General features: G+C 43.4%; 64 protein-coding genes, 1 riboswitch and 1 other annotated feature (1 of these 66 only partly in view). Of the genes, 56 read left to right on the top strand and 8 right to left on the bottom strand.

Translation table 11 applies throughout. The features are described 5' to 3' along the window. From HF078_RS03855 to HF078_RS03845, 3 genes are all read left to right on the top strand, one after another. Positions 1-367 carry the 3' end of a CamS family sex pheromone protein gene (locus tag HF078_RS03855; protein ID WP_169289923.1) on the top strand. It extends 785 nt beyond the left edge of the window, so only the last 367 of its 1,152 coding nucleotides appear in the window; the start codon falls outside the window, past its left edge; its stop codon occupies positions 365-367. Positions 368-636: 269 nt separating this feature from the next. Continuing rightward, the gene (gene pruA, locus HF078_RS03850) at positions 637-2,181 is read left to right on the top strand and encodes an L-glutamate gamma-semialdehyde dehydrogenase (RefSeq protein WP_148988992.1); all 1,545 of its coding nucleotides are present in this window, start codon (positions 637-639) and stop codon (positions 2,179-2,181) included. 324 nt (positions 2,182-2,505) lie between these two features. Then, positions 2,506-3,174 carry a DUF4397 domain-containing protein gene (locus HF078_RS03845; protein WP_169289922.1) on the top strand — a complete coding sequence of 223 codons (669 nt, stop codon included), beginning with the start codon at positions 2,506-2,508 and terminating at the stop codon, positions 3,172-3,174. Between the two features lie 46 nt (positions 3,175-3,220). Here the strand turns inward: HF078_RS03845 and putP are convergent, their stop codons facing one another. Beyond that, positions 3,221-4,729, bottom strand: coding sequence for a sodium/proline symporter PutP (gene putP, locus HF078_RS03840; RefSeq protein WP_169289921.1), 1,509 nt, complete (start codon positions 4,727-4,729; stop codon positions 3,221-3,223). Positions 4,730-5,237: 508 nt separating this feature from the next. Between putP and gatC the strand changes: the two genes are divergently transcribed. Genes gatC through gatB form a run of 3 tightly spaced genes read left to right on the top strand, consistent with a single transcriptional unit; the run spans position 5,238 to position 8,455 of the window. Continuing rightward, the gene (gene gatC / locus HF078_RS03835; RefSeq protein ID WP_088016902.1) at positions 5,238-5,528 is read left to right on the top strand and encodes an Asp-tRNA(Asn)/Glu-tRNA(Gln) amidotransferase subunit GatC; all 291 of its coding nucleotides are present in this window, start codon (positions 5,238-5,240) and stop codon (positions 5,526-5,528) included. 22 nt (positions 5,529-5,550) lie between these two features. Continuing rightward, positions 5,551-7,008, top strand: coding sequence for an Asp-tRNA(Asn)/Glu-tRNA(Gln) amidotransferase subunit GatA (gatA, locus tag HF078_RS03830; protein WP_169289920.1), 1,458 nt, complete (start codon positions 5,551-5,553; stop codon positions 7,006-7,008). Between the two features lie 16 nt (positions 7,009-7,024). Then, the gene (gene gatB / locus HF078_RS03825; RefSeq protein ID WP_169289919.1) at positions 7,025-8,455 is read left to right on the top strand and encodes an Asp-tRNA(Asn)/Glu-tRNA(Gln) amidotransferase subunit GatB; all 1,431 of its coding nucleotides are present in this window, start codon (positions 7,025-7,027) and stop codon (positions 8,453-8,455) included. A 326-nt stretch (positions 8,456-8,781) separates the two neighbouring features. Here gatB and HF078_RS03820 read toward each other — a convergent pair whose 3' ends face one another. After that, on the bottom strand, positions 8,782-9,627 hold the full coding sequence (locus HF078_RS03820; RefSeq protein WP_240951668.1) for a M15 family metallopeptidase: 846 nt from the start codon (positions 9,625-9,627) through the stop codon (positions 8,782-8,784). 270 nt (positions 9,628-9,897) lie between these two features. Between HF078_RS03820 and HF078_RS03815 the strand changes: the two genes are divergently transcribed. The 23 genes from HF078_RS03815 to HF078_RS03705 all read left to right on the top strand — a co-directional run bounded on the left by HF078_RS03815 (position 9,898) and on the right by HF078_RS03705 (position 31,919). Then, positions 9,898-10,437 (top strand): NfeD family membrane protein, encoded by a 540-nt coding sequence (locus tag HF078_RS03815; protein ID WP_060664048.1) that lies wholly within the window; start codon positions 9,898-9,900, stop codon positions 10,435-10,437. Between the two features lie 12 nt (positions 10,438-10,449). After that, positions 10,450-11,985 carry a flotillin family protein gene (locus HF078_RS03810; protein WP_169289917.1) on the top strand — a complete coding sequence of 512 codons (1,536 nt, stop codon included), beginning with the start codon at positions 10,450-10,452 and terminating at the stop codon, positions 11,983-11,985. Between the two features lie 280 nt (positions 11,986-12,265). After that, on the top strand, positions 12,266-13,186 hold the full coding sequence (locus HF078_RS03805; protein ID WP_169289916.1) for a diacylglycerol kinase: 921 nt from the start codon (positions 12,266-12,268) through the stop codon (positions 13,184-13,186). A gap of 148 nt (positions 13,187-13,334) precedes the next feature. Then, the gene (locus HF078_RS03800) at positions 13,335-13,865 is read left to right on the top strand and encodes a hypothetical protein (RefSeq protein WP_169289915.1); all 531 of its coding nucleotides are present in this window, start codon (positions 13,335-13,337) and stop codon (positions 13,863-13,865) included. A gap of 120 nt (positions 13,866-13,985) precedes the next feature. After that, positions 13,986-14,090: riboswitch (SAM riboswitch) on the top strand. Between the two features lie 238 nt (positions 14,091-14,328). Further along, the gene (locus HF078_RS03795) at positions 14,329-14,475 is read left to right on the top strand and encodes a YezD family protein (RefSeq protein ID WP_169289929.1); all 147 of its coding nucleotides are present in this window, start codon (positions 14,329-14,331) and stop codon (positions 14,473-14,475) included. Between the two features lie 293 nt (positions 14,476-14,768). After that, entirely contained in the window at positions 14,769-15,485 is a 717-nt protein-coding gene (locus HF078_RS03790; protein ID WP_169289914.1) for a phosphoadenylyl-sulfate reductase, read from the top strand. Between the two features lie 30 nt (positions 15,486-15,515). Beyond that, a complete protein-coding gene (locus HF078_RS03785) occupies positions 15,516-16,592 on the top strand; it encodes an inorganic phosphate transporter (protein ID WP_169289913.1) in 1,077 nt (358 codons plus the stop codon). A gap of 13 nt (positions 16,593-16,605) precedes the next feature. Next, entirely contained in the window at positions 16,606-16,824 is a 219-nt protein-coding gene (locus HF078_RS03780; RefSeq protein WP_169289912.1) for a hypothetical protein, read from the top strand. A 106-nt stretch (positions 16,825-16,930) separates the two neighbouring features. Beyond that, positions 16,931-18,082: a sulfate adenylyltransferase gene (gene sat / locus HF078_RS03775; RefSeq protein ID WP_169289911.1), complete on the top strand. Its 1,152-nt coding sequence runs from the start codon at positions 16,931-16,933 to the stop codon at positions 18,080-18,082. A gap of 15 nt (positions 18,083-18,097) precedes the next feature. After that, positions 18,098-18,700 (top strand): adenylyl-sulfate kinase, encoded by a 603-nt coding sequence (gene cysC, locus HF078_RS03770; RefSeq protein WP_169289910.1) that lies wholly within the window; start codon positions 18,098-18,100, stop codon positions 18,698-18,700. A 15-nt stretch (positions 18,701-18,715) separates the two neighbouring features. Next, positions 18,716-20,347 carry a nitrite/sulfite reductase gene (locus HF078_RS03765; protein WP_169289909.1) on the top strand — a complete coding sequence of 544 codons (1,632 nt, stop codon included), beginning with the start codon at positions 18,716-18,718 and terminating at the stop codon, positions 20,345-20,347. Then, a complete protein-coding gene (locus HF078_RS03760) occupies positions 20,331-20,549 on the top strand; it encodes a DUF3906 family protein (protein WP_169289908.1) in 219 nt (72 codons plus the stop codon). The genes HF078_RS03765 and HF078_RS03760 overlap by 17 nt, the downstream gene beginning before the upstream one ends. Before the next feature lie 3 nt (positions 20,550-20,552). Continuing rightward, entirely contained in the window at positions 20,553-21,329 is a 777-nt protein-coding gene (cobA, locus tag HF078_RS03755) for a uroporphyrinogen-III C-methyltransferase (RefSeq protein ID WP_169289907.1), read from the top strand. A gap of 15 nt (positions 21,330-21,344) precedes the next feature. Beyond that, positions 21,345-22,109 carry a CbiX/SirB N-terminal domain-containing protein gene (locus HF078_RS03750; protein ID WP_169289906.1) on the top strand — a complete coding sequence of 255 codons (765 nt, stop codon included), beginning with the start codon at positions 21,345-21,347 and terminating at the stop codon, positions 22,107-22,109. After that, on the top strand, positions 22,090-22,713 hold the full coding sequence (locus HF078_RS03745; RefSeq protein WP_169289905.1) for a precorrin-2 dehydrogenase/sirohydrochlorin ferrochelatase family protein: 624 nt from the start codon (positions 22,090-22,092) through the stop codon (positions 22,711-22,713). Before HF078_RS03750 ends, HF078_RS03745 begins: the two co-directional genes overlap by 20 nt. 143 nt (positions 22,714-22,856) lie before the next feature. Beyond that, positions 22,857-23,059, top strand: a binding site (T-box leader). A 156-nt stretch (positions 23,060-23,215) separates the two neighbouring features. Then, on the top strand, positions 23,216-24,649 hold the full coding sequence (proS, locus tag HF078_RS03740) for a proline--tRNA ligase (protein ID WP_169289904.1): 1,434 nt from the start codon (positions 23,216-23,218) through the stop codon (positions 24,647-24,649). A 21-nt stretch (positions 24,650-24,670) separates the two neighbouring features. Next, the gene (locus HF078_RS03735) at positions 24,671-25,834 is read left to right on the top strand and encodes a MalY/PatB family protein (protein ID WP_169289903.1); all 1,164 of its coding nucleotides are present in this window, start codon (positions 24,671-24,673) and stop codon (positions 25,832-25,834) included. A gap of 178 nt (positions 25,835-26,012) precedes the next feature. Then, entirely contained in the window at positions 26,013-26,774 is a 762-nt protein-coding gene (locus tag HF078_RS03730; RefSeq protein WP_169289902.1) for a class I SAM-dependent methyltransferase, read from the top strand. A gap of 189 nt (positions 26,775-26,963) precedes the next feature. Further along, positions 26,964-27,983: a serine hydrolase domain-containing protein gene (locus HF078_RS03725; protein ID WP_169289901.1), complete on the top strand. Its 1,020-nt coding sequence runs from the start codon at positions 26,964-26,966 to the stop codon at positions 27,981-27,983. A gap of 376 nt (positions 27,984-28,359) precedes the next feature. Continuing rightward, positions 28,360-28,986 (top strand): flavodoxin family protein, encoded by a 627-nt coding sequence (locus tag HF078_RS03720; RefSeq protein WP_060664069.1) that lies wholly within the window; start codon positions 28,360-28,362, stop codon positions 28,984-28,986. 28 nt (positions 28,987-29,014) lie between these two features. Further along, on the top strand, positions 29,015-30,280 hold the full coding sequence (gene egtB, locus HF078_RS03715; protein ID WP_169289900.1) for an ergothioneine biosynthesis protein EgtB: 1,266 nt from the start codon (positions 29,015-29,017) through the stop codon (positions 30,278-30,280). Continuing rightward, positions 30,277-31,239 carry an L-histidine N(alpha)-methyltransferase gene (egtD, locus tag HF078_RS03710; protein WP_169289899.1) on the top strand — a complete coding sequence of 321 codons (963 nt, stop codon included), beginning with the start codon at positions 30,277-30,279 and terminating at the stop codon, positions 31,237-31,239. Before egtB ends, egtD begins: the two co-directional genes overlap by 4 nt. Positions 31,240-31,379: 140 nt before the next feature. Then, positions 31,380-31,919 (top strand): GNAT family N-acetyltransferase, encoded by a 540-nt coding sequence (locus HF078_RS03705; RefSeq protein ID WP_169289898.1) that lies wholly within the window; start codon positions 31,380-31,382, stop codon positions 31,917-31,919. Between the two features lie 345 nt (positions 31,920-32,264). On the opposite strand, the gene HF078_RS03700 is transcribed toward HF078_RS03705, so the two are convergent. Then, positions 32,265-33,029 (bottom strand): DeoR/GlpR family DNA-binding transcription regulator, encoded by a 765-nt coding sequence (locus HF078_RS03700; protein WP_169289897.1) that lies wholly within the window; start codon positions 33,027-33,029, stop codon positions 32,265-32,267. 125 nt (positions 33,030-33,154) lie between these two features. On the opposite strand from HF078_RS03700, the gene HF078_RS03695 reads away from it, so the two are divergent. The 8 genes from HF078_RS03695 (at position 33,155) to HF078_RS03660 (ending at position 38,378) form a co-directional block, all read left to right on the top strand. Further along, complete coding sequence (locus HF078_RS03695) at positions 33,155-34,480, top strand: GNAT family N-acetyltransferase (RefSeq protein WP_205831515.1); 1,326 nt, start codon at positions 33,155-33,157, stop codon at positions 34,478-34,480. Then, positions 34,477-35,022 (top strand): short-chain dehydrogenase, encoded by a 546-nt coding sequence (locus HF078_RS03690; protein WP_169289895.1) that lies wholly within the window; start codon positions 34,477-34,479, stop codon positions 35,020-35,022. The genes HF078_RS03695 and HF078_RS03690 overlap by 4 nt, the downstream gene beginning before the upstream one ends. Before the next feature lie 12 nt (positions 35,023-35,034). After that, positions 35,035-35,394, top strand: a complete 360-nt coding sequence (locus HF078_RS03685; protein ID WP_169289894.1) for a nuclear transport factor 2 family protein — start codon at positions 35,035-35,037, stop codon at positions 35,392-35,394. 31 nt (positions 35,395-35,425) lie between these two features. Further along, on the top strand, positions 35,426-36,205 hold the full coding sequence (locus tag HF078_RS03680; RefSeq protein ID WP_169289893.1) for a Cof-type HAD-IIB family hydrolase: 780 nt from the start codon (positions 35,426-35,428) through the stop codon (positions 36,203-36,205). 18 nt (positions 36,206-36,223) lie between these two features. Then, complete coding sequence (locus HF078_RS03675) at positions 36,224-36,784, top strand: GNAT family N-acetyltransferase (RefSeq protein WP_169289892.1); 561 nt, start codon at positions 36,224-36,226, stop codon at positions 36,782-36,784. A gap of 82 nt (positions 36,785-36,866) precedes the next feature. Further along, entirely contained in the window at positions 36,867-37,445 is a 579-nt protein-coding gene (locus HF078_RS03670) for a hypothetical protein (RefSeq protein ID WP_169289891.1), read from the top strand. Positions 37,446-37,468: 23 nt separating this feature from the next. Next, positions 37,469-38,038, top strand: a complete 570-nt coding sequence (locus tag HF078_RS03665) for a GNAT family N-acetyltransferase (RefSeq protein WP_169289890.1) — start codon at positions 37,469-37,471, stop codon at positions 38,036-38,038. Next, the gene (locus HF078_RS03660; RefSeq protein WP_169289889.1) at positions 38,022-38,378 is read left to right on the top strand and encodes a VOC family protein; all 357 of its coding nucleotides are present in this window, start codon (positions 38,022-38,024) and stop codon (positions 38,376-38,378) included. The genes HF078_RS03665 and HF078_RS03660 overlap by 17 nt, the downstream gene beginning before the upstream one ends. 329 nt (positions 38,379-38,707) lie before the next feature. Here HF078_RS03660 and HF078_RS03655 read toward each other — a convergent pair whose 3' ends face one another. Together HF078_RS03655 and HF078_RS03650 are read right to left on the bottom strand one after the other, a co-directional pair. Next, positions 38,708-39,238, bottom strand: coding sequence for a hypothetical protein (locus HF078_RS03655; protein ID WP_169289888.1), 531 nt, complete (start codon positions 39,236-39,238; stop codon positions 38,708-38,710). Positions 39,239-39,359: 121 nt separating this feature from the next. Beyond that, positions 39,360-40,664, bottom strand: coding sequence for a uracil/xanthine transporter (locus tag HF078_RS03650; protein ID WP_169289887.1), 1,305 nt, complete (start codon positions 40,662-40,664; stop codon positions 39,360-39,362). Between the two features lie 264 nt (positions 40,665-40,928). Between HF078_RS03650 and HF078_RS03645 the strand changes: the two genes are divergently transcribed. The 4 genes from HF078_RS03645 (at position 40,929) to HF078_RS03630 (ending at position 44,167) form a co-directional block, all read left to right on the top strand. Next, positions 40,929-41,813 carry a LysR family transcriptional regulator gene (locus HF078_RS03645; RefSeq protein WP_169289886.1) on the top strand — a complete coding sequence of 295 codons (885 nt, stop codon included), beginning with the start codon at positions 40,929-40,931 and terminating at the stop codon, positions 41,811-41,813. Between the two features lie 52 nt (positions 41,814-41,865). After that, positions 41,866-42,585, top strand: coding sequence for a YebC/PmpR family DNA-binding transcriptional regulator (locus HF078_RS03640; RefSeq protein WP_169289885.1), 720 nt, complete (start codon positions 41,866-41,868; stop codon positions 42,583-42,585). Between the two features lie 433 nt (positions 42,586-43,018). After that, positions 43,019-43,612: a GNAT family N-acetyltransferase gene (locus HF078_RS03635; RefSeq protein ID WP_169289884.1), complete on the top strand. Its 594-nt coding sequence runs from the start codon at positions 43,019-43,021 to the stop codon at positions 43,610-43,612. A 21-nt stretch (positions 43,613-43,633) separates the two neighbouring features. Beyond that, positions 43,634-44,167 (top strand): GNAT family N-acetyltransferase, encoded by a 534-nt coding sequence (locus HF078_RS03630; protein ID WP_169289883.1) that lies wholly within the window; start codon positions 43,634-43,636, stop codon positions 44,165-44,167. Between the two features lie 7 nt (positions 44,168-44,174). Here the strand turns inward: HF078_RS03630 and HF078_RS03625 are convergent, their stop codons facing one another. Further along, positions 44,175-44,624 (bottom strand): hypothetical protein, encoded by a 450-nt coding sequence (locus HF078_RS03625; protein ID WP_169289882.1) that lies wholly within the window; start codon positions 44,622-44,624, stop codon positions 44,175-44,177. Between the two features lie 71 nt (positions 44,625-44,695). Continuing rightward, on the bottom strand, positions 44,696-44,881 hold the full coding sequence (locus HF078_RS03620) for a hypothetical protein (protein WP_169289881.1): 186 nt from the start codon (positions 44,879-44,881) through the stop codon (positions 44,696-44,698). Between the two features lie 128 nt (positions 44,882-45,009). Here HF078_RS03620 and HF078_RS03615 point away from each other — a divergent pair, with 128 nt between their 5' ends. The 11 genes from HF078_RS03615 (at position 45,010) to HF078_RS03565 (ending at position 52,854) form a co-directional block, all read left to right on the top strand. Continuing rightward, positions 45,010-45,534: a DinB family protein gene (locus tag HF078_RS03615; RefSeq protein WP_169289880.1), complete on the top strand. Its 525-nt coding sequence runs from the start codon at positions 45,010-45,012 to the stop codon at positions 45,532-45,534. A gap of 57 nt (positions 45,535-45,591) precedes the next feature. Continuing rightward, on the top strand, positions 45,592-46,302 hold the full coding sequence (locus tag HF078_RS03610; RefSeq protein ID WP_169289879.1) for a GNAT family N-acetyltransferase: 711 nt from the start codon (positions 45,592-45,594) through the stop codon (positions 46,300-46,302). Between the two features lie 139 nt (positions 46,303-46,441). Then, on the top strand, positions 46,442-47,086 hold the full coding sequence (locus HF078_RS03605) for a peroxiredoxin-like family protein (RefSeq protein WP_169289878.1): 645 nt from the start codon (positions 46,442-46,444) through the stop codon (positions 47,084-47,086). A 179-nt stretch (positions 47,087-47,265) separates the two neighbouring features. After that, positions 47,266-49,260 carry a phospholipase D-like domain-containing protein gene (locus tag HF078_RS03600; protein ID WP_169289877.1) on the top strand — a complete coding sequence of 665 codons (1,995 nt, stop codon included), beginning with the start codon at positions 47,266-47,268 and terminating at the stop codon, positions 49,258-49,260. Positions 49,261-49,398: 138 nt separating this feature from the next. Further along, the gene (locus HF078_RS03595) at positions 49,399-49,803 is read left to right on the top strand and encodes a hypothetical protein (protein ID WP_240951667.1); all 405 of its coding nucleotides are present in this window, start codon (positions 49,399-49,401) and stop codon (positions 49,801-49,803) included. 140 nt (positions 49,804-49,943) lie between these two features. Then, on the top strand, positions 49,944-50,354 hold the full coding sequence (locus HF078_RS03590) for a GNAT family N-acetyltransferase (RefSeq protein ID WP_169289876.1): 411 nt from the start codon (positions 49,944-49,946) through the stop codon (positions 50,352-50,354). Between the two features lie 77 nt (positions 50,355-50,431). Next, complete coding sequence (locus HF078_RS03585; protein ID WP_240951666.1) at positions 50,432-50,968, top strand: DUF4269 domain-containing protein; 537 nt, start codon at positions 50,432-50,434, stop codon at positions 50,966-50,968. Positions 50,969-51,001: 33 nt separating this feature from the next. Beyond that, positions 51,002-51,217: a hypothetical protein gene (locus HF078_RS03580; protein WP_169289875.1), complete on the top strand. Its 216-nt coding sequence runs from the start codon at positions 51,002-51,004 to the stop codon at positions 51,215-51,217. A gap of 26 nt (positions 51,218-51,243) precedes the next feature. Continuing rightward, entirely contained in the window at positions 51,244-51,906 is a 663-nt protein-coding gene (locus HF078_RS03575) for an HAD family hydrolase (RefSeq protein WP_169289874.1), read from the top strand. Positions 51,907-52,052: 146 nt separating this feature from the next. Beyond that, positions 52,053-52,286: a hypothetical protein gene (locus tag HF078_RS03570; protein ID WP_169289873.1), complete on the top strand. Its 234-nt coding sequence runs from the start codon at positions 52,053-52,055 to the stop codon at positions 52,284-52,286. Further along, complete coding sequence (locus tag HF078_RS03565; RefSeq protein WP_169289872.1) at positions 52,276-52,854, top strand: GNAT family N-acetyltransferase; 579 nt, start codon at positions 52,276-52,278, stop codon at positions 52,852-52,854. The genes HF078_RS03570 and HF078_RS03565 overlap by 11 nt, the downstream gene beginning before the upstream one ends. 87 nt (positions 52,855-52,941) lie before the next feature. Here HF078_RS03565 and HF078_RS03560 read toward each other — a convergent pair whose 3' ends face one another. Next, the gene (locus tag HF078_RS03560) at positions 52,942-53,091 is read right to left on the bottom strand and encodes a glycine zipper domain-containing protein (protein ID WP_169289871.1); all 150 of its coding nucleotides are present in this window, start codon (positions 53,089-53,091) and stop codon (positions 52,942-52,944) included. Between the two features lie 706 nt (positions 53,092-53,797). Between HF078_RS03560 and HF078_RS03555 the strand changes: the two genes are divergently transcribed. The 4 genes from HF078_RS03555 to HF078_RS03540 all read left to right on the top strand — a co-directional run bounded on the left by HF078_RS03555 (position 53,798) and on the right by HF078_RS03540 (position 56,373). Continuing rightward, entirely contained in the window at positions 53,798-54,322 is a 525-nt protein-coding gene (locus HF078_RS03555; protein WP_169289870.1) for a YcxB family protein, read from the top strand. A gap of 2 nt (positions 54,323-54,324) precedes the next feature. Next, positions 54,325-54,837, top strand: a complete 513-nt coding sequence (locus HF078_RS03550) for a P-loop nucleotide/nucleoside kinase family protein (protein WP_169289869.1) — start codon at positions 54,325-54,327, stop codon at positions 54,835-54,837. A gap of 290 nt (positions 54,838-55,127) precedes the next feature. After that, positions 55,128-55,889: an SDR family oxidoreductase gene (locus HF078_RS03545; protein WP_169289868.1), complete on the top strand. Its 762-nt coding sequence runs from the start codon at positions 55,128-55,130 to the stop codon at positions 55,887-55,889. Positions 55,890-55,893: 4 nt separating this feature from the next. Next, positions 55,894-56,373, top strand: coding sequence for a GNAT family N-acetyltransferase (locus HF078_RS03540; RefSeq protein ID WP_169289867.1), 480 nt, complete (start codon positions 55,894-55,896; stop codon positions 56,371-56,373). Positions 56,374-56,790 lie beyond the last annotated feature (417 nt).

The raw sequence follows: 56,790 nt of genomic DNA, 5'->3' as shown, positions 1-56,790 counted from the left end.
ATGGGAAAAAATTAATGAAGAATATCACCTTTTCCCAAATAGTGATACTACCGAATTATATCGTGATGACGCAGTACGATTTGAAAATTTTAAGCTGGATATTGACGACTATTTTCCAAATCATACAGGTGTGATCGGAAAGGGTTATTACCGTGATGGTGAACTTCAACAGCTTTCCATTGAAGTGAATATGGAGTTTAACGGGAAAGCCGAGTTGATCGGTTTCACTCAGTATGTAACAGGCCTAGTGGTGGAACACTTCCCGAATTATATCAATCTACAAGTATCCATTTCTTCCATCAGTGGAGAAGAAGCATTGATTGTAAGGGATGCAGGATCGGAAAAACCGTTTGTTCATATCTATTAATCATTTGCGACCTACTATTCTTTATGGGATAGTGGGTTTTTTGTGCTGTGAATGGATAGACGAGGATTGATTGTAACTCTTTTTGTGGTTATTGTGACTTTTACAAAAAAATGCTCAAACACTCACCTAACCCAGGTTTAATGCACCATTCAATCCCCTCCAAATTTTTCTTCCGATTAGAATATAAACAATATTTGAAAGACTAGTAATGATAGGGTAGAATGAGAATTGTATGCAAGCGCTTTAGAATGCAAAGGAGGGCGAATGTAATGGTATTACCTTACAAACATGAACCATTTACTGATTTCACTAATGAGGAAAACAAACAAGCTTATCTTGAAGGCTTGAAACTAGTGGACTCTTATTTAGGACAAGATTACGACTTAGTTATTGGTGGAGAGCGTGTTACGACGGAAGATAAAATCGTATCCGTGAACCCTGCAAATAAAGAAGAGGTTATTGGTCGTGTGTCAAAGGCAGATCGTGACTTGGCTGAGAAGGCGATGCAAGTTGCAGACGAAACGTTCAAAACGTGGCGTAAGGTGAAGCCAGAAGTAAGAGCAGACATCTTGTTCCGTGCGGCAGCAATCATTCGCCGTCGTAAGCACGAATTCTCTGCACTCTTAACTAAAGAAGCAGGGAAGCCTTGGAATGAAGCGGATGCAGATACTGCGGAAGCAATTGATTTCCTTGAGTACTATGCGCGTCAAATGCTTAAGCTAAAAGACGGTATGCCATTAGAGAGCCGCGTTGGGGAATACAACCGTTATAACTATATTCCACTAGGTGTAGGTGTGATCATCTCTCCTTGGAACTTCCCATTTGCAATCATGGCTGGTACTGCAGTAGCGGCGATTGTAACGGGTAACACAGTACTATTGAAGCCTGCGTCTACAACTCCTGTTGTTGCGGCTAAATTCGTAGAAGTAATGGAAGAGGCTGGACTGCCTGCTGGCGTACTTAACTTTGTACCAGGTAGCGGCGCGGAAGTAGGGGACTACCTAGTAGACCACCCACGCACTCGCTTCATCTCGTTCACTGGATCTCGTGACGTTGGTCTACGAATCTATGAGCGTGCTTCTAAAGTGAACCCTGGCCAAATCTGGCTGAAGCGTGTCATCGCTGAAATGGGTGGAAAAGATACGATTGTGGTGGACAGCGAGGGCGACCTTGAGTTGGCAGCACAATCCATCGTAAAATCTGCATTCGGTTTCTCCGGTCAAAAATGTTCTGCGTGCTCCCGTGCGGTAATCGTGGAAGATGTGTATGACCAAGTATTGAACCGTGCAGTAGAATTAACAAAAGAATTGACAGTTGGCGATCCAACAGAAAACCACTACATGGGACCTGTTATCGACCAAGCTGCATTTGATAAAGTAATGAAATATGTTGCTATCGGAAAAGAAGAAGGACGCATTCTTGCAGGTGGAGAAGGAGACAACTCCAAAGGATTCTTCGTTCAGCCGACAATCGTTGCTGATGTGGATCCGGAAGCTCGCCTAATGAAAGAGGAAATCTTCGGGCCGGTTGTAGCATTTGCAAAAGCAAAAGACTACAATCATGCGCTTGAGATTGCCAACAACACAGAATACGGCTTGACTGGAGCGGTTATCACAAACAACCGCGACAAAATTGAGCAAGCTCGTGAAGACTTCCACGTAGGTAACCTTTACTTCAACCGTGGATGCACAGGTGCAATCGTTGGATACCAACCATTTGGAGGATTCAACATGTCTGGTACTGACTCCAAAGCGGGCGGTCCTGACTACCTATTGCTTCACTTACAAGCAAAAACAACTTCTGAAACTCTGTAATAGTTATAATAGAAGGAAGCTGATACCTAGTGGGGTGTCAGCTTCTTTTTTTGGTGGGAGAGTGGGATTACCATAGAAAATACTTTGGCACGAACTCGGGTGGTTTTGGCACGAACTCGCGTCATTTTGGCACGAACTCGCCCCATTTTGGCATCAACTCTCACTGTATCGGCACGAACTCTCACTAACTCTCCTTAAACCCCACTAAAAATCTGCTAAAACCACCGAATATCCAAACTTTATTGCTACTTTTTTACATATTTTCCACGCGAACCTTTCATACTAACAAATGTGTTCAAATATAGTATGAAAAGGAGATATAAAATGAAGAAATTCCTTAGTATTTTAACGGTGTTGCTGTTTGTTTTAGGTGGAATGAGCAACTTGGCTGCTGCGAATGCGAATACCGGCAGCAAGCAAGATGCACAAGTCCGTATTCTGCATGCATCCCCTGACGCGCCGGCTGTGGACGTTTATGTCGATGGAAATGTTGCGGTTGAGGGTGCGAAGTTTAAAGATGCAACTGATTACTTAATGCTACCGGCAGGCCCACACAAAGTGGAGATCTATCCTGCGGGTAAAAAAGATCAACCAGTTATCGCTCAGCAACTTGAAGTAGAAGGTGGCAAGGCATACACGGTAGCGGCTGTTAATAAGCTTGCGAACCTTGAGATGATTGCGGTAGAAGATACTAGAAAAGCACCTAAAGGAAAGGCGTTCACGCGTGTCGGTCACCTATCGCCTGATGCTCCACAAGTGGATGTAGGAGTAATTGATGGAGATACAGTATTCAGTGAACTTTCTTTTAAAGACATTTCCGTATATCAGGAACTTGAGCCTGGAACGTACGATTTGGAAATCAGAACACCTGATAAAAAACAAGTTCTAGACCTCTCTGGAACAAAGCTTGAAAAAGATACGGTGTACAGTGTGTTTGCAGTAAATACAGCTGACAAATTAGAAGTTATTGTGCTGGTGGATAACGAGAAGTAAATGAAAAGAGAACCCGTCTATGTGAACGGGTTCTCTTTTGTATAAATTAATCTTCTTTATTCTGTTCTGTTTCCATTGTTTCTTCCATTTCCGTAAAGCCTTCACGAACTTTTTTACGTGGGAAGTTTGTAAGATAACTTACAACTATTACGGCAATCGTACTTAGGATGAACCCTGGAATGATTTCATATAAGAAAGCTGTTAACGGTTCGCCGTTGATAGTGAAAGGACCATAGATCCATAATAGTACCGTGATGGTACCCACTAGCATACCTGCAAGTGCACCCCAACGGTTCATGCGTTTCCAGTAAAGACTTAGTATTACAACTGGACCAAATGCTGCACCAAATCCTGCCCATGCGTTACCAACCAGGTTAAGGATGGTGTCATTAGGTGTTAGGGATAGTGCAATTGCGACTAGAGCAACGATAAGAACGGAGATACGACCGATTAGGACAAGTTCTTTATCAGATGCTTCACGGCGCAAGAACGTTTTATAAAAGTCTTCTGTCAGCGCACTGGATGTAACAAGTAGCTGAGAAGAAATCGTACTCATGATAGCAGCTAAAATTGCTGCAAGTAAGAATCCACTAATTAGTGGGTGGAACAAGAATTGGGAGAACACAATAAAGATTGTTTCTGCATCGGCTAATTCCATTCCTGTACGGTTCACATATGCAATCCCTACAAGTCCTGTAGCCATCGCACCAATGATAGAAACGATCATCCAGCTCATTCCGATACGACGAGCAGCTTTGAAATCACGGATGGACTTAATCGCCATAAAACGAACGATGATGTGAGGTTGACCAAAGTAACCTAGTCCCCAAGCAAGTAACGAAATAATTCCAAGGACGGTCGTTCCTTTAAAGAAATCAAGGTAAGTTGGGTCGATGGAACGTACTTCATCAAGTGTAACTCCAACTCCGCCTAAATCAGTAAATGCGACGATTGGCACTAGTACTAAGGCAAGAAGCATGATGACACCTTGTACAAAGTCAGTTAAACTAACTGCCAAGAATCCTCCGAACAATGTATAAGCCACTACTACACCAGCCGTTACGAATAAACCAGTTTTGTAGTCTAACCCAAATGCACTATCAAATAGTGTACCACCTGAAACTAAACCAGAGGAGGTGTAGAGAGTGAAGAAAATGATGATTACGATCGCTGATACGAAGCGTAAGATACGAGTTCCATCATAAAAACGGTTCTCGAAGAAATCTGGGATTGTAATGGAGTCATTCGCAGTTTCTGTATAAACCCTTAAACGAGGTGCAACGACCAAATAGTTTACATATGCTCCAATTGTAAGACCGATGGCAATCCACATACTCGATACACCAGTAGCATACATGGCACCGGGTAGACCCATTAGCATCCAACCACTCATATCAGATGCCCCGGCAGATAATGCTGTTACTCCAGGTCCTAATTGACGACCACCAAGCATATAGCCTGAAATATCGTCTGTAGATGTCTTATAGGCATATAAACCTATTCCTAGCATGGCGATAAAATAAAGTGCTAGGGAAATAAATACTCCTGTGTCCACAATATCAACTCCTGAATTATCTTTAATTTAGTTTGTACATCAGCAATTTCGGCGCCCCAAATTGCTCTCATAACGGTTACGAGTATTTAAGCTAACAAAGTATTTCCCTTTATTCAAGCGATTGAAACCTTTTTCAATAGGAAGAAAATCACTCTACCCCTTGATACGATGGGCATACCTCCCAATCGAAAAGAAATTAAAGTAAAACTATTCAGAATTATCAAACATGTAATATTGCTGTAATATTCCTAACCCTACTCACCGTCACTCTTCCCAGAATGCACACTTATTTTCTCTCAAAAAACGCGAAACATACCACATACCAAAAACCTTTTGAGGTCGGGGAGAGGAGGGTTTCTTTAGTGCTCTAACGCATTGAGGGTCAGACCCCTCTTTACTCCACTAAAGAAAAATCATGCCAATATCCCGTTAGAATTGCTTGTGGGGGTTAAAGTTTAGTATGATAGGGGTATTGTGCAAGTTCGATTTTTTGTGGAGGTGAAAGAGGATGTCACGTATTTCGGAGGATCAGGTGAAGCATGTGGCGCATTTGGCCCGTCTTGCAATCAGTGAGGATGAGGCAGTTATGTTCACAAGTCAATTAGATGCAATTATTTCATTCGCGGAGAAGCTGAATGAATTAGATACAGAAAATGTTCAACCAACTTCTCATGTTCTACATATGAAGAATGTCATGAGGGAAGATGTCGCGAAAGATGGTCTGCCGGTGGATGAGGTATTGAAAAATGCTCCAGACCACAAGAACGGCCAGATTCGCGTACCAAGCATTATTGAATAGGAAAGAGTAAGGAGGGAACCCCATGTCATTGTTTGATAAAAAGCTATCGGAATTACATAGCCTTTTACATAAAAAAGAAATCAGCGTATCTGACCTTGTTGATACATCGTACAAACGCATCAACGAAGTCGACGATAAGGTACAAGCATTCCTGACACTGGACGAAGAGAATGCCCGTAAATATGCAAAAGTCCTCGACCAAGCATTAGGATTAGAAAAGGATCACGGACTTTTATTCGGTCTTCCAATTGGAATCAAGGACAACATCGTCACAAAAGGCATTCGCACTACAGCTGCGAGTAAAATCCTTGGAGACTTTAACCCAATCTACAATGCTACAGTGGTAGAAAAGCTGAACCAAGCGGAAACCGTCACCATCGGTAAAATCAATATGGACGAGTTTGCCATGGGATCTTCCAATGAAAACTCTGCCTTTGCGGCAACGAAAAACCCTTGGGACCTTGAACGTGTGCCAGGCGGATCAAGCGGTGGATCTGCAGCGGCAGTAGCAGCAGGGGAAGTATTTTTCTCCCTGGGCTCTGATACAGGTGGATCAATCCGTCAACCTGCTGCATTCTGTGGAGTTGTCGGCCTGAAACCTACCTATGGACGCGTTTCCCGTTACGGTTTGATTGCTTTTGCATCTTCCCTTGACCAAATCGGTCCAATTACACGTACCGTAGAAGACAATGCTTATCTTTTACAAGCGATCTCCGGACTGGATTCTATGGATTCAACATCAGCAAACGCTGACGTTCCAGACTTCCTTTCCAGCCTTACAGGTGATGTTAAAGGGCTGAAAATCGGTGTGCCTAAAGAGTATCTGGCAGAAGGCGTAAGCGAAGAGGTTCGCCAATCTGTTAAAGATGCACTAAAAGTATTAGAAGGACTAGGCGCAACATGGGAAGAGGTTTCCCTGCCGCACTCCCAATACGCTTTGGCAACATATTATCTATTATCTTCATCAGAAGCATCTGCAAACCTTGCCCGTTTTGACGGTGTTCGCTATGGCTACCGCACAGACAATGCGAAGAACCTAATCGACATGTACAAGCAGACTCGCAGTGAAGGCTTTGGACCTGAAGTGAAGCGCCGTATCATGCTTGGAACTTACGCGTTGAGCGCAGGTCACTATGATGCTTATTATGTAAAAGCTCAAAAGGTTCGTACGCTAATCAAGCAGGATTTTGAAGATGTCTTTGAAAAATATGATGTCATCATCGGACCTACAACACCGACTCCAGCCTTTAAAGTAGGCGAAAACACGAAGGATCCACTTACGATGTATGCAAACGATATCCTGACCATTCCAGTGAACCTTGCAGGCGTTCCAGGAATCTCTGTACCAGCAGGCTTTGTAGACGGACTGCCAGTAGGCTTGCAGATCATCGGAAATCATTTTGAGGAAAGCACTATATACCGCGTTGCCCATGCATTCGAGCAGGCAACCGACCATCATAAAAAGAAGCCACAGCTGTAAGGGGTGAAAAATAGACATGAATTTTGAAACGATTATTGGCCTTGAAGTGCACGTAGAATTAAAAACAAAATCCAAAATTTTCTCGGCAAGTCCGAACGAATTCGGCGCAGAACCGAACTCCAACACAAGTGTCGTGGAACTTGGCTATCCGGGAACGCTACCTGTTCTGAACAAACAGGCAGTGGAATACGCGATGAAGGCTGCAATGGCACTGAATTGTGAAGTCGCAACCGACACCAAATTCGACCGCAAAAACTACTTTTATCCGGACAACCCGAAGGCTTATCAGATCTCTCAACATGACAAACCGATCGGGGAGAACGGCTGGATTGATATTGAAGTGAACGGAGAGAAAAAACGTATTGGTATCACGCGCCTTCACTTGGAAGAGGATGCAGGAAAATTGATGCACACAGGCGACGGTTATTCCCTTGTCGACTATAACCGCCAAGGAACACCGCTTGTGGAAATCGTATCGGAACCTGATATCCGTACACCGGAGGAAGCTTATGCCTACCTGGAAAAATTGAAGTCCATCATCCAATACACGGGCGTTTCTGATTGTAAAATGGAAGAAGGATCTTTGCGTTGTGATGCAAACATTTCCCTGCGTCCAATCGGCCAAAAGGAATTCGGTACGAAAGCGGAACTGAAAAACCTGAACTCCTTCAACTTTGTTCAAAAAGGACTAGAGCATGAAGTCGTTCGTCAGGAGCAAGTTCTTTTATCTGGCGGAGTGATTGAACAGGAAACACGCCGTTATGACGAAGCGACGAAGAAGACGATTCTGATGCGTGTAAAAGAGGGATCCGATGACTACCGTTACTTCCCCGAGCCGGATCTTGTCGCACTTCACATCGATGATGACTGGAAAGAGCGCGTTCGCGCAGACATCCCAACCCTTCCGGACGAGCGCAAAAAGCGTTACGTCGAAGAGCTTGGACTACCTGCATACGACGCTCAAGTCCTGACCATCACAAAAGAAATGTCCGATTTCTTTGATGGAACCGTTAAAGCTGGTGCAGACGCGAAGCTTGCTTCCAACTGGCTGATGGGCGAGGTTTCTGCTTATCTAAACGCTGAAAGTAAAGAACTTGGTGATACAGCCTTGACGCCAGAAGGACTTGCCGGCATGATTAAGCTCCTTGAAAAGGGCACGATTTCATCAAAAATTGCCAAGAAAGTTTTCAAAGAACTAATTGAAAACGGCGGCGATGCAGAGAAAATCGTAAAAGAAAAAGGCCTTGTCCAAATATCGGACGAAGGGACCCTTCGTAAAATGGTCGGTGAAACTTTGGATGCAAATCCAAAATCCGTCCAGGACTATAAAGAAGGAACAGAACGTGCCATCGGCTTCCTTGTTGGCCAGATCATGAAAGCCTCCAAAGGCCAGGCAAACCCGCAAATGGTGAACAAGATTTTGATTGAAGAGATTAAGAAGCGATAATGTTGATATGTAAAACCCCAACGTAGGATGTTGGGGTTGTTTTTTTATGGGAGTGGAGTGGAGGTAGTGTGGGTGGAGTGGTGTCGTTTTTTGTCGAATGGCATTTATCCCGCTTGAATTGGCTAATAAAATGAAATTGGACAATAAATCTAAAGTTTGGACAATAAATGTTAAAAGTGGACAAAAAATTCAAATTCCGGACAATAAACTCGACCAAGCATTACGCCCCCCATTCCAACACACTCTAAAACTCCCCATGCACCACTGCAAAATCAACTCCTAACAAAAAAGAGCGCCAAAATGCGCTCCACGAAAACCTTTCCCCTTTAAAACTCCCGCACATCTCCCAAATATTCCTCCAACGTGATCCCTTTCGCATAAATCTCCCCAGCAATATCGACGCCAACATACCTGAAATGCCAAGGCTCAAACGCGTAGCCGGTAATATTCGTTTTCCCTTTCGGATAGCGCAAAATAAACCCGTAGTGGTGGGCATTTTCCGCAAGCCACTTGCCCTCAACTGTCCCCTCCAATGCCTCCACTAACTCAAGCCCCACACTCTTCGCGGTAATATCCATCGCAAGTCCGGTCTGATGCTCGCTAGTCCCGGGCAACGCCACGTAGAGGACCGCCTGCTCATAACCAAATGTGGCTACCTCATTTTTAAAAATAGCCTCCTGTGTTTCGTAAGAACGGAACCCAGAACGGGCATAAAGTTCGATGCCTTCCCCTTTTGCGACATTGAACATAACCTCAAGCGACTCAGCTGCCTCTGCACGCAGCTTGGAACGGTCGCTGTTTTCATCACCAAAAGAAAACGGTACATTCGGTTTAATTAAATCCCCAGGACGATACCCTTCCGGCAGCGACCAGAATTTATTGACCATCACATTCATTGCACCTGGGTTGGCCACAACAGGAATCGCTTCAGGGTCGGAAACCTCCTCAGGTTCAGCTGGCTCCTCTTCCGTCGGAGGAGCTTCAGCTTCTTCCGTTTCTTCCGGTGCAACAACCACCTCACTACCGTCCTCTTCTTTTTCAAAAAAATCCTCCCATACCACGTCGTCCACCACGGTCACTACCGGCACTGTCGACTTGCCTGCATGAGGACTCCCTACCAATGGTTCCTTTTCTTCTAATAAACTATCAAAGGTCGTGCAACCAGCTAGCAAACTCAGGCCTACGCCGCAAATAATTCCTTTTTTTAGCATAAGTAATAGTTTTCCCCTTTTATATGGTTTATGATGAAATAGGTAAAAGTTTGTAAATTCCTACTATTAGTTTACACCTATCATCATCCAAGAAAAAGGTAGAAAAATAGAAATGTTTTTGAAACCTTTAGGAGAAATGACCCGTATATAATAGCGGAAGGAAATTTTGGAAGAAGGATTAAGGTCCTAAGGTGATTGCCTTCAATACAACAGGAAAGGAAACGATGGCTTATGACGTTGTTTGGATTGGACATGATGACGCTCTATTTTTGGTGCCTCATCATCTTTGGTGGCTTGACGCTGATTTACGTATTATTGTCTGATGTGGTAGACGGGATATTTGATGTGTTACCTATTGATCCAGCTCTTATCTTTTCATTTTTTACCGTATTTGGAGCAACAGGCTATCTAGTTGAAAAATACTCGCCGCTATCAGGATTGCTGGTGTTGGCCATTGCCACCGTCCTCGCACTTCTACTAGTCATACTGCTTCACATCTTTGTCTTTGTACCAATCAAGTCCGCCGATTCCTCACTCGGTTACACAGACGATGACTTAAAAGGAAAGCTTGCACGAGTTATCATCTCGGTCCCGAAAGATGGGTTTGGGGAAGTGGTACTAAGCATTGGCGGAAGCACCGTTTCACGTTCTGCACAGAGCTTTGAAAACGAGGAAATCCCTTATGATACGGAAGTCCTGATCATCGATGTCCAAACCGGAGTGGTTTCTGTCACTCCATACGAAAAGGTTTTAGAAAACTATAATAAATAGGGGGAACAGAAAATGGGTGAAATGTTTATCATTATTGGTGCCGTCGTTGCGCTAATTTTCGTACTGATTGTCGTGTTCATCGCACGCTACAAAACAGTCGGTCCAGACGAAGCTTTAATCATCACAGGTAGCTACCTGGGCGGGAAAAATGTCCACACGGACGAAGCCGGAAACAAAATCAAGATTGTACGAGGTGGCGGTGCGTTCATCGTGCCGGTATTCCAACAATCTGAACCATTAAGCTTACTATCTATTAAACTAGACGTAAAAACGCCAGAAGTTTACACAGAGCAAGGTGTTCCTGTGATGGCGGACGGTACCGCGATCATCAAGATCGGCAATTCCATCGGCGATATCGCTACAGCTGCCGAGCAATTTTTAGGAAAAAGAAAAGAGGACCTGGAAAACGAAGCACGTGAAGTACTAGAAGGTCACCTTCGTTCTATCCTAGGTTCCATGACAGTAGAAGAAATCTACAAGAATCGTGAAAAGTTCTCGCAAGAAGTACAACGTGTTGCCTCTCAGGATTTAGCGAAAATGGGATTGGTCATCGTATCCTTTACCATTCGTGATATCCGCGACAGCAATGGATACTTAGAATCTCTTGGTAAACCACGTATCGCGCAAGTAAAACGTGACGCAGACATTGCAACTGCGGAAGCAGATAAAGAAACACGTATCAAGCGTGCTGAAGCGGCAAAAGACGCACAACGCGCTGAGCTTGAGCGTGCGACGGAGATCGCAGAAGCAGAAAAAACCAACCAAATGAAGGTTGCCGAGTACCGCCGTGAGCAAGACATCGCAAAAGCACGTGCCGACCAAGCGTACCACCTAGAGGAAGCACGAGCGAAACAAGAAGTAACCGAGCAACAGATGCAGATCCAAATCATCGAGCGTCAAAAGCAAATTGAGCTTGAGGAAAAAGAGATCTTGCGTCGTGAGCGTCAATACGATTCTGAAGTTAAGAAAAAAGCCGATGCAGACCGTTACTCTGTTGAGCAGGCTGCAGCAGCTGATAAAGCAAAACAAATGGCAGAAGCAGATGCAAACAAATACCGCATCGAAGCAATGGCCAAAGCAGAAGCAGAAAAAGTCCGTATTGACGGTCTTGCAATTGCCGATGCCCAAAGAGCACAAGGGGAATCCGAAGCAGAAGTTATCCGCCTGAAAGGTCTTGCAGAAGCGGAAGCGAAAGAAAAGATCGCGGAAGCATTCGAACAGTTCGGTCAAGCGGCTATCCTCGACATGATCATCAAAATGCTTCCTGAATATGCGAAGCAAGTTGCAGCTCCACTTGGCAACATCGATAAGATCACAGTTGTGGACACTGGCGGAAGCGGTGAAAATGGCGGCGCCAACAAAGTGACTGGCTACGCAACAAACCTGATGTCTACTCTTCAAGAATCCTTAAAGGCGTCATCTGGAATTGATGTAAAAGAATTGATTGAAAACTTCTCAGGCAAAGCGAACGTGCGTCACAGCATCGACAGCCTGACGAATGAAATCGCTACTTCTAAAAAGAGCGAAGAGAAGAAGACAGAAGAATAATTGAGAGCTTGGGCCCCCACCTGCAGCTGCTACTTTTGAGAAGTGGCGGCCCGGGTGGGGGTTTTCTTTTTTGGGGGATGCCAACCGTATTTCTCAAAATTTTCATTTTAATTGCATATCCACACCCGAATAGGCTAATATGTTATCAGTAGTGGGTTACAGGTTCACTACTTAGTGGTATTGGGAAAATATAACTAACTTATATAACAACATACAGAGATAGACAACACATAGATATAAAAGAGGGCTTAGTTAAATATACGTTTAGGATGATGGGTAAATGAAAAGAGCTAGGGTAATATACAATCCAACATCTGGTCGTGAGCTGTTCAAAAAGCATCTGCCAGAAGTGTTGGTTAGATTAGAAAAAGCCGGCTATGAAACATCCTGCCATGCGACAACTGGTCATGGAGATGCGACAGAAGCTGCCAGGCTGGCTGTGGAACGCAGGTATGACCTTGTAGTAGCAGCTGGCGGAGACGGAACAATCAACGAAGTGGTCAACGGGTTGGCAGAACAGGAATACCGCCCACAACTTGGCATTATTCCAGTGGGTACGACGAACGACTTTGCCAGAGCACTTGACCTGCCACGCGATGACATTTTAGGTTGTGTTGATGTCATTGCAGAAGGCGTTCCGATGCCAGTGGATATTGGAAAAGCAAATGATCAGTACTTCATGAATATTGCCGGTGGCGGAAAAATGACCGAGCTATCCTATGAAGTGCCAATTAAAATGAAAACTATGCTTGGCCAGCTTGCCTACTACCTAAAAGGAATCGAGATGCTTCCATCTATTCGCCCGACAAACGTAACGATTGAATACGATGGAAAAATCTTTGAAGGCGAGATCATGCTGTTCTTAGTCTCCTTATCGAATTCGGTAGGCGGCTTCGAAAAACTTGCGCCAGATTCCTGCATGAACGACGGCATGTTTGATATGATCATTCTTAAAAAAGCAAACATAGCAGACTTCATCCGTATTGCTTCCATGGCACTGCGCGGAGATCATGTGAAAGACGATTTAGTTATCTACACAAAGGCAAACAGGGTAAAAGTAAACACAAAAGAGAAGATGCAACTAAATCTAGACGGCGAGTACGGTGGCCTGCTTCCAGGTGAATTCGTCAACCTCTACCGTCACCTTGAAGTACTAGTAACCGAAAAACGCAAGAAAACCGAAATGGCAAAATGCGAATAGAAATAAGCAGCGGTGAGTGATGCCGCTGCTTATTTTTTTGTATTTCTTCCAATAGGAATCTCGCATCATTTTTACATTATTGCAACACGTTCAAGGAAAAATATGTTAATGTTGAGTAAAATGGGAACGCCAAACAGGAGGGGTTAGTATGAAGGATAGTATGTGTGAGGGGATTTTTTCAATAGTAGGCTTTATGAGAAATCAACGCGTTGTTAGGTTTAAGAGGCTAGCTGTTTTGTGTTGCCTCACCATTGTATTAACCGGCTGTAACATGTTCGTTCAAACAGAACCAGACCCTGAATTCACCATATCCTCGACTTCCGTTGGCATGGGTGGGAATGAGTATGAAACAGTTCAATATGTCCGCTACTCCATGATTCTTACATATAATGATAGGTTGAAAATAGTAAAAGATACAGTAGAACCCTTACTTGCCGGATGGTTAGAGGAGCGTATGCTCGACCATGAAATCGAGATGGCAGAGGAAATAGGCGACGGGCAATTTAAGCTGGAAGGGAAAGTGACGTTTGATCCTGAAGAATTAACAAAAGTGGAATTGACGAATCTTGAAAAACAAGAAGAAACCATCCAAGGTGTTCTTTTTGAAACCACCTCAGGCGACTCCTATCAAGCGGTCATCATTGATTCGGAAACCAAGCTTAAAAAAATCGGGGAGTAAGGTACCTGACTAGGACCAACTTCCCAAAAATAAAAAATCTAAAAAAACAGTCAATAACTTTGTTGACAATTCATATAAGTATGGTAGGATTAATTTTAACAAAAACACAACTTAAATTGACGCTTATCTAGAGCGGCTGAGGGACTGGCCCGTTGAAGCCCGGCAACCTGCGAACAGCAAGGTGCCAATTCCAGCAAAATGGATACCCATTTTGGAAGATAAGGTGCACTTACATACATGCGCCTTTTCCATAATGGGAGAGGCGTTTTTGTCTGTTTCACTCCAATAGATTTCCGTTCCGGGTGTTCGCTTTCCGCGGGGCGGTGCTTGAGCCTCCTCACTTCGTTGCGGGTGTCTCAAGGCAACCGCTACCTCCCGCCGGAGTCTCACACCCTGCACTACAATCTATCGGGGGTAACCGTATCTTTTTTAAATTTTGTAAAACGAAACGGAGGCGAGCCAACTGGCACAGTCGGAATGGGAAGAAGTTGTTACCCACTTGGAAACAATGCTACAATCAATCAAATTTGGATCTATCACCCTAGTCGTACAGGATGGAAAAGTCATTCAGATAGAAAAAAATGAGAAGGTTCGCCTTCAGAAAAAATAAATTTCAATTAAATATGAATTCAGCTGTTGATTGGAGTACAGGCGCAGACTTCATCGGGAGGTAGCGCTTAGGGGAGACCCTGCAGGCTTGCCGGGGAGGCTCCACAAGCGCCCCGAGGAAAGCGAAGCCGGTACGGAAATCAACAGCGTGTTTTACAGAAATCAATCATAAACACTCGCTGACCAGACAAACTGGAGGCGGTCTTTTTACATGATGCTTGGCTTGGATCAACAAGCCAGCACTTGTAAAAGGGCTGCCTTTTTTCATTGGAAAAGAAAGGAGCAAATAACAGTATGAACGAGAAAATAACGTATGAAAACTGGAAGGAGACCTCGCCCATCTTCGAGGTTGATGATGACACAAAAGGGGCGACCGCAGTTTTGAAATGGGCGTTTGGAACTTATGAATCCGATGAAATCATCTATGCCTCAAGCTTTGGGGCAGAGGCAGTGGTTTTAATCGACCTCATTCAAAAGGTAAAGCCCGATGCGCATATTGTATTTTTAGATACCGATCTGCATTTTCCAGAAACCTATCAGGTCATTGAGGAAATTAAAAATAGATACCCGACTTTGCAGATTGAAAAAAGAAAACCGGCTCTCACTTTGGATCAACAAGCAGCGGCACATGGCACCGCCCTTTGGAAAAGGGACCCCGGCCAATGCTGCCAAATTCGAAAGGTCGAACCATTAAGAGAAGCACTCACGCCAAAGAAGGCATGGATTTCTGGGCTTAGGAGGGAGCAGTCACCAACACGTGCCAGCACGAACTTCCTCAACCGGGATGATAAATTCCAAAATATAAAAATCTGCCCTCTCATTCATTGGACATGGGAGGATGTGTGGGGCTATATAAGGACCCGGGGACTTCCCTATAACGAGCTTCATGATCAAGGGTATCCGAGCATCGGCTGCTTTCCCTGTACACAAGCAGTCGGCACAGACGGAGATTCCCGAGCTGGCCGTTGGGCGGGTAGCGGGAAGACGGAGTGCGGCTTGCATACAAACTAAGAGTGGCTGTGAGATGAAGGAGGAAAAAGCATGTTAGTGACAATGGCCGTTATCGTTGGTCTATTTTTCGCCATGAATATTGGGGCGAGCGGTGCGGCGGCATCCATGGGAATTGCGTATGGATCAGGAGTGATTAAAAGGAATGTGGCATTAGTGCTATGCGGAATTGCGGTGTTCTTTGGGGCATGGCTTGGCGGCGGAGAGGTCGTTAAGACGATGGGAAGTGGCATTGTCCCACAGAGTACTTTTACGGTGGCCATTGCACTGATTGTGATTGCATCAGCGGCCCTGTCTTTATTTTTAGCAAATATATTCGGCATCCCGCTTTCCACTAGTGAAGTGACGGTCGGCTCGGTCGTTGGGGCGGGGATTGTCTATCAATCTGTGTTTGTCGGAAAGCTCGCCTGGATTGTTTCATTCTGGTTGCTGACCCCTGTTCTGGCGTTTTTATTAGCAATTGGGGCGACTTGGTTGCTGAAAAATAGAGTGATTGATCGTTGGGTAAAGTCTTCAAGGGCCGTTCCGATATTGTCCGTGCTGGTTGTGGTGATGGGAGTGTTCGAGGCATTCTCAGCTGGAATGAATAATGTCGCAAATGCCGTGGGACCACTTGTAGGAGCAGGCATCATGAGCACTGGACAGGGAATTCTCTGGGGAGGACTATTTGTCGCTCTTGGCGCGATATTGCTTGGTCAGCGCGTCATTGAAACGAACGGCAAAAAGATTACAAAGCTGCGCCTGGAGGAAGGGTGCGTGATTTCGGGGACAGGGGCAGGGATTGTTACAGTCGCTTCTGTGTTTGGTATACCAGTCCCCCTGACTCAGATTACGACGTCATCAATTATCGGAATCGGCTTTGTGAAGCAGGGCAGGTCTGTTTTGAAAAAGGACATTGTCGTGCAGCTTCTGGTTGTGTGGGTGGTATCGCCGGTGTTATCGATGGTGTTATCCTACACGCTAATTCAGCTGTTGATTGAGCAGAATGTGTATCCGGTGATTGCGATGATCGGCGTGCTGGTTTCGGTGTTTGGAGTGAAGTTTTTGATGCAGCGAACGGGTGGATCTGGAGCTGGAGCGGCGGCGGTTTCGGGAGGGAGTAAGGAGTGATTAAGGATTTGGGTTGCGTGAAGAGGTGTGTGGCTGTGGGAAATGGGGGCGCAAGGAGCAAATGTCCGAAGTTTTGCCGAAAGTGGCCGAAGATTTTCAAAAGTTGACCGAAGTTCCGCTTAAAGTGACCGAAGATTTCGTCAAATTGACCGAACCAATTTTCCAAATGACCGAAACCCAGTCAAAATTGACCGAAGTCTTTAAAAGGTTGACCGAACTCTATCTAAAATAGCAGTGAACTTGTCCGAACATGCCGGAAAGTTGACCGAACGATTTTAAATCACTAAAAAACCATAGATTTTCAACCAAATTACACAAAAAAGCGAGGGAAACAATCAATGACCTTACCAAAACCACATGGCGGCACGCTTGTGCAAGCCTACCAACCAAACTATGAAACAACAAAACTTACAAAAGAAATCCAAATCGACGCAATCGCACTAAGCGATCTAGAACTCATCGGTGTCGGACTCTTCAGTCCGCTCACAGGGTTCCTCACTAAATCCGACTACGAATCTGTCGTTGAAAACCTGCGACTGGCAAACGGAACCGTCTGGTCGGTTCCGGTCACGCTGCCGGTCACAAAAGAAGTGGCAAGCACCTTACAACAAGGAGAAACCTATAAGCTTACCCACCAACAAACCACATATGGAGTCATAACCGTTTCCGAATGGTATGTGCCAGACCTCCAAAAAGAGGCCCGTGAAGTCTACAAAACGGAAGAACTCGCACACCCCGGAGTCAAACGACTATTCGAAAGGGGCGACATCTACGTCGCGGGGGAAGTAATCCTTACGCAAAAACCAAATAAAGGTGTAGCCGAAGACGTCTGGCTCGAACCGAAAGAAACTCGCGAACTTTTCGAGCAAAAAGGCTGGAAAACAGTCGTCGGCTTTCAAACGAGAAACCCAGTCCATCGAGCTCATGAGTATATTCAAAAAGCGGCATTGGAAACGGTAGATGGACTTTTCCTAAACCCACTCGTAGGTGAGACAAAATCGGACGATATTCCTGCGGATGTCAGGCTTAAAAGCTACCGAGTGCTTCTAGAAAATTACTACCCAACAGACCGTGTCCAGCTGGCAGTTTACCCGGCGGCAATGCGTTATGCAGGTCCAAGGGAAGCCATTTTTCACGCCATTGCCAGGAAAAATTTCGGCTGCACCCATTTTATAGTAGGGCGGGATCATGCGGGAGTTGGTGACTATTATGGAACTTATGATGCGCAGCATATTTTCCATCAGTTCACAGAGGAAGAGCTTGGCATTAAACCATTATTTTTTGAGCATAGCTTTTACTGCAATAAATGCGAGGGGATGGCCTCGGATAAAACGTGTCCGCATCCAACAAAAGACAGAGTTATATTATCTGGCACGAAGGTGAGGGAGCTGCTGAGAGCAGGGGAGCTTCCGCCGTCTAGCTTCAGTCGAAAAGAGGTCGTCGAGGTCTTGATCGATGGACTAAAACAAAAGAAAACAGCTGCCGTATAAAGGAGGAAATGAGAAATGAGTTCTAAAGCCACCAACATCACCTGGCACGAACAGGCCATCACAAAAGAGGAGCGCCGTGTACAGAACGGGCATGGCAGTTGTGTCCTCTGGTTCACCGGCCTATCGGGATCCGGTAAGTCGACCATCGCAAATGCAGTATCCACAGAATTATATCGCCAAAGCATTAACGAGTATGTATTGGACGGAGATAATGTCCGTCATGGACTGAACAAAGATTTAGGATTTTCAGATGCGGACCGCAACGAAAACATTCGTCGCATCGGGGAAGTGGCAAAGCTTTTCGTGGACAGCGGCAAGATTGTGACGACCGCATTTATCTCTCCCTTCCAAGCAGACCGGAATCAGGTCAGAAAACTGTTTGAAAAGGAAGAGTTCATTGAAGTATTTGTGGACTGCCCATTGGAGGAATGTGAAAAGAGAGATCCGAAACAACTGTACGCGAAGGCGAGACGCGGGGAAATCAAGGATTTTACCGGCATTGATTCACCGTACGAGAAGCCACCACAAGCAGAAATAACTATCGCATCCAGCACACAGACTGTGGAAGAAGCCGTCAACACGATACTTCAATACTTAAGAAACCAAAAAATTATTTAAAAGGGGGTTCCACTTATGGCATATGTAAAACACTGGGCCGATAACGAAAAGATCAACAAGACGGAAAAAGCAAAACTGGAGAAGGATGGTCTTCGAATCCTCGATGACATCCCGCATTACGCGAAAAATGGATTCGACTCGATTCCTAAGGAACAATGGGATTTGTTCAAGTGGGCGGGGCTCTATCTGCAACGTCCGAAAGAGGATGGTTATTTTATGATGAGGGTCAATGTTCCGTCCGGGATTCTCACTAAGCCGCAAGTGGAAGCATTGGCTGGCATCGCGCGGGATTATGGCCGTGGTGTTTTTGATATCACGACAAGGCAGGCAATCCAATTCCACTGGTTGGAGATCGAGCAAATCCCGGACATTTTCGAACGACTCGAAGCTGTGGGACTTTCCAGTGCAGGAGCATGCGGGGATATCACCCGTACCATTGTCGGCAACCCGATTGCGGGCCTGGATCCTGACGAGCTTTTTGACACAACGGCGATTGTAAAAGAGGTCTATGATTTTTTTCAGAAGAATGAGGACTTCTCGAACCTGCCGCGAAAATACAAGATGTCCATCAGTGCCAATACGAAAAATGCATCGAATGCGGAAATCAACTGTGTTTCTTTTACACCGGCTACAAAAACAATAGATGACGTCTCGAAAAGTGGCTTCCACCTGAAGGTCGGGGGCGGGCTTTCCTCCAGGCCGTTTTTGGCAGAAACCATCGATGTGTTTGTAGAACCGGAAAGAACGCTTGAAGTAGCGATTGCGGTAACCACGATATTCCGTGATTTTGGCTATCGGGAGAAGCGCCATCTTGCACGCTTGAAGTTTTTAGTAGCCGATTGGGGACCGGAAAAGTTCAAGGAGAAGCTACTAGAACACACGGGTCCGCTGCCTTCCAAAGGAGAAGAGCCAAAAGAAGAATGGAATGCTGGTTACTTTTACGGGATTCATGATCAAAAGCAGGAGGGCTTAAAGTTTCTTGGCTTCAACGTACCAGTCGGACGCTTGGATTCTGAGGAAGTTTTCGAGCTTGCGAGAATTTCAGGAAAGTATGGAAACGGGGAGATCAGAACCTGTAATTCCCAGAATCTTATCATTCCGAACATCCCGGCGGAAAACGTGGAGGCGCTGTTAAAAGAACCGATATTCGAACGCATTTCCATTAACCCGAACTCCTTTCTCGGGCATGCGGTTTCCTGCACCGGTATCGAGTATTGCAACCTGGCATTGGTAGAAACCAAGGAACGTATGCGCTTGATTGCAGAAGAACTTGATCAGCGCATCAGTTTGGACGTTCCAATCCGCACGCACATGGTCGGCTGCCCCAATTCCTGCGGCCAGCGTCAAATTGCTGACATCGGCCTGCAGGGGATGAAAATGCGCAATGAGCAAAAAGAGATGGTCGAAGCTTATGAGATTTATGTTGGCGGAACCTTGAATAAGGGCGGCAAGTTCAATGAAAAGCTGAAGGGGAAAGTGGCGGCTGAGGAATTGACGGATGTCCTGGAAGAGCTATTAATCTACTTCCGTGACCAGAAGACAAAAGGGGAATCCTTCTTCGACTTTGTTGGACGCGTGGGAGTTTCCACCTTGCAAGGCGTACTAGATACTATTTTAGGAAAAGAAACCGATGGCATATCTGTATAGATTTGACGTAACCATAGAGGCCAAGGAAATTGTATCCGTCATCTTTGCAGAGAACGATGAAGCGGCTTTTGAACACCTAGATGTGGAGCTTGAGAAATTTTATTTAAAAGAGCCCCAAGTAAAAGAAGTTATTTTACGAGAGAAAAAGCGCATTGGAAAGAAGAGTGGCTATATTTTAGATCCAGAGGAGAAAGGGTGGTAGCGCATGACCGGAAAAGTATATTTGGTGGGAGCGGGTCCCGGGGATCCCGAATTGATTACAGTGAAGGGGTTGCGCCTACTCGAGCAGGCGGATGTTATTCTCTATGACCGCCTTGTGAATCCGGAACTACTAAACTATGCAAAAAAAGAGGCGCAGCTTGTCTACTGCGGAAAGCTGCCCCATTACCATACGATGAAGCAGGAAACGATCAATCATTTTCTCGTAAAATATGCGAAAAAAGGATTGCAGGTCGTGCGTTTGAAAGGAGGCGACCCGTTTGTATTCGGACGGGGCGGCGAGGAGGCAGAGGAATGCTTCAAGCAGGATGTCCCTTTTGAAGTCATACCGGGGATAACTGCTGGAATCGGAGCGGCTGCCTACGCCGGCATTCCTGTTACCCATCGGACTTTAAGCAAAAGTTTCGCCTTTGTCACGGGACACCAGGCTGGCGACAAAGAAGCGGAGCATCAATGGGCAAATCTTGCACATGCCGTGGATACAATCTGTGTTTACATGGGGGTTTCGCAGTTGCCGAATATACTTAAACGTCTGCAGGAAAATGGGAAGTCTTCTAAAACACCAATTGCGTTAGTGCACTGGGGTACGTTAAATGAACAAAAGACAGTCGTTGGTACGCTTTCCAACATCGAGCGGAAAGTAAAGGATGCCAACATCTCCAATCCGAGCATGATTGTGATTGGGGAAGTGGTGAAACTGCATGAGAAGTTGCACTGGTTTGAAGAAGAGGTAGTGCCACATTTGCCTGTCGTGCACGGTTAGAAGGGAGCGGTTTTTGTGACTAGAGCCATTTTATATGTGGGGCATGGAACACGGTCGAAAAAAGGAGCGGAGGAAGCGAAGGAATTCTTGAGGCGGGTCTTTGCTAGAGTTGATGCACCAATCCAGGAAATCAGTTTTCTGGAACTGACCGAGCCATACATCCCGGAAGGGTTTGAGCGCTGTGTGGCAAAAGGTGCGACTGAGATCATCGTGGTTCCTGTCTTTCTTTTAACAGCTGGTCATATAAAAGAGGACATTCCGGAAGCGCTCGAGCCGCTGTGCTTGAAGTATCCGGAGGTTAGCGTGGAGCTTGTCCCGGCATTTGGAGTACAGGCGCGGATTGTGGATGCAATTTGTGAATTGGTGAGGACGGCAGTTGGGAAGGTGGATGCTGAGGATTCTGTTTTGCTGGTTGGCAGGGGGAGTAGTGATCCCGTTATTCATGAGGCCTTTGCCAAGATAAAAACGGGGCTTGAGGAGAAACTAAGCGTTTCGCGAGTAAGTGTCTGCTATTTGGCGGCCACCACGCCATTGTTTGCCGAGGGTGTGGAGAGGATTAGTGTCGAGGCAGCTGGCAGAGTCCTGGTTGTGCCGTATCTATTATTTGCCGGCCTGTTGTTAAGTGAAGTAGAGCGGGAAGTCCGAAAAAGGCGGCGGTCCAAACAGGAAATTTTGTTAATCGAACCGTTGAGCCGCCACGAGGTAATTCAGGATATTGTGGTGGAGCGGGCTACTGTTTCAGGAAAGGAGGAGGCGAGAGTTGCAACCGTTGATTATTGATTTGAAGGAAAAAAAGGTAGTCATAGCCGGCGGCGGGAGGATTGCGGCTCGGAAAGCTAAGGTGCTGGATGCGGAGCAGGCGGATATCACGTTTATTGCGCCTGAATTTTCAGAGGAAGTGCGGGAGTTGTCAGCGTTGAGAGGGTATCGGTTGATTGAGCGGGGAGCGGAGGCGGGAGATTTTGCAGAGGCGTTTTTAGCCATCTTAGCGACGAACAACAGAGAGGTTAACGCTGCATTGGTTCGCTCGTTGCATGAGTCGCTGCTAGTTTGCGTGGTAGACGAGTCAGGGGAAGGGAACGTCACATTCCCGGCAACTGTCAGGCGCGGAAATCTGCAGATAGCCGTGACTTCCAACGGATCCAGTCCTAAATTGACCCGTAAGTTGAAAAGAGAGCTGGAGGAGCAGTTTGACTTTAGCTGGATTTCCTATACAGAGTTTCTGGCCGAATATCGGGAGGTGGTGAAGCAGCTGCCGTTATCTTTTGAGGAAAAGGGTGAGCTGCTGTGGGGGATATTGGAGGAGAGGTACAGGTTGGATATAGAGTCTAGGGGGGAGAAACTGGAGGAGTTGTTGAGGTTAAAGGAAAGGTTGATATCATAGCAGTTGATGAAAAGCGGTCGTACTTGTCGGATTGTACGGGCGTTTTTTTCTGTGTGGAAGAAGTTTAAAAATCAAAAAATAATCTAATACTAATAAAATAATACATTGACAAATTTTCCAACAAACCTATATAATCTTCTCAATATCAAACGTCGAAGAGGACTAGTAAAATGATTTCGTCTATCCAAGAGAGGGTGCCGAGTGGTGAGAGGCAGCCATAGATGAGCATTTGAACCTGCCTCAGAGTTCTGCATCAGAAACGGTGCAGCGGTTCAAAACCGTTACCATGAAAGAGAGTAAAGCTTTGCTTTGAATGAGGGTGGTACCGCCAGAAATGGTCCCTTATTTTGAGCGGGGCTTTTTTTATTTAGCTGAAAAATGGGTTTGGCATCAACTCGGGGTGTTTTGGCACGAATTCGTCTCATTTTGGCACGAACTCAGTCCATTTCCGCACGAACTCACTTCATTTCGGCACGAACTTTTCAAAAAGGAGCAAACCAACATGTCTAATAAAAATTTCGTAGAAAAAATTACCAACATGGACGAAGATTTCGCGCAGTGGTACACAGATGTTGTCACCAAGGCGGAACTTGTCGACTACTCCAGCGTCCGCGGCAGCATGATCATCCGTCCATACGGATACGCACTTTGGGAAAACATAAAAGACGCACTCGACAAACGGATCAAAGAAACCGGCCATGAGAATGTTTATATGCCACTTTTCATTCCGGAGAGCCTTCTGCAAAAAGAAAAGGACCACATCGAAGGCTTCGCACCGGAAGTGGCTTGGGTGACCCATGGCGGCGATGAAAAGCTACAAGAACGCTTAGTTGTCCGTCCAACATCTGAAGTACTTTTCGGTGAGCACTACAAAAACATCATCCATTCTTACCGCGACCTGCCGAAGCTTTACAACCAATGGGCAAACGTCGTTCGTTGGGAAAAGACAACCAGGCCGTTCCTAAGAACGCTCGAATTCCTCTGGCAGGAAGGACATACGTGTCACGAAACAGACGAACAGGCACATGAAGAAACGGTGAAAATGCTTAACGTCTACGCAGAAATATGTGAGAACATCCTGGCAATCCCTGTCATCAAAGGTCAAAAGACGGAAAAAGAAAAATTCGCCGGAGCCAAATACACTTACACAATTGAAAGCCTGATGCACGACGGAAAAGCATTGCAGTCAGCCACCTCTCATCATCTGGGGGACGGTTTTGCCAAAGCTTTCGGTATTCAATTCCTCAACCGTGAAGGCAAGCAGGAATATGTTCAGCAAACTTCTTGGGGCTTTACGACCCGTATCATTGGAGCGATGATTATGGTCCATGGCGATGACCGAGGTCTTGTCGTTCCTCCGAGGATTGCGCCAACGCAGGTGATGATTGTGCCGATTGCTCAGCACAAAGAGGGCGTGCTGGATTTTTCCTATGATTTAAAAGAAAAGCTGGCCAAAACCATTCGCGTTGGAATTGACGCGAGCGACAAGAAGCCTGGCTGGAAGTTCAATGAGTACGAAATGAAGGGGATTCCATTAAGACTGGAAGCTGGTCCTCGGGATATTGAACAACAACAAGTAGTCCTTGTCCGCCGTGACACTGGGGAGAAATTGATCACACCTATTGAAGGACTGGAAGAGAAAATCCAAGAAGTCCTCAAAGACATCCAGAAAAACCTTTTAGAAAAAGCACGTTCCCACCGCGAAGAGAAAACGAGTGTGGCGACGACTTTCCAAGCCTTCAAAGAGCAAATCGAACAAAAAGGCGGTTTCATTAAAGCAATGTGGTGTGGGGATCAAGCGTGTGAGGATAAGATAAAAGAGGAGACGAGCGCCACTTCCCGCTGTATGCCTTTTGAACAGGGGCAAGTTGCCGAAACTTGTGTGTGTTGCGGAAATGAAGCCAAACATATGGTATATTGGGCTAAGGCATACTAGATCGATTAAGGGGAGAAAGCCATGCAACTGGAAAAATTCATCGACCGTAGAAAGACGCATTCTGTCAAATGGTTTATCGAAGATCAAGACATCATTCCACTTTGTATTGCAGATATGGATTTTCAGGTTTCAGAAGATATTGTCAGTGCCATCAGTCAAAAAGCGACACACGGTATTTATGGCTACAGCACGTTTTGTGCAAGATACTATGACGCTGTTGAATATTGGTGGAAAACGCAGTACGACTGGGAGTTGAAGCAGGAGTGGATCTCGTTCAGTCCGGGAATCATTCCTGGGATGAACCTTTTGCTGAAGGCGTTAACGAAACCGGGTGATGCGGTAATCGTGCAGGATCCTGTCTATTACCCTTTCTTTTCTACCATACAAACACAAGGCTGTTCCATCTTGCATAATTCCCTCCTCTATTCCGAGGACGGCTATCAAATGGACTTTGAGGATTTTGAAGAAAAAGCGGCGCAGCCTAACACAAAGGTATTTATCCTCTGCAGTCCTCACAATCCAGTCGGAAGAGTTTGGACAAGTGAAGAATTACGAAAGATTGGGGAGATTTGTGAAAAGCATGGAGTGATCGTCATCTCAGACGAAATGCATGGCGACCTCACTTATCCGGGATACAAGCATATTCCGTTTGCTAAGGTGCATCCGGACCATCTGAATTTTTCCATCACCTGTGCGGCACCTAGCAAAACATTTAACATTGCCGGAATGCAAAGCTCTATTTTCATTATTCCGAACAAGGATATCAAAGAGAAATACGAGACATTGTTGACTGGATTTGGATTAATGCGCCCCAACGCATTCGCCGTTGAAGGAACCATCGCCGCCTACTATAAAGGGTTGCCGTGGCTTCAAGAAGTGAAGGAATATTTGAATGCTAATTTGGAGTATGTCTGCACCTACTTGAAAGAGCATATCCCTGCCATAAAAGTAGTAAAACCAGAGGCCACTCATTTGATTTGGTTGGATTGTAGGGAACTGGGAATCGCTGCACATGAATTGCATTCCTTCTTTTTAGAAAAAGCGGGAGTCCGCCTAGACGAAGGAATGAAATTCGGTGCAGGCGGCCAAGGGTTTGAACGCATTAATATTGCCTGCCCACGCGAGGTGCTGACCGAAGCGCTATTAAGAATGAAATCTGCAATAAGAGAAATGGAAACCTGCTGACGAACTTCGTTAGCAGGTTTTTCTTTTAAAAATAGGAATATTTGGTATATTAGAAGAAAAGAAAAATAGGAGACCAAACAATGAAACTACTGGAACACAACATATAAAACCGCATCCGCGGACCTCCAAGCCTTACTTGGCGCCAACTATTGAATTTTAAAAAATGGAGGGTAAATATATGATAACTGATCAACTTTTTCAACACTATTTAAAAGAGGCGGAAACCGATTTTTTTGGATGGGATTTTTCCCACATAACAGAAACGGGCCGCCTTGCATCAGGAATGCTTTCCTGGTCATACGGCAGCATGGCAAAAACATTAATGGCAGATGCCACTTCCATGCTCGACATGGGAACAGGCGGGGGAGAGCTGCTTTCCAAGCTGCAGCCATTTCCGCAGACTGTCTGCGCAACGGAAGGCTACAAACCAAACTTTCCTATTGCAAAAGAAAGACTGGAACCTCTGGGTATAAAGGTGGTCGAAGTGGAGCCGGACAATGAGCTGCATTTTCCAGACAAGCACTTTGACCTGATCATCAATAAACACGAGGAGTACGATCCTAGTGAGGTTAGAAGAGTTTTGCAAGACGGAGGAACTTTTTTGACCCAGCAGGTCGGTTGGACTGACTGCCAAGCTATCAATAGACTTCTCCGTGCGGAGATTAATGAAGAGTATAGGAATTGGAATCTTGAATTTGCACATAAGCAATTGGAAGAGCACGGTTTTCAAGTTCTTCTCAGTAAAAAGGAATACCCAGTGCAACGTTTTTATGATATTGGTGCGCTTATATACTATTTGAAGGCCATTCCGTGGCAGGTGGTAGATTTTCAGGTGGAGGATTATCTGGATCCCTTGTATGAGCTTCATTTGAAAATACTTCGGGAAGGGTATTTGGATATTAAGCAAGACCGGTTTGTTTTGAAGGCGATGGGCAGATAAACTGGTTTGCTATTAGATTTGTGGAACTATGTGGTTTGGCATGAATTGTATCTAGTTTGGACAGTATTTAGGTCTAAATGGACAGTAAATCCCAGAACTTCGACAGTAAGCGATAATATTGAATCCATAACCGCATATATAATTTCACCCGTCCCCCAAGCCAAAAGGATATAAAGGGGTTTAGTCAAAATGAAACTAAAAAACGTAGAATTAGAAACAACATTATCTGAAAAAGCAAGTGAACTAGACTTTTCAGGAGTTATCCATGTGGAGAAAAGCACTGGAATCATCCATGCCAGTGCACATGGTCTCTCCAACCGGGTAGATTCCATTCTCAACACAACCAATACAAAATTCGGAATCGCTTCAGGCTGCAAGCTCTTTACTGCGATAGCCATATGTCAGTTGGTAGAGAGCGGTGCCCTTTCGTTTCAAACAACATTAAACAGTTTGTTGAATGAATATTTCCCTCATTTCCATGAAGAGGTGACGGTCCACCATCTGCTGACTCACTCATCTGGTATTCCCGACTATTTTGACGAGGATGAAATGGATGATTTTGAAGAGCTTTGGGTGAAGAATCCAATGTATCATATGAGACAACTAGAAGACTTCCTTCCGTTGTTCCAAAATCAACAGATGAAATTCAACCCTGGTGAAACATTCCACTACAATAATGCCGGTTATATAGTATTGGGTTTAATTATTGAAAAGGTAGCGGGAGTGCCTTTTACTAAATATGTAGAGGAGCATATCTTCAAGCCGGCGAGAATGGAGGATTCCGGTTACTTTTCTCTAGATTGTCTGCCTGCCAACACGGCGCTTGGTTATATCGACAAGGAAGATGGTTCCTGGAAAACTAACAACTACTCCATTCCGATAAAAGGTGGGGCTGACGGTGGAGCGTATGTTAAAGCAAGCGACATGGCGAAACTTTGGAAAGCACTAATGAACGGGAAACTAGTAAGTAAAGAAATGGTCGATATAATGACGACACCATGCATTCAAGCGGGTAATGATTACTACGGCTATGGAATTTGGATAGAGAAAGCCGAAGACACAATAGTAAAATATCATGTGATGGGTTATGACCCGGGTGTAAGCTTTGCTTCTGGTTACTACCCGGAATCAGAAACGATTGTCGTAATACCTTCCAATAAGGAAAGAGGTCCTCACAAGTTGATGTACTTAATTGAGGACCATATTTGAATAAGGAGAGAGGCATACCTGTTTGATGGTATGTCTTTTTTTATTAGTGATTGGTGTAAGAATGGGTACCCCTTTATGTCGATGCGTGTCGAATAGCCTTTACCCAGTCCAAAGTGGCTAATAAAACGAAAAAGTGGCTAATAAATCTTCAAATTGGACAATAAATTTCCTGAGTAAAATAGAAGCCTAGTAATCTTCGCGATCCTCAAAAAAGAAACCACCCAAACTCTCCGCTGTAAAATCAAAATCCGACACCCTTCACAAACTCTTAACCAAAACCACACTCACCCAATGTATCTTTTTACGTTTTAATTCCCTTTAATAGGGTAAAGAATAGTATTTTCCACTCAAACACCCAAAAGGAGGAACGACCCACATGACAAAAGCAATTTTCTTAAACTGTTCACTCAAATCTTCCAGCGAAGAATCTAATACGGAAGCACTAATGAAAGAGGTCATCACCCATTTCAACAACGAAAACGTAGAGTCCGAAATTGTGAGGATAGCAGATTACAATATCAAGTTTGGCGTTAGCGAGGACGAAGGATATGGCGATGAATGGCCGGAAGTGTTCAACAAGGTATTGCGAGCGGACATCGTCATCATCGGTACGCCGTTGTGGCTTGGTGAGAAGAGTAGTGTCGCAACGATGGTGATGGAGCGGCTTTATGGCGGAAGTGGACTAACGAATGATAAAGGGCAATATATTTACTATAACAAGGTGGGAGGTGTGGTTATAACAGGTAACGAAGATGGCGCGAAGCATGCGGCAGCGTCTATACTTTACGGGCTATCGCATATTGGCTTTACAATTCCGCCGAATGTGGATACATACTGGGTAGGAGAAGCAGGTCCAGGATCATCGTATATCGAAGCGGAGGGACACAAGAACGATTTCACCATGGAGCACGCCAAAATTATGGCCTATAACCTGGTGCATTTTTCAAAAATGCTTCAAAACAATCCCATCCCTGCAGAGGGAAATGTAGTGGAACAAAGCTAGAATCCAATAAAAGGAGCTGTATCCATTCATGGAAACACAAACGATAAAATCATTATCCCAACGATTTATGAATGTTCGTGACCTCACCATGAAGCTTGTTCAACCACTAGAAACGGAAGATTTCATTATTCAGTCTCACCCGGATGTCAGTCCACCAAAATGGCATCTGGCCCATACCACCTGGTTCTTTGAGCGCTTTGTGCTTAAAGAGTACTTCGAGAACTACCGAGAATTCCATCCAACATACGATTTTCTTTTCAATTCCTATTACGAGACGGTAGGGCCGTTCCAGCCAAGGCATCAACGCGGAGTACTCTCAAGACCAAGCATCCAAGACATTTTCCAATTCCGGAGTTATGTTGATAATTATATCGTGGATCTGCTCGAGCAACAGGAGGATACCAAGTCTGAACAGACGGACAAAATTCACAGTCTCATAGAAATTGGCATGCAGCATGAACAACAGCATCAAGAGCTGATTTTAATGGATGTAAAATATAATTTTTTCGTTAACCCGTTGCATCCAGTCTATAAAGAATTCCAATCTAGTACATCATCTGAAAAAAGAGAAGCGGCCTTCCACACTTATGATGGCGGCCTTATTGAAATCGGCCACAACGGCGATGGCTTTGCTTTTGACAATGAAAGCCCGAATCATAAAGTTTGGTTGGAGCCATTTAAACTCTCTGATCAGCCTGTCACAAATGGAGAGTATTTGGAATTTATTGAAGCAGGCGGTTATCAGAAGCCTTATTACTGGCTGTCGGACGGCTGGAATACGGTAAAAAAGAATGACTGGCAGGCTCCTCTTTACTGGAGTAAGGAAGATGGCGAGTGGTTGATCTTTACGCTTGCAGGCAAAAAGAAACTCAATCCAAATGAACCAGTTGTCCATGTCAGCTTCTATGAGGCGGATGCCTTCAGCAGATGGAAAGGCAAGCGTCTCCCTACAGAAGCAGAATGGGAGCATGCAGCAAGGGATCTGGAGATAAAAGGAAACACGATGGAAACGGGCAACTACCATCCAGCAGCATCCAATCAATCGGCTGATTCCAGAATGTTTGGCGATGTGTGGGAATGGACAGCAAGCGCCTACTCCCCATATCCGGGAAGCAAGCCGCTTGAAGGGGCACTTGGCGAATATAACGCTAAATTCATGTGCAACCAGATGGTGCTGCGCGGTGGATCCTGTGCCACCCCACAAGACCATATCCGAAACACCTACCGCAACTTCTTTCCAGCGGACAAACGCTGGCAATTCAGCGGATTCCGATTGGCGGAGGATGCACTATGAGATTATTAGAAAATAATATTCAAAGCTATGATTTTTATATAGAAAAAGAAAACATGCGCGAGGAAATTATCAAGGGGCTTTCTGCTCCGGTCAAAACCATTTCCTCTAAGTATTTATATGATCATCGGGGTTCCGAGTTATTTGAGATGATAACGGAGCTGGAGGAGTATTATCCGACTCGGACGGAAATGAAGATTTTCACCAATAGTATAGAAGAAATCACTTTGGCTGTTGGTGATGTTCATACGCTAATTGAATATGGCAGTGGAAGCAGCAATAAAATTAAGGCATTGCTTCATAATTTTAAAAGCCTCAAGGAATACGTGCCAATTGATATATCGCGTGACTTTCTATTTCAATCTAGTTTGGAACTAGCGATGCAATTCCCTCATATCACGATAAAGGCGGTTTGTGGGGACTATACAGGTCCACTCACCTTGCCATTGGAAGCGAAAGGCAAGAAGGTGATATTTTTCCCTGGGTCAACCATCGGAAACTTCGAGCCGGTGGAGGTCCGGAATTTCCTACTGAAGTCCGCGAAGCTTTTGGATAAAGGAGATGGCTTCCTCATTGGTGTTGATATGAAAAAGGACATCGAAACATTGGAAAAAGCTTATGATGATACGAAAGGAATTACGGCTGCATTCAACCTTAACCTTCTGACCAGAATGAATAGGGAGCTCGGGGCAAATTTTAACGAGGAACAATTCGAACACCTTGCCTACTATAACGAGGAAAAAGGCAGGATTGAAATGCACCTTGAAAGTCAATGCAATCAGAAAGTGAACATCGGAGACCATGAATTCTCCTTCCGGGAGGGAGAAACCATCCACACGGAAAACTCCTACAAATATTCCATTGACCAGTTCCAGAAGCTGGCAATGGAGTGCGGGTTTAAGCCAAGCAAGGTATGGACGGATAATGAGGAGAAATTTAGTGTGCATTATTTAAAAAAGTGAAAAATTGAAAAAGGTATTCGCACATCTTCATCTTGTGTGAATGCCTTTTTTGCACTTACGCTAGCTTTAAAAATATGATATTTTTTTACTATTCAATCTTTCTAATTAAGAAAAACAAAAAATGAAGGAGTTTGCTAGTTATGAAAACTATACATACAGAGAGATTAAACCTGCGCCCTTTGAAACTTCAAGACGCCGACCGTGTCGAGGAACTGGCAAGTGACTATGAACTTGCTAAAACAACACTAAACGTACCGCATCCTTATCCAGCGGGATCTGCAGCGGATTTCATTCGAAGCATGTGGGCAGCAGAAGAAAAGGGGCTAGTCGTCTTCGCAATCGTGGAAAAAGAAAGCGACAGTCTTTTAGGCATTATTAATATCAAGCAGACGCTTGCATACAAACGGGGCGAGCTTGGATACTGGGTAGGCCGTCCTTACTGGGGTAAAGGCTACGGGACCGAAGCGGCACGTGCTATGGTGGAGTATGGATTTAATGTGCTTGGCCTGAACAAGGTATTCGCCGGTGCTTTTACTGATAATCCAGGTTCTTGGCACATCATGGAAAAAGTGGGCATGAAGCACGAAGGAACGTGGCGCCAACATGCAATGCGGGACGGGAGGTTTGTGGACCTCGCCTATTATGGGTTGCTGCGGGAGGAGTTTGAGAGGGAAGGGTGAATTTTGAGGGGAATGATTTCCTATTTCAATAGGGGGGAATTGGGGCGAATAGTGTTTTGGCACGAACTTGAGGTGTTTTGGCACGAACTTGGGGTGTTTTGGCACGAACTCGAGGCATTTTGGCACGAGCTGGGGGTATTTCCGCATCAACTCGATGTGATTAGGTCCTTACCTCTTCTCTGACCTCCAGATTTCAAGCTCGCCACCAAATTTGTGTTCCATACGATCTTAATAAGACGCGATTTCTAAGCTCGTCACCAATTCCAAGTCGTCTACCCATACATTCCTCATAAAATAAAAAAAGCGACAGTATCCATCCACACTGTCGCTTTTCTCCTATAGTACCTATTCCCCAGCTACCAAAACCTCCACTCCAGCAGCCTTCAGTTCATCCACTTTCTCTTTATCTGTCTCCGCATCCGTAATCACCACATCCAACTTCCCAATAGGGAACATACCCGCAAACATCTCCTGTCCGACCTTCGTATGTTCAAACATGGCAACCAGCTTTTTCGAATTGCCGTAAACCGTTCTATAGAAAATAGCCACTTCCGGCGTTGCGGTACTCATCCCTTTTACAGAAAGAGCCCCGGCTGTTGCAAAACATAAATCAACCGTAAACTCTCGCACAAATTCATTGGCCAAAGCATCTGTAATATTGCCGGAACTTTTCACGTTACCGCCAATTAAAAACGTCGAGATGTTATCAGACCCACGCAAAGCATACGCGACTTCAAGTGAGTTGGTCAGCACCGTGAATGGAATATCCTTTGGTAGATACTTTAGCAGCACATAGTGGATCGATGCCCCTCCAATAAATACCGTCTGGTTAGCTTTAACATACCCTGCAGCCATTTTTGCAATGGCATTCTGGTGTACCGTGCCGTCCCCGAAACGCTCGGCTGGCGGACGTGGCATAGTACGAACGGATGTTACCGGGATTGCACCGCCGTGTGTGCGTTTCAATAATCCCTGTTCTTCCATAATGGATAGGTCTCGGCGGATGGAATCAATGGACATATTGAATTGATCAGCCAAATCCTTGGCAAGTACTCTTCCGTCCTGTTCTAAAACCTTCAATATTTCTCCCCGTCTTTCATCTGTAAACAAAATCATCACCCAATGTTTAGTTTCAACTTCTTTCCTATTATTTTATGTTTATTCCTGGTTAGTCAATAATTAATTTCGTGTTTTTGCCTTTTTGTACTGTTTTTCTAATTGTAAAAGGATAAAACATGCAAAGAGTCGAAAAGTGTAGGATGCGTATTTTGAAAGAAAAGGTGATAGAGATGTACAGGATTCCGGAAAGCGTGCAAAAGGTTTTAGACCTTTATATAGATAAGTGCAATAAAGAGTTGCCAAGATTGTTAGATGGATTGTACCTTCATGGATCTATTGCGATAGATGCTTTTCTAGAAGGGCAAAGTGATATTGATTTTGTTGCGGTGACTAGCCGGAAGCTGACAAATGACGATGCATCTATTCTAAAAGAGATCCATTGGAATCTTGCAGAAACATGCAAAAACCCGCAGGTGGATGGCATATACGTGCAATTGTCGAACCCAGAGGAAGAAAGCTATTTTTACAACGAAGGGACGTTTGGCAAAACGGTGCACGATAACCCTGTTACTTGGTGGCTCCTCAAAAACAATGGGATAACGGTCTTGGGACCCAAAGCCAAAGACCTCCCCATTCACGTAACAACAGAAGATCTCACAGTCTATGTACGAAAAAACATGAACGACTACTGGGCGACAAGAGTTATGAGCATGGAAAAGATAAAAGAACAGTTAATGACTTACCCGGTTGAACAGATTGAAACCGAAATGGAATGGACAGTGCTGGGGCTGCTGCGCCAATATTACACATTGAGCGAGCATGGTATCATCTCCAAGTTAGCTGCAGGGGAATACGGACTGCGTCAACTTGAACCCAAATGGCATGACCTCATACAAGAGGCGATTAATAGTAGGAAAGGCAATTCAGAAAGAATCTTTGCTACAAACGAAGAGAGAGTGAATGCCACCATCCATTTTGCTAAAGAGCTGATTAGCTCTTGTAAGGAAAAAAGAGTGGTTATCCTAGAAGGTTATCAACCAGAACATTTTGAAGAACTAATAAACTATAAGCTTACTGAAAGTCAGTTAACATTCACTTCACATCCCAAAGATGCGTTATTAGCTTGTGAAACAGACAGTGGAAGGCATCCCGTAGTTATTTTAGAAAAAGGGAAGACTGCAGGTTTTTTCGTTCTTTATCAAGGGGAGGAACTTCCAAGCTATACGGACAATCCTAATGCCATTCTATTACGGGCATACTCGGTTGCTGTTCCTTTTCAAGGAAAGGGTATTGCAGGTAAATCACTAGAGTTGCTGCCTGAATATGTGGAACGGAATTTCCCTCATGTGGATGAGGTGGTTTTGGCAGTAAACGTACGAAATGAAGCGGCACAACGGGTGTACCTGAGAGCGGGATTCAAAGACAATGGAAGAAGAATTATGGGACGAATGGGAGAGCAGTATGTGTATCGAATAAGAGTAAGAGAAGAGGTAAGGCAATGAAGCATGCACTTGTAGTTGGTGGAACAGGGATGCTTTCCGAGGTTTGCATGTGGTTAGACTCTCAAAACTATCACGTTTCTGTCATTGGAAGAAATACGGAGAAAATGAGCCGCCTTATAGAGCAAGTAGATAAGGGGAAAATAACCTCTTTGCTTGTCGACTATAACAAAGTGAATCTATTAGACATTTATCTAAAACAGACAATTCATGAAAATGGTCCAATTACACTTGTGGTTGCATGGGTTCATACCGGTGGAGAACAAGGGTTAACGAAAATTATAGAAATTGTTGCCGAGCCAAGTGAACCATGGGAGTTGTACCACGTTCTTGGAAGTAGGGCAAAGCTGTCACAGGTGAAAAGGGAACTCTACATTCCAGTAAATTGCCATTATTTTCAAGTCCAACTGGGCTTCAAGCTAGAAGAGGACCGAGGAAGATGGCTGAACAACCATGAAATTGCTGATGGAGTTATTAAAGCCATTCAACGTAAAGACTCAACCTCTCTAGTTGGAGTGTTGGAACCAGCGAATTTGCGACCATGAAGGAGAATGCATATGACCTATCAAGAAGCATTAACCCAATACATTCAAGCAACAAATACCCACAATTTCGATAATGTAGAAAAAATGCTCCATTCCCATGTGGTATATTGGTTCACCAATAAAACCTGTACAACCATGGAAGAAATCCGTGACTTTTTTGAAAACGCATGGGACACCATCAAAGAGGAAGTTTACTCGGCAAAGGATGTGCAGTGGATTGCGGTGGATGAGCGCACTGCCACATGCCTCTATACCTTTCATTACGAGGGGTACATGAATGGGGAGTTCATTTCTGGCAGTGGTCGTGCGACCAATGTTTTTGTTAAAGAAAAGGAAGAATGGAAGTTGATTCACGAGCATTTGAGCCGATAAAAAGAAAAATGGTTGTTAAAAGGGGAATGTGATGAATTGCAAAATAGTATTTTTTGATATTGATGGCACCCTCACGCATCATGAGGACGGAAGTATTTCAGAGAAAACAAAAGCGTCCATTCAAGCATTAAAAGATAAAGGAATCATTGTGGTCGCTGCAACGGGCCGCCCGCTTTCCATGTGCGAGGAGATTCGGGAGCTTGGGATTGATACATTCATCACAGCCAATGGAGGCTATGCCAAGCATCTAGAAGAGGTTATACACAAAATCCCGCTGGATAAAAAGGTGATTGAAGAAGTGGTTCAGTTTGCTTCCGAACAGAATCATGGGCTTTCTTTTTATACGGAAGGCTTTCATATGAATGAGGTGGAAGAGCCGCGAATTGCACAAGCGTTGAAAGAAACACTTGGGGTACTAGGTTTAGAGGACTTTTCGTTGATGGACCACAGTAAAGAACAGGAAGTCTATCTCATGTGTTTGTTTGCGGCGGATGACATGATGGACCCATATATAGAGAGATTTCCGCACCTGACTTTCAGGAGGTGGCACCCATATATCCTGAATGTCCTGCAGGAGGATGTGTCTAAATCTGTTGCCATTATGAAACTGTTAAACTACTTTGGGATCGACAAGTCCGAGGCGGTCGCATTTGGGGACGGGGAGAATGACGTCGACATGCTCGAGCTTGTTGGCTATGGCATTGCGATGGGTAACGGCAGTGACAGGTTGAAATCGGTTGCTGACTTTGTCACGAAGAAATCCAGTGAAGATGGAATTGACTATGCATTGAGAAAGCTACAAATTATTTAATTTAGGAGGAACACAACCATGTTCATACATAAAATTGACGAGGAACTCTCTTTGAAACTAGCAGAGGAAAAAGATGCAGAACGACTATTTGAGCTAACTGACAACTCCAGGGAGTATCTGCGCGAGTGGCTGCCATGGCTGGATTTCACAAAGAAGGTGGAGGACTCTAGGAATTTTATAAAAGGAACGAGACAAGGCTATGCGGAAAATAAATCGATGACCACGATGATTGTTTATAAAGGGGAGATTGTTGGTTCGGCAAGCTACAACACCCTTGACTGGACGAACAAAGTGGCATATATAGGGTACTGGCTGGATAAGGATTATCAAGGGAATGGCATTATGACGAGGGTGGCGGAAGCACTGACGGACTATGCCATTATGGAGCTTGGAATGAACCGTGTCGATATCCGTGCGGCGGTGGAAAATGTGAAAAGCAGGTCTATTCCAGAAAGACTCGGTTTTATGTTGGAAGGAAAGATCCGTCAAGCGGAATGGCTGTATGACCATCATGTCGATCATGCAGTGTACGGAATGCTTGCAGAAGATTGGAAAAAACGAAAAGCTGGAGGAGTGTAAGCTGAAGCGGAAATATTTGTGGTGGGGGTCAGGGGGGATCATTTTGGTCCTGCTCCTGTCTTTTGTTTTTTGGGGATCGCCTTTGGGGCTTTGGACGAACAAACAGGCATTTGAAGTGTATCTGGAAGAAAAGTATGGGAAGGATTTTGTGATGAAGGAGATCTCGTTTGATTTTTTCAACACGAGAAAATATAACGCTTATGCCTATGCAAAAGACGAACCAGATCTTTTGTTTTATGTGGGACAGAATCGGTATACAGGAGAAACGGAAGATGGGTACACTTCCGAAATTTGGGGTGCTGCGGCAAAAGAAGAAATAGGTCCATTGATCGAAAAGGCTTTTCCCGATAACTTCAATTACGGAGTGGATATCCTTCTTCATGAAACTTACAAGGAAGTGTACCCAATTCCTGACTACAAAGAATATACAACGGTTCAAGTGGGGATATCTCTAGATCAGATAAGAGTGGACACTTCGAACAACGAGAAGGAAATGGAACGCGCCTTTTTTCTTTTACAAGCACTAAAAGAAAAAGGAGTTCCCCTCCATCATTTTGGCATCAGCTATAAGAACCGGACTCTTCAATTGCAGGAGGAGGATATCCTTAAGATCAATAACTTGGAGGATTTGGAAGAGTATTTAGTGTTATATCGACGATAAAAGTGTAATGGGGGAAAAGAAATATGTCTTTTCATATATGGGAAGGTGCAGTGGTACGCTTGCGACCGATTCAGCCTTCTGATTGGGAGAAGTTCCACCAGGACGGAATGGATTCCGAGATTGCCAGATTAAATGATGCCATCTATGGGCCAAGGACGGAAGATGGAACCAAGAAATGGACAGAGCGAGAATCGGAAAAAGGTTGGGATGGCCATAACTTTAGGCTTGCCATTCAGAATTCAAACGGAGAGCTTGTAGGTAGTATCAGCACAAATAATTGCGACACTCAAAATGGCACCTTCAACTACGGCGTCAGTATTTTTCGTGAACATTGGAAAAAAGGGTATGCGAGTGATGCCATTAGGATTGTTCTCCGCTACTTTTTTGGCGAACTAAGGTATCAGAAGGTCAATGCCCACGTATATGCTTTTAACGAGGGTTCCATTAAGCTGCATGAACGTCTCGGTTTTGTGGAGGAGGGACGACTGCGGAATATGGTGTACACGGACGGAAAATACCATGATGTGTTGTTGTTCGGAATGACTTACGAAGAATTTATGGGGAGGAGCGGTTTGCATGAGTGCACTTTTTAAAAGAATTGATACCGTATTTTTAGAGGTTACTGACATGCCTAAGTCCATCAATTGGTACACAGAGGTACTCGGCTTTTCTGTTAGATGGCATGACGAAGAAAACGGATATGCGGCAATTGAGATGGGGGAGACACCTCTTACACTTGTGCGAGCGGAAAGTGTGACACCAGGATCCCATTGTTTATTGAACTTCTATTCTTCTGATATTCATGCTGCACATCAGAAACTTAAGGAGAACGGTGTTTTGGTAGAGGATGTTATAGATTACGGGACGGTTTTATCGTTTGAATTTAAGGATCCGGACGGGCATATTTTAGGGGTATGTTATTTTGAGGAATAGTCGGTAATTTATATAGATAAGGGATATTTTGGAATGTAATGTGGTAGTTGCAAGGCTATGATATCGTAAAATGGATATATCATTTTTACAATGGATATATGGACCTTAACGATGGATATATCATTTTTACAATGGATATAGTGGCTTTTACAATGGATAAAACGATTTTACAATGGATATCCGCATTTTCACGACCCAATCAATTGGTGCGGGACCGCAAAAATAGAATATGCTACCTTAAATCAAACATAGTTACCCAAAACCACATTCAAAAAGAGCATATTGTACATAAAAAAGAAGCCTTTCCACATACCAGAAAGGCTTCTTGCTCATTGTAATCTCTTAATCAAAAACTCGACTCTCTCCTCATATCCCTCATCAAGCGAAGACAGTTTGGGAATCGCGATTCCGTCCACGAACTTCTTTCCTCTGTAAAAGATGTAGTAATCCTTGGTTTCTATCATTTTCGAATGGTTGTCAAAGTGAAATTTTGCATTCCCCGCAAGGAAGAAATCATCTCCCTCCTGATACCGCACAACCATTTCCTCTTCATAAACGCGCTTCCTGAACAAAATGACTCCAGCAAAAAAAGTGATGACCTTTATGAAAAGGAACGCAACCAACAACGGAACCAGAAATGCCATAACGGCGGACATGGCAAATATTCCAGTAGGAACTTCTCCGTACATCATAAGCAAATCAAAAAAAGAATTAATGCTAAAAATTATAGCCCCTACATAAAAGAGGATTCTCCCGTATCGCCAAGGTTTATAATGATCAACTAACGAGGATAAAGCGTGTCTTGTGACTTCGTATTTAAATTCTATGTGGCGCATGGTAGGTTCCTCCGTTTTCTTCATGATTATTATCCTACCACTGGAAGGGAAGAAGGAAACATATTTTACATTTAAGAATGGCAAAAACGTAGCTGCCCCTGCCCCGTTATCTAACTCTTCAGGTCACCAACTGGTTTCCCTTACCTCAGCCATGCCCAACCACCTTATCCTCAAACTGTTCCCAATTCGTTACCTTTTCCAAGACAATCGAAAGCAACACGCCCATGATTAACCCATTCGCTAAGAACGGTTGCAAGAGCACTGGCAACGGACCGAACACAGCCGGCGAAGTATTCATCAAGCACACTCCCAATAATACAGGCGCGGCCAAACGGAAAATGGTATCCGAATTAAAAACAGCGCCTCGCAAACTGCTATAAGCGGTCCCGAACAACTGAAGGTACGCCACAAACAGTACCGCATTACCCACCGTCATTGGCATTGTCACCAAGAAAGACGTCAACGGTGGCACCAGTCCAATGGCGGCAAGCATGATGCCGCCTATGAAAAACGGCTTTCGATCCAATATTCTCGTACTCTGCAAAAATCCAATTGTCGACGTGAACGGCGTGTAAGGGACAAGCCCGAACAGGGACGCAATCACAGAGAACAATCCGGTAAAAAAGAAAGAATTCCTGAATTGTCCGGGCTTGGGGGTCTCACCGTAAAGGTCTGCTGCAGCCTGAACGGAGGCAATCGTGTTACTCATATTCAGCACCCCGGCGAAAAATGCGACCGCAATAATACCGTATTCAAGGTTCGGGGCACCAAGCGGGAACAGGTCAAAGGCAAAAGCTGCAGCTGGCGCATCCTGACCGCCACCCGGGAACAGCAGGACATACAAAATCCATCCAATAACAATCCCTATGAGAATAGCGAAGTTCCCAATAACCCTAGGTGCCTTTATTTTCAACACACTAACAAAAATAACCAGCACAACAGATAGGATGCTTACAGGCACATTCATCACACCATCTTCTGTCACACCGAGCATCCCCTGAAAAAATACCATCATTAATTGGAAGGTTAATAAGAAAAGGTACACCGTCATAACCATCGGTGTGAAAATCCTAGGCAGTACAGATGTCCAGCCAAAGACTGCAAGCAACATCGTAAAGCCACCCGCAAGCAGCAATCCTGTCGCAACACCACCACCGATTTCTGTAAAACTCATCCCTAACGAAGAAGCAGTGAGTCCAAGATTCAGCATCACGCCCCACAATAAACCAGAGTGGCCCTCCAGCAGCGGGTAGCGATGCCCCAGCCAGCCCTGGAAGATGCATGCCAGCCCAGTGAATAGTAGGGAGGCACTCAGCATCATCCGGCTCACTTCCGGTGACACATCAAAAGCGGCCCCGACCGAGAGCGGAACCACAACCGTATTGGCGAAAATGAAAAAGAGCCATTGTATCGAAGAAAACATCGTAAACGATGAGATTAATTTATTCATAGAAGTTCCTTTCTTAGTTGCATTTGTTGTTCAGTGTGTGCATAAAAATGTTGATTCACATGGACCCTAGTTCCTTCAGATGTTGATTTTGCATCTATAAGTAAAGCAATTATCACTATTAAGTTAAGTATAATAAGAATTAGAATCGCTCTCATTCTATTCTCCTGCCTCTCTCCAAATATATGGTATCATATGTAAAACCATATGGATGATATTTGTTTTGTTGTGGAATCATATGAAAAACATATAGGAGATGAAATCTGGATGGATATTCGGCAATTGCGCTATTTCACCGTCATTGCGGAAGAGAAAAACATTTCACAAGCTGCTCGGAAATTACATATGTCCCAGCCACCATTGAGTCAACAATTAAAGTTGATGGAGGAGGAAGTGGGAGTAGGATTAGTTCACCGTGAAGGAAAGAAGCTCCGGCTGACGGAAGCGGGAGAAAAGCTCTATCACCATGCTGTACAAATTACCAAATTGATGGAAGAGGGCATGGAGGAAGTGAAGGAAGTAGGAGTGGGGTTAAAAGGCTCTTTGAAAATAGGGGTGAACACTCTTTCAGAAATGTCGCTATCCAAATTGTTATTCGCATTTAAAGAAAAGTATCCTATGGTAACCTATGAAATCCATCAAAATGAGTCGGGTCATCTATTTGAGCTCCTACGTGAGCGAGCCATAGACTTGGCGGTCATTCGTTTTCCCGTTCAATCAGATGAATTTGCCCATTTTATGCTAAAGAGGGAACCGTTCTATTTTGTCAGCCGAGAAGCTTGGAGTGGATCATTAACATTAGAGAAGATTGCTGGCCAATCGCTGGTTCTGCCAAGCACCAAGGGGCAAGGGTTGTATGATTATACGCTTCAGTCTTTTGGACAAAGAGGCTACGAACCAAATATTGTGTGTGCAAGTTCGGATTTAACCCTACTCTCTCGTCTCGTCCAACAAGGCTTTGGAGCAACCTTGATTCCAGAAAGTGCGATGCACATTTTTTCTGGTGCGAAAATCTACTCGTATCTGGTGGAGGATGAGGATCTGTCCTCCCAATATGGAGTTGCCTGGATGAAAAAATACTATTTATCGAAGGTAGCAACCAGGTTTCTCGAGATGTATAAGGAAATCACTCGAAACCCTCTGGGAAGTTGATGTATAATAGAACTAGTTATATCTTTTAATTTCTGAAAGAGAGTGAATATATATGGGTCGTAAATGGAACAACATTAAAGAAAAAAAGGCGGCAAAGGATCAGAATACGAGTAGAGTCTATTCTAAATTTGCCCTTGAAATTTATGTAGCAGCAAAGCAAGGCGAGCCAGATCCAGAATCCAACATGGCGTTAAAATTCGTGCTTGAGCGTGCAAAAACATACAACGTACCACGTAACATCATCGACCGCGCAATCGACAAAGCAAAAGGCGGCGGGGAAGAAAGCTATAACGAGCTTCGATACGAAGGCTTCGGACCGAATGGATCGATGGTAATTGTGGACACGCTGACAAACAACGTAAACCGTACAGCATCCGAAGTGCGTGCAGCATTCGGAAAAAATGGCGGAAACATGGGTGTAAGTGGATCTGTTGCTTACATGTTCGACGCAACAGCAGTTTTCGCATTCGAAGGAAAAACGTCCGACGAAGTACTGGAAGTATTGATGGAAGCAGACCTAGACGTACGCGACATCATGGAAGAAGAGGAAACCGTGATTGTCTATGCAGAGCCAGATCAATTCCATGCCGTGCAAACAGCGTTGAAGGGTGCGGGAGTGGAGGAATTCTCCGTAGCTGAATTGACTATGCTAGCGCAAAATGAAGTGGAGCTTCCAGAAGATGCGCAAGAGCAGTTCGAAAAACTGATCGATGCATTAGAAGACTGCGACGATGTGCAACGTGTGTATCATAATGTAGATTTAGGTGAATAATTTGAAATCGTGAACAGGCTTCTATCTTTAGGGATGGTGGTCTGTTTTTTGTAATATAGCAATTTCAAAAGTTAATTTGTAATTTTTGATTGAAACCGTTGGGGCGCAAGAGATTAGTTTTTTCTTGAACAAACGATTGTTTAAAAATTGCTATGCTAGTATAAGTGGGCCATTCTCTTGCTAGGAGGTGGTATTTCTATGAAATTGTGCAGCGCTGAATGCTTGAATGGGAATTAGTCGAAAAACGAGGGGAATTAGTCAAAAAAGTGATCGAATTAGTCAAAAAACCTTCTCAAATAATCGAATAAACAGTTCAATTTATCAAGAATCCACATATTACCACAATAAAACCCAAATCACACAAAAAATTGAAACTAAAACCCTATCAAAAACGTAAATTACTTAATTACCTAACGCAAAGGAGCCTTTACTAATGACAATTTCTACCCCAACCACCATCCAAGGAACCAAAATCCAACTGAAAAAGCTTACTATTTCAGATTTGTCGCTACTCTACCACCTAATGTACGGCGACCCCAACCCAGAATATAAAAAGTGGGACGCACCTTACTTCCCACTAGAAATAATCGACGAGGAAACCTACATCTCCAAAATGACCCAACAACTAAACGAAGGACAAGACTCCATTTACCTGATTCAAACCAATACAGAAGAGCCCCAAACCATTGGCAGCGTCACCTACTACTGGGAGCACGAACCGTCCAATTGGCTTGAAATGGGCATCATCATTTACCTACCCGAGTATTGGAACGGTGGGTACGGAACCGAGGCTATCAAACTATGGACCGACCACCTTTTCCTAAGAAAAGCGCAAATTCCGAGAGTCGGATATACAACATGGTCCGGCAACCATCGCATGGTCAAAGTTGGCACCAAACTAAACTTTACACAAGAAGCCCGCATCCGCAACGTCCGAACCTACCAAGGAAAACTGTACGATTCCATTCGTATGGGCATGCTGCGCGAGGAGTGGGAACAAACGAAATCCACATCTACATCCAAATAAAATGGAGGAAACTAACCAACCATGCAAACATACAAAGAACTCACAAAAGAAACCGAACACAAACTTATCCAACTGCTAACAACAGAAACATGGCCCTTCCATGGAACCGAAAATCCAACAGAGGAAGCCATCAGAGCCTCCATCCAACAAGGCAACTACACAAATGAAGGCACCAAAACTTTCCTCATTCAAGACAAAGACAATACCGTCATTGGCATGTTCCGACTTTTCGACCTTGAAGACCCGACCTGCCTGTTCGACATCAGATTCAAACAACAAGAGAGGGGTCAAAAACGTGGCTCCCATGCCGTAAAATGGCTTACCAAATATGCATTCACCAACTACCCGCACCTTATCCGAATTGAAGGTCACACCCGCCACGACAACCTGGCGATGCGAAAGACCTTCCACAACTGCGGGTACGTCAAAGAAGCCTACCACCGAAGTGCCTGGCCTCAGAACGATATGCTATTTGATTCCGTTGGCTATGGTATTACCCGCACAGATTGGAAGAAAAATATAACAACGCCAATTGAAGACCGTGTTCTATTCTAACAATTCTTTAAACATCTAGACAACGAGGCGGGTTCTCTTCCGACAGCAACCGAATGGCGTATCCAATATTGGAAACATCCAAATAAATAGTACTGTCCTCGCCGAGGTAAACAGCCCGAACCTGCATCTTGCACCATAGCGTGCCGAAGATAGCGTTGATCTGCCCAGGCACTCCAGAAATACTATCCAGAAGTTGAATCACCTGATTTTCCCTGTAACGAACACCAACCCGCTTCATTACTTTTCGAACCGCGCGAATGTCTCGTTCGCGCTCTTCAGCCGAGGTACCGACAACCATTCTAACAAAATTGAATTTCTTCCCCGCAAGCGTCTGGAAATAGCCGTTAATATTCACACTTTCCTCAGCTAGTCCATTTAGAATACGGCTCAAATCCCGATCACTCACGGTAAAGGTAAATTGTGTCCTAATATTGAAATTTAGACATGCGTTTCCCATCCCAATTCACTCCCATAAAAGATTCTTTCCTATAGGATATGAGAATTGGCTTGGCATGCTTGGACTTTTCCCTATGCAGCCTTTCTGTCTTTCCACCATTTAAACAGAGAGAAGACAAGGATAATGATAATAGTAGAAACAATGACAATGAACTTATTAGGCTGCGGTGTTCCCCCCGATACACTCTGGGCGTACGCCATTTGAGGTAAAACTAGTAATGAAACCCCTAATATAAAAAGACTGATCGCTTTTTTCATAGCATAAATCTCCCCTTTTTAATTATATCGAGTTCCTTGTCCACTCTTTTAGCAGATGTTGTAAAATTAATGTATAAGATATTTTTTGGCTTAATAGATTATATGAAAAACAAAGGGAGGTATGTACCATGAAATTTCATATGAAGGAAGCAATGGAGATACTCGAACGTACACCCAAAACACTAGAGCATTTATTAGTGGGGCTTTCACCAAGCTGGTTGACCTGCAACGAGGGGGAAGGGACCTGGAATGCTAAAGAAGTCATCGACCATTTGATTGAAGGGGAAAAAGTAAACTGGATTCCGCGTCTCCGGTTTATTTTGCAAGAGGGCGAAAGCAAGCCATTTCCGGAGTTTGATAGATTCGCACATATACATGCAAATGCGGTTGGGACAGTAGAGCAGAATCTACAAGAATTTAAAAAGCTTCGGAAAGAAAACCTAAAAACACTAACACAACTTATTGACCCGACTAAACATATGGAGCTAAAAGGTATCCACCCAGCCCTCGGGGAAGTGAAAGTGCGAGAATTGATTTCCACATGGGTAGTTCATGATCTTACTCATATTACCCAGCTAACCCGTGTCATCGCAACAAGATATAAAGAGGATGTAGGCCCGTGGAAGGATTATTTAGGGATTATACGAAACTAACAAACGGAAAGCGTCACAGTTAAGCTGGATGCTTCCGTTAAGCATTGGGGGATCAAATTGAACATTTTTAATATCATCAAAAACAAACAAGAATATTGGCTTGTAGATCAATTCAAAAAGGAAGATGTACACACTGACATGTACATACGGGAATTGACAAATATCTTAGAAGAAATGAAACGTCTAGAGATTGGTTATTTGTCGCTACTAATGGATGAACAATTTGAAAGCTGGCTGCTTGAGAAAAAGTTCAACAAGATCTCAAGTATTGTGGAGTACACAAGGAAACTGGAGGATTTGACTGTAACGAACGACCAAATAACCTGGCATTCCCTATCAGAAGGATTAATCGATGACCTTCAATATGCGGAGCTATATGAGCTTTGTCGTTCGGGAAGTGCTAACAAGAATACAAAGCAACCAATAGCCCAGGTTATGCGTTCATTAAAGAGTGAATTGGGACCTGAATGGCACGAGCATTGTTATTATTTTATAAAAAATGGAGCTTTTGCTGGAATAAGTATCCCTCATATTGAAATGGGTACGGAAGATGAAGGGAGATTATTTTATTTCGGAGTAGTGCCAGCCTTAAGAGGTCAGGGAATTGGACAGCATATTCACCAAATCAGTATGGAGTTACTCAAAAAATACCACGCCACTTATTATGTCGGCAGCACCGATGTGAACAATACCAACATGATAAAGATTTTTGAGAAAAATGGTTGCGAACTTCGTGATAGGAAAGGTATCTATAAGTTAGTCAGGTGAATTATATCATATGAGAGTATATGAAATGTGGAAATCTATGAGGTTTAAACGAGTTTTCTGCCTTCAAGCAAATTAGAGGTAAAGAAAACATTTTTTTGTTAAGGTTATTCTGAACAGATCTTAAGGAGGTAAGATAAGAATGTCTACATTGCTCGAAGAAATTAAAGCTTATAAAGAGGTATTTAAACAAAAGGCTCCTGAGGAAAAGCAACGTTTAATGGCGCAAGCAACAAAAGAACTAGAGGAGTCCGGAGTGGCACAAGGGCTAAATGAGGGAGAGAGAGTACCGGATTTTACCCTTCCTGATGCAACCGGCAAAATGGTGTCCATTAAGGAAGAGCTTGAAAAAGGACCAGTGATCCTGACATTCTATCGCGGCGGCTGGTGCCCATACTGCAATCTTGAATTAAAAGCCTATCAGCGAGAAATAGACTCCATCAAAAACGCTGGTGCAACTTTAATCGCCATCAGTCCGCAGACTCCTGACGCTACCTTGTCAACGAAAGAAAAAAATGAACTAGAATTTCTGGTTCTAAGTGATGAAGGCAACCAAGTTGCAGAACAATTCAATTTAGTATTTAAAATGCCGGATTATTTAGTAGAGATATATAAAGGTTCAGGCCTAATCGTTCCGGACCATAATGGTAATGATGATTGGGAACTTCCGAAACCAGCTACATTCATAATTGATCAATCAGGTAACATTGTATTTGCAGATGTGGATTCTGACTATACAAAACGTGTAGAACCAGGTAAGGTAATAGATATTTTAAAAAGTATTTAACAAGAAATATTATACAAAAATGGCTTAGGATTCTATTCCTAGGCCGTTTTTTATGGAAAATGTACATGAAAAGTGTTCATAATAATAGAATTTTTACAAAAATATTATAATAAGTTAACAACCAAACTATAAGACTGCCTTATACTAGTATAGTAAATATTTTATAAGGAGTTGGAAGAATGAAAAGGTCTGTAAATTTATCACTGGTTTTTGCCCTCATATTCTCGTTTTTTGTTCCTGTTTTTGAAAAGGAAGAGAACGTGTATGCGACAACCACTAATAGCGTGGTTGTGAACGAAATTGCTTGGATGGGAACAACATATAATTACACGGATGAGTGGATGGAATTACATAACAACACAAATGAGCCGATTGACTTAACGGGTTGGTCATTAAACGCTCAAGACGGATCCCCATCTATTAACTTAGAAGGACAAATCCCTGCAAACGGATTCTTTTTGTTGGAAAAGTCAGATGATAATTCTGTAGTAGGGGTAGCGGCTGATTTAATATTCAGCGGTTCACTTGGAAACAGCAATGAGATACTAGAGTTGCGAGATGCTAATGGTGTTTTAATAGACTCTGTGAATGCATGGTATGCTGGTGATAACACTTCAAAAGCGACGATGGAAAGAGTAGACCCGAATGGCTCAGGAACAGTTGCTGGAAGTTGGGGAACGGCTACAACAGTGTATGATGGCGGATATGGAACACCTTCTAATAGCTCGACAGTAACTAGTGGTGGATCTAACGGAGGGACAGGAACAACTGGTGGTAATATTTGCGGCGATACAACTGAGCACCTGAACAATGTATCAAACGAATTATTTGCCATAAACGTTTACTTCAATAAATGTGCCTTTACTGATTATGCTACAACAGGAAATCAGGCTAACCACAACGTTAATCTGGAAAACCGTTTGATCGAAAGGCTGAACCAAGCTACTACAAGTATTGATTTTGCTACGTATGAAATCAATTTACCGCGAGTGGTGGATACGTTAATCAATAAAGCAGCACAAGGGGTAGATGTACGTGTGCTTGCGGATGCGAAAGATGCTACAGACCCTCATTATGCGGAACGTTTTACTACTATGAGATTATATATAGAGGAAATGGTTAGAGGAAAAGATAATGTCGTTGGGACAAATGACGATATTCACGTTTTCTCTGACTCTGCCATGTTAGCAGTAGAAGATACAACTTTAAGAGAGAAACACGGATTACCTCCTGTTCCAAACGATTTCGCCTATGGTACGTACACCATTGGAAGCACCAATCAAACTGGTTACTTATTTGTTGACGCTGAACAAAAGACAGATGGGACTTATTACTCCCCGGGTGTCCAAATGCACAACAAATTTGCGGTGGTAGATGATAAATGGGTATTTACAGGTAGCTGGAATTTCACGGTTACTGGATTATATGGTTCGGAAGAGAATATGGCAAACGGTGTGTTGGGCGGGAATCAACAGCACGTAGTAGAACTTCATGCCCCTGAGATTGCGAACGCCTATGAAACAGAGTTTAACGAAATGTGGGGAAGCAATACATTGACTCCTGATCCTATGGTTTCTAATTTTGGAACAGGTAAGACAGACAATACACAACACTTGTTTAATGTCGGAGGGAAAACAGTAGAAGTTTATTTTTCTACTGGAGATGATGCGATCGGCCGTATGAGACAATTAGTCAAAAATGAAGCAGATATCAACACTTATTTCACCATTTTCGCTTGGAGTGACCAAGGACTTGTAGATGAACTGAAAAATAAATATGAAGGTTCTTACAATGATTTAGAAGGAACGTTAACTGGATTCGATGTGAAAGGATTATTTGACGCTAGCTTCTGGAATCAATGGTGGAGTGCTAGTGTAGATATGACAGGTCGTACTGCCAGTCAAACAAGTATCGATAACCCAAACACTCGTTGGGCTAATCCGGCACCAGTATATCAAGGAAATGAAGACCGAAAGCTTCACAGCAAAACAATGTTAATCGATGCAGATACAGCAAGTGATCCAACCGTAGTGGTAGGTTCCACCAACTGGAGCAACAACGGAAATGATGTAAATGATGAAAACATGCTAATTATTCACGATACTGCAATAGTTAATCAATTTGTTCAAGAGTTTAATGCCCGTTACCTGAATGCAGGTGGAAGTTTAAACTAATAAATATTTTTTGAGCACGACCATGAAACCATGGTTGTGTTTTTTTTATGCTTGCAACTTTAACTGCACAATGTGAAACTTTTAAACTATACACTCGTATAATTACTAAAAGATGCCAGTTATCATACAGGAGGTTTTATGATGGGGAAATTCTTAAGGTATTTTTTCTGTACTGTAGCGATAGGGTTTATTATCTTTAGTGGTTCGAGGTATGAGCTGCAACTAATTGAAAAAGGTCAAATGAATTATAACTTTTGGCCTGCGGTGATATTTGCAACTGTTTTCCCAGTCTTAATCGGAATACTTCTTCGTTTGCCAAAGTTAATAACAGAGATAAAGCGTGACAAAGCATGGTCCGTGAATTGGATAAAACTATTGGCAGTTGGACTCCCTACCCTTTACGTAGCTTTGGTGCCACTACTTTCTTTCACTATTTTGGGTAAGTACCTTCCCTTTGCGTTGGAAATCTTCCATTTAGATCTTTCCAACATAGCTGGATTGATTTTTGGATATGTAATGTTAGATAGTATAAAGGAAGATTAATAGTACCTTGTCAATAATACTGGAAGGAATATGCAGGATAGTGTCGAAATTGTAAATATTCGGATTTGCAATGGAGGTTATTGCAGTGGTTAAATGGTGGATAAACTCTTCAAAATGTTAATTTTGAGGAGGAAAACGGAATGGAAGTTAAGTTTAGAATAGATAAAGATATTAACATTGGACAATTAGAGAAGTTATATAACGATGTAGAGTGGTATGTATATACCAAGGATTTAGAGGTCCTTCAACAAGCAATCTTTCAGTCTTTAGAAGTTATTTCTGCATGGAATGGGAACGAATTAGTGGGATTGATTCGTGTAATTGGGGACGGGTTAACTATCATCTATATTCAAGACATTCTGGTGTTGAATACTTATCAGAATCAAGGAATTGCTACTCAATTAGTGCAAGAGATTCTAGAGAAATACAAACATGTTCGGCAAAAAGTTCTATTAACAGATGAAGCCCCTGATGTAAGGCATTTTTATGAGAAAAACGGCTTCGAATCATGTGATAAGGGGACTTTAGTGGCGTTTGCCAAGTTTCATTAAATTTTCACAAAATCTTTCTGGCGCTATTCAAGAAATATGGATAGCGCTAGATTTTTATGATTCAGGAGAGTGGTTACTTGAATAGTCTTTTCGAGCAAATGAAGACCGGCAATAAACAGCAACAGAAGGCATATGCAGCCATTAATGAATTAAAGATTTTAGATGATCTGAACGATTATAACCCCGTCCTATGTGGAACCATCCCTATTGATATTGATATTAAAGGGTCTGATTTAGACATTATCATGGAAGTAGAGGGCTTAGATTCTTTTGCAAACAAACTACAAACTCTTTACGCTGATAAAGAAAATTTCTCTATAAAAAGAAGAACGATCCGGGGGAAAGAAGTCGTGAAAGCGAACTTTACTTTTCATGATTTAGAGTTTGAATTATTCGGTCAAGCTCAGCCTGTCCATAAGCAGTTTGCGTACCTTCATATGAAAATTGAATATGAGCTGCTGCAAAGAGATCCAGGTTTAAGAGGAAAAGTAATCAGCCTTAAAAAGGAAGGATATAAAACGGAACCGGCATTTTGTAAGCTTCTACACATTAGCGGAGATCCTTATGAAGGCCTTATATTGTACGGTGTGGAAGAAGGAATTGTACAGATATAGCGAGGTACCAAACTTAGTGGAAAAGGTGGAAAAATGTTAGATAAAATCAAAACAGTACCGGAGACAAAGTCATTCTTTATAGGATTGACTTTAGTGCTAGTTACACCATTAATAATTCTATTATCAGATTTCTTTCCTGAAATCCCTAATTGGATAATGATTTCTTCAGGAGCTTTTATCAACTTTTTTTCAATTGCATTTATTTTGAATGCAGCGGATAAAAGGCATTCACGGTTGCGTAAGTCGTAATCAGTAGTAAGAAGGAGGGAATTTTTTTGGCAGAGTACAAGATCATTCTATTCGATTTAGACGGAACGCTATCCGACCCGAAAGAAGGAATAACAAAATCGGTTCAATATGCTTTAGAAAAAATGGATATTGCGGAACCTGACACCGATAGACTAGAAACTTTTATCGGTCCACCACTACAAGTTTCTTTCTCTGAGTATTATGGTTTTGATGAAAAACAATCAAAACGTGCTATTGATTTTTATAGAGAAAGGTTTAAGGAGAAGGGGATGTTTGAAAATGTCCTATATCCTAATGTCCCTTTGCTTTTAGCAGCACTAAAGGAACACGGATATGTGTTAGTGGTAGCAACTTCAAAGCCTACCGTTTTTGCTGAAAAAATAATAAAGTACTTTGAGTTAGAAAAGGATTTTCAACATATTGTTGGTAGTAATTTAGATGGAACAAGGTCATCCAAAACGGAAATCATTCAATACATACTAGATAAATATACTAACTATGACCATCGTGAATTCATTATGATTGGCGATCGGAAGCACGATATCATTGGAGCGAAGAACACGGGAATTGACTCTATTGGAGTGACATATGGATATGGTTCACCAGAAGAAATAAAGGATGCGGAGCCAACTTTTATCTTTAATAGCGTGGAACAATTAAGGGATAAGTTTCTTGGGAGTCGAGTGTAACGGAGGCATAACAGTGCTTAACTTAAAGATCTACTTTTCCTTATTTTTTCTACGGTTGGTGCTTTATCATATGGGGATTTGATGAAATTCTACGCAAGGTTGCGGATTGGGAAACGATACAAAGCGGTATGTAAGGGAGGTTCTTGATGAAAAAGAAGAATGAGCCTAGCGTTAGATTCTTAATGTTTATGTCTTCTTTATTATGCTTGTTTATTATCTTGCAAAGCATAGTGGTAGTTTACACTCCTCATATATTTGTGCGAATGATGAACATGATAGCAATCATTGGCGCTTCTGGCATTGTGGGAGCATTTATTAGAGAAATATTTATTTTAAAAGAAAAACTGGCTGGAAAAGGGGAGAAAATGAATGAAACATAATGTTTCGGCAGAACTCTTTAGGATTGATTGTGGAGACATATATCTTCAAGAGTTTTCCGTTGAAAATGCAGATGAAATATACAAAATATCCAATCAACCAGAGATTTCTAATTTCTTGCCAGATTGGAAATCGACGAGGGACCAAAGGGTAGACTGGATCACATATTACGAAATACCGGCAAACAAAGCATTCTTAGAGGCTGCTAAAGCAAATGACATAGACAATCAATTTTTAAAACTAGGAGTATTTATTAGTGCAACGGTTGAATTCATTGGCTGGTGCTGTACGGGAATAAAAGAGGAACTCCCTGCTCCGAATAGAGAAATCATGTATGCCATTTCATCCGACCATCAAGGGAATGGATACGCTACAAAAGCGTCATTAGGGCTAATAAACTACTTATTTTCAAACACAAATTTAGAGATTCTTAACGCAGTGGCGTTAATGAATAACGTATCATCCAATAAAGTTATAGAGAAATGCGGGTTTTCTCTTCAAGGCAAACTTACGATAGAAAATGAGTTATATAATTACTATGTATTGAGAAAATCAGAGTGGAGATCGTAATCCATCACCATAAACAAAAACGCGTGGAAGATTAGCTATCCGAGCGTTTTTTTTATAACCAATCAAGTAAGGTAACATATTAACGAATTATCTGTTTCTAAACCAATCAATTACAGCTCCAATAAAAGTGCCTAGAGCAATTCCTAGAGCTAAATTATCAAGTACAGCTCCAAGTGCAGCCCCTATTGCAATACCAGCACCTAGGAAAACACCCTTCCCTCTACCTTGTTTATCCAAAAAATCACTTCCTTACTTTCCTGTATTATATAAAAATTACTTGAATGTTTAATAAGATACCTAGTGGAGCAATCATTATTTATTGTTTATCTTTTTTTGGTATCTAATTAAAATATCAGCTTGGATAAGAAAGAAAACTGCACCTAAGAGGTAAAATACAAGAGTGAACCATTTCATATTTTCATTTTGTCCAAGTACGTAGCCCGTAGTTGCAAAGAATAGCCCAACAAAAAACAATAAATACTTTCTCATTTATTTCACCTCTTTAAATTTTTTAACAGTATTTAAAAAGATTGTAACATCTAAGCGCGTGAATCGTATAACTTATAAAGGGGTGATCGCCATTATTAGGAAGTATTTCAATCCTTTAAAAATTAGAAATGCAGTGATATGGATGTTTTTTGTTGCGAGCTTTTTAGGTTTTATAGGTGGAGTTTTGGAAAGCGTTTGGTTGCTTTCTTTAAATATTATTCTCTTTCTAATATTTATTGTCGTTTCTTTCATTTTCTGGAGGTGCCCTAATTGTAAAAGACGGCTTCCTCTCCGGTATGACAAGGAAATTGAGCTATCTTATGCGTATGTATGTCCAAGATGCGAAAAGCGTTTCTTTGATGACGGGACAATGGAGTAGGTTTCAGGTTTATCAGGGACAGTCGTTAGAACAAACAGTAATCCATGATATCCTTGTAACAGAGGAGTGATTTTTTTGGAAGAAAAGAAAGAAATAGTTGCTGTAAGTGGGGTAATTAGTCAGGAGATTTTCAAGAAGTTTTTGGGCTATCATATTCAATCGTTGAACAAGATGGTGCTGACTGTCTTGTTAATGGGTTTCTTTTTATATATTTGGCTAATCCTTGATTTGGGTTGGTTCTTTTCTCTAATTACTACCCTCATCCTGTGGGGTACCATTAAGTTAATGCTATCAATGGTCATGAATTTTCGATCAGTAAAAGAATACAAAAGTGACAAGCTGATGCAAAATGAGGTCTTTTTGACAATCAGTGAGGATGGTATCCAGCAGAAGCGTCGGAATGCCGAAGCGTTTTGGGAGTGGGATGATATCCTATCCATTCAGGAACAGAAAGATATGTTCCTATTCTATGTTTCTAAGAATAAGGCGGTCTTGTTGCCAAAAAGCTTTATGGTCAACCATGAGATGATTAAGTTGAGAAAGATTATACATAATAACGCATTAACACAAAATGTGAGGTTGTTAAAGGAGCCTGAGTAAGGATGACGAGGAACGTGTATATTATTTCTGGGCCATGTGGTGTGGGGAAGTCGACCATCACTAAAGGTATTGCACATAAATTAGAGAAAGCGGTACTTGTTGAGGGGGACTTGCTTAGCGCCATGTTTGTAGGCGAGACACAGCCGGCATGGGAAGAAAAGCTCTCTGTCGTCTGGCTGAACTTGAGCAGTCTGACCAAGAACTTTTTGCTGAAGGGATATGATGTTGTCATTGATTATGTGGTGGAAGAAGAGTTGGAATGGTTTTCTAAGGAACTCCATCATTCAGGGGTGGATGTGACGCTTCACTATTACATCCTGCGTGCTGACCCAGAAGTGCTAGTGGAGCGTATAACCAAACGCGGAGACACCGACATGATTCCTCGATCTTTGGAACTTCTCCATCAGTTGGAAAATAAAGAGGAAAACGCGCATTATTTATTTGACACAACCAACAAAGAGCCAATTGTCATCATAGAAGAAATCGCACGCAATATCACTGATTATTATCCTTGACAGATCCCTTTCAAATTCTTACCATAAAAGAAAGAGATGAACGGAAGGGGAATCGAAAGCCTAACAATGTGGAATAACCTTTAATGAAAATTGAGTAACTGGATAGAGTCAGCAGTTCCGACCAAGGGGACCAGTCTGACCGTCCATCATTTCATTAAAGGGATACACATGTTGTGGAGTCGATACCCCACTTGAAACAGGTGCCTTTGGTGCACCTGTTTTTTTATGGGAAAAACATCTCTTTTATCGGACCGTGCTTGTTTATACCCTAACAATCGGAGGGTTATTTTATGAATAGAATTGCAGTCGTTACAGGTGCAAGTCGTTTAAAAGGAATTGGAGCAGAGGTGTGCAGGGAGTTGGCGAAAGCAGGCCATCCTGTATTTTTTACGTATTGGTCGCCGTATGATGAAGAGATGCCATGGGGTTCTGAAGCTAGGGAACCACAATTTTTAAAAGAAGAGTTGGAGGGATTCGGTGTTCCGGTGGGAATGATGGAGCTGGACCTCACAAGTATGGAAGCGGCTGATGTGCTGTTTCAAAAAGTGAGAGAGGACCTTGGTGAGCCTAGTATTCTGGTAAATAACGCGGCCTACTCCACCAACGACGATTATAGCACGATAACAGCGGAGGATCTGGATAAGCATTATCTCGTAAACATCCGGGCTACCACTCTATTAAGCAGCAAGTTTGCTCAGCGGTTCACCTTTGGGAGCGGCGGGCGGATTGTTAATCTCACATCGGGCCAATTTCGAGGGCCGATGCCAGGCGAGCTTTCTTATGCAACGACGAAAGGGGCGATTGATGCTATGACCATTACGTTAGCTGCAGAGGTTGGGAAACTGGGAATTACGGTAAATGCAATCAATCCAGGCCCGACAGATACGGGTTGGATGACAGAGGAAATTAAGTCAGGTCTTTCTGGCATGTTCCCTTCCGGACGGGTAGGGGTGCCAAGTGACGTGGCGCGGACTATAAAGTTTCTCGTCAGTGAAGAGGCAGAATGGGTGACAGGACAGATTATTCACTCAGAAGGTGGGTTTAGGAGGTAAAGTTATGGAAGAGATGCGTGTTCGACTAGAGTTGGTGGGAAGTTCGGATCGCTTGAGTTTTTTGCCGTACTTGGTGATGGCGGATGAGAGTGAGAGCGTGGTGAAAGTGTATATCGCGGAGGGGCAAATGTACGCGATTGTTGTTGGTGATGACGCAGTGGCCGGTGTGGCCTTGTTTGTGGAAGAATCAGAGGGTGTGATTGAGCTGAAAAACATCGCGTTGGACCCTGAGTTTCGTGGGCGCGGGCTGGGGAAGCGGGTTATTGATATCGCTTTTGAGGTTTTCAAGAGACAGGGTTTCCGCAAGATGATTGTCGGCACTGCCAACTCCAGTATTGCCAATCTTTCTTTTTACCAGAAAGTAGGGTTTAGGATGGTGGAAATAAGGAAGGACTTCTTTTTGAAATATCCTGAACCAATTTTTGAGGATGGGATTCAGGCGGTAGATATGGTGATGTTTGAGCGGGTGTTGGATGAGTTGTAGATAAGTAGATTTAATATGCCTGAAGCATTTAGTGGATGTGTGGAAAGGTTAAATAGAGCGCGTCTATATGCCCGAAGTGGTGTTGAAAAAGGAGGAAAGGTCAAATAGAGCGCGTCTATATGCCCGAAGCGGTGTTGAAAAAGGAGGAAAGGTCAAATAGAGCGCGTCTATATGCCCGAAGCGGTGTTGAAAAAGGAGAAAAGGTCAAATAGAGCGTGCCTATATGCCCGAAGCGGTGCTGAAAAAGGAGGAAAGGTCAAATAGAGCGTGGCTATATGCACGATGAGGTGGTGGAAAAGGAGGAAAGGTCAAATAGAGCGTGTCTAAATGCGCGAAGCGGCGTTGGAACAGGAGAAAAGGTCAAATAGAGCGCGGCTAAATGCGCGGAGCGGCGTGGGAACAGAAAAAAAGAGACAA

This window comes from Bacillus sp. RO2, from assembly GCF_012911845.1.
In the GTDB taxonomy this organism is placed as follows: Bacteria; Bacillota; Bacilli; order Bacillales; family Bacillaceae_I; genus Sutcliffiella_A.
The sequence above is the reverse complement of the archived record's forward strand: the minus strand, read 5'-3'. Positions and strand labels throughout refer to the sequence as shown.

What these genes read in the sequence shown, in the direction of transcription:
- pruA (WP_148988992.1), top strand. Translation starts at nt 637, where the DNA reads ATGGTATTACCTTACAAACATGAACCATTTACTGATTTCACTAATGAG.
- HF078_RS03845 (WP_169289922.1), top strand. Translation starts at nt 2,506, where the DNA reads ATGAAGAAATTCCTTAGTATTTTAACGGTGTTGCTGTTTGTTTTAGGT.
- gatC (WP_088016902.1), top strand. Translation starts at nt 5,238, where the DNA reads ATGTCACGTATTTCGGAGGATCAGGTGAAGCATGTGGCGCATTTGGCC.
- gatA (WP_169289920.1), top strand. Translation starts at nt 5,551, where the DNA reads ATGTCATTGTTTGATAAAAAGCTATCGGAATTACATAGCCTTTTACAT.
- gatB (WP_169289919.1), top strand. Translation starts at nt 7,025, where the DNA reads ATGAATTTTGAAACGATTATTGGCCTTGAAGTGCACGTAGAATTAAAA.
- HF078_RS03815 (WP_060664048.1), top strand. Translation starts at nt 9,898, where the DNA reads ATGACGTTGTTTGGATTGGACATGATGACGCTCTATTTTTGGTGCCTC.
- HF078_RS03810 (WP_169289917.1), top strand. Translation starts at nt 10,450, where the DNA reads ATGGGTGAAATGTTTATCATTATTGGTGCCGTCGTTGCGCTAATTTTC.
- HF078_RS03805 (WP_169289916.1), top strand. Translation starts at nt 12,266, where the DNA reads ATGAAAAGAGCTAGGGTAATATACAATCCAACATCTGGTCGTGAGCTG.
- HF078_RS03800 (WP_169289915.1), top strand. Translation starts at nt 13,335, where the DNA reads ATGAAGGATAGTATGTGTGAGGGGATTTTTTCAATAGTAGGCTTTATG.
- HF078_RS03790 (WP_169289914.1), top strand. Translation starts at nt 14,769, where the DNA reads ATGAACGAGAAAATAACGTATGAAAACTGGAAGGAGACCTCGCCCATC.
- HF078_RS03785 (WP_169289913.1), top strand. Translation starts at nt 15,516, where the DNA reads ATGTTAGTGACAATGGCCGTTATCGTTGGTCTATTTTTCGCCATGAAT.
- sat (WP_169289911.1), top strand. Translation starts at nt 16,931, where the DNA reads ATGACCTTACCAAAACCACATGGCGGCACGCTTGTGCAAGCCTACCAA.
- cysC (WP_169289910.1), top strand. Translation starts at nt 18,098, where the DNA reads ATGAGTTCTAAAGCCACCAACATCACCTGGCACGAACAGGCCATCACA.
- HF078_RS03765 (WP_169289909.1), top strand. Translation starts at nt 18,716, where the DNA reads ATGGCATATGTAAAACACTGGGCCGATAACGAAAAGATCAACAAGACG.
- HF078_RS03760 (WP_169289908.1), top strand. Translation starts at nt 20,331, where the DNA reads ATGGCATATCTGTATAGATTTGACGTAACCATAGAGGCCAAGGAAATT.
- cobA (WP_169289907.1), top strand. Translation starts at nt 20,553, where the DNA reads ATGACCGGAAAAGTATATTTGGTGGGAGCGGGTCCCGGGGATCCCGAA.
- proS (WP_169289904.1), top strand. Translation starts at nt 23,216, where the DNA reads ATGTCTAATAAAAATTTCGTAGAAAAAATTACCAACATGGACGAAGAT.
- HF078_RS03735 (WP_169289903.1), top strand. Translation starts at nt 24,671, where the DNA reads ATGCAACTGGAAAAATTCATCGACCGTAGAAAGACGCATTCTGTCAAA.
- HF078_RS03730 (WP_169289902.1), top strand. Translation starts at nt 26,013, where the DNA reads ATGATAACTGATCAACTTTTTCAACACTATTTAAAAGAGGCGGAAACC.
- HF078_RS03725 (WP_169289901.1), top strand. Translation starts at nt 26,964, where the DNA reads ATGAAACTAAAAAACGTAGAATTAGAAACAACATTATCTGAAAAAGCA.
- HF078_RS03720 (WP_060664069.1), top strand. Translation starts at nt 28,360, where the DNA reads ATGACAAAAGCAATTTTCTTAAACTGTTCACTCAAATCTTCCAGCGAA.
- egtB (WP_169289900.1), top strand. Translation starts at nt 29,015, where the DNA reads ATGGAAACACAAACGATAAAATCATTATCCCAACGATTTATGAATGTT.
- egtD (WP_169289899.1), top strand. Translation starts at nt 30,277, where the DNA reads ATGAGATTATTAGAAAATAATATTCAAAGCTATGATTTTTATATAGAA.
- HF078_RS03705 (WP_169289898.1), top strand. Translation starts at nt 31,380, where the DNA reads ATGAAAACTATACATACAGAGAGATTAAACCTGCGCCCTTTGAAACTT.
- HF078_RS03695 (WP_205831515.1), top strand. Translation starts at nt 33,155, where the DNA reads ATGCAAAGAGTCGAAAAGTGTAGGATGCGTATTTTGAAAGAAAAGGTG.
- HF078_RS03690 (WP_169289895.1), top strand. Translation starts at nt 34,477, where the DNA reads ATGAAGCATGCACTTGTAGTTGGTGGAACAGGGATGCTTTCCGAGGTT.
- HF078_RS03685 (WP_169289894.1), top strand. Translation starts at nt 35,035, where the DNA reads ATGACCTATCAAGAAGCATTAACCCAATACATTCAAGCAACAAATACC.
- HF078_RS03680 (WP_169289893.1), top strand. Translation starts at nt 35,426, where the DNA reads ATGAATTGCAAAATAGTATTTTTTGATATTGATGGCACCCTCACGCAT.
- HF078_RS03675 (WP_169289892.1), top strand. Translation starts at nt 36,224, where the DNA reads ATGTTCATACATAAAATTGACGAGGAACTCTCTTTGAAACTAGCAGAG.
- HF078_RS03665 (WP_169289890.1), top strand. Translation starts at nt 37,469, where the DNA reads ATGTCTTTTCATATATGGGAAGGTGCAGTGGTACGCTTGCGACCGATT.
- HF078_RS03660 (WP_169289889.1), top strand. Translation starts at nt 38,022, where the DNA reads ATGAGTGCACTTTTTAAAAGAATTGATACCGTATTTTTAGAGGTTACT.
- HF078_RS03655 (WP_169289888.1), bottom strand. Translation starts at nt 39,238, where the DNA reads ATGAAGAAAACGGAGGAACCTACCATGCGCCACATAGAATTTAAATAC.
- HF078_RS03650 (WP_169289887.1), bottom strand. Translation starts at nt 40,664, where the DNA reads ATGAATAAATTAATCTCATCGTTTACGATGTTTTCTTCGATACAATGG.
- HF078_RS03645 (WP_169289886.1), top strand. Translation starts at nt 40,929, where the DNA reads ATGGATATTCGGCAATTGCGCTATTTCACCGTCATTGCGGAAGAGAAA.
- HF078_RS03640 (WP_169289885.1), top strand. Translation starts at nt 41,866, where the DNA reads ATGGGTCGTAAATGGAACAACATTAAAGAAAAAAAGGCGGCAAAGGAT.
- HF078_RS03635 (WP_169289884.1), top strand. Translation starts at nt 43,019, where the DNA reads ATGACAATTTCTACCCCAACCACCATCCAAGGAACCAAAATCCAACTG.
- HF078_RS03630 (WP_169289883.1), top strand. Translation starts at nt 43,634, where the DNA reads ATGCAAACATACAAAGAACTCACAAAAGAAACCGAACACAAACTTATC.
- HF078_RS03625 (WP_169289882.1), bottom strand. Translation starts at nt 44,624, where the DNA reads ATGGGAAACGCATGTCTAAATTTCAATATTAGGACACAATTTACCTTT.
- HF078_RS03620 (WP_169289881.1), bottom strand. Translation starts at nt 44,881, where the DNA reads ATGAAAAAAGCGATCAGTCTTTTTATATTAGGGGTTTCATTACTAGTT.
- HF078_RS03615 (WP_169289880.1), top strand. Translation starts at nt 45,010, where the DNA reads ATGAAATTTCATATGAAGGAAGCAATGGAGATACTCGAACGTACACCC.
- HF078_RS03605 (WP_169289878.1), top strand. Translation starts at nt 46,442, where the DNA reads ATGTCTACATTGCTCGAAGAAATTAAAGCTTATAAAGAGGTATTTAAA.
- HF078_RS03600 (WP_169289877.1), top strand. Translation starts at nt 47,266, where the DNA reads ATGAAAAGGTCTGTAAATTTATCACTGGTTTTTGCCCTCATATTCTCG.
- HF078_RS03595 (WP_240951667.1), top strand. Translation starts at nt 49,399, where the DNA reads ATGATGGGGAAATTCTTAAGGTATTTTTTCTGTACTGTAGCGATAGGG.
- HF078_RS03590 (WP_169289876.1), top strand. Translation starts at nt 49,944, where the DNA reads ATGGAAGTTAAGTTTAGAATAGATAAAGATATTAACATTGGACAATTA.
- HF078_RS03580 (WP_169289875.1), top strand. Translation starts at nt 51,002, where the DNA reads ATGTTAGATAAAATCAAAACAGTACCGGAGACAAAGTCATTCTTTATA.
- HF078_RS03570 (WP_169289873.1), top strand. Translation starts at nt 52,053, where the DNA reads ATGAAAAAGAAGAATGAGCCTAGCGTTAGATTCTTAATGTTTATGTCT.
- HF078_RS03565 (WP_169289872.1), top strand. Translation starts at nt 52,276, where the DNA reads ATGAAACATAATGTTTCGGCAGAACTCTTTAGGATTGATTGTGGAGAC.
- HF078_RS03550 (WP_169289869.1), top strand. Translation starts at nt 54,325, where the DNA reads ATGACGAGGAACGTGTATATTATTTCTGGGCCATGTGGTGTGGGGAAG.
- HF078_RS03545 (WP_169289868.1), top strand. Translation starts at nt 55,128, where the DNA reads ATGAATAGAATTGCAGTCGTTACAGGTGCAAGTCGTTTAAAAGGAATT.
- HF078_RS03540 (WP_169289867.1), top strand. Translation starts at nt 55,894, where the DNA reads ATGGAAGAGATGCGTGTTCGACTAGAGTTGGTGGGAAGTTCGGATCGC.